Origin of the sequence: Clostridium sp. UBA4395 (genome assembly GCF_002390995.1) — a bacterium.
Lineage (GTDB): Bacteria > Bacillota > Clostridia > Clostridiales > Clostridiaceae > Clostridium_J > Clostridium_J sulfidigenes.
The window spans coordinates 1-49,943 of sequence record NZ_DGRF01000053.1; the positions used below are offsets into that span (position 1 = coordinate 1).

General features: G+C 29.0%; 49 protein-coding genes, 2 pseudogenes and 1 riboswitch. Of the genes and pseudogenes, 40 read left to right on the top strand and 11 right to left on the bottom strand.

Features of this window, described 5'->3' with window-relative positions; translation table 11 throughout:
- Positions 1–107 precede the first annotated feature (107 nt).
- The 4 genes and pseudogenes from B2694_RS09450 to B2694_RS17815 all read left to right on the top strand — a co-directional run bounded on the left by B2694_RS09450 (position 108) and on the right by B2694_RS17815 (position 3,460).
- A complete protein-coding gene (locus tag B2694_RS09450; protein WP_346885515.1) occupies positions 108–1,625 on the top strand; it encodes a carboxypeptidase M32 in 1,518 nt (505 codons plus the stop codon).
- Positions 1,626–1,736: 111 nt separating this feature from the next.
- Complete coding sequence (locus B2694_RS09455) at positions 1,737–2,300, top strand: GNAT family protein (RefSeq protein ID WP_346885516.1); 564 nt, start codon at positions 1,737–1,739, stop codon at positions 2,298–2,300.
- Between the two features lie 166 nt (positions 2,301–2,466).
- Positions 2,467–2,592, top strand: a pseudogene (locus tag B2694_RS09460) (rhodanese-like domain-containing protein); the annotation flags it as partial.
- Between the two features lie 110 nt (positions 2,593–2,702).
- Positions 2,703–3,460, top strand: a pseudogene (locus tag B2694_RS17815) (metalloregulator ArsR/SmtB family transcription factor).
- Between the two features lie 169 nt (positions 3,461–3,629).
- Here B2694_RS17815 and B2694_RS09475 read toward each other — a convergent pair.
- Positions 3,630–4,568, bottom strand: coding sequence for an AEC family transporter (locus tag B2694_RS09475; RefSeq protein ID WP_346885518.1), 939 nt, complete (start codon positions 4,566–4,568; stop codon positions 3,630–3,632).
- 311 nt (positions 4,569–4,879) lie between these two features.
- Between B2694_RS09475 and B2694_RS09480 the strand changes: the two genes are divergently transcribed.
- On the top strand, positions 4,880–5,125 hold the full coding sequence (locus B2694_RS09480; protein WP_150845249.1) for a TM1266 family iron-only hydrogenase system putative regulator: 246 nt from the start codon (positions 4,880–4,882) through the stop codon (positions 5,123–5,125).
- A gap of 82 nt (positions 5,126–5,207) precedes the next feature.
- Entirely contained in the window at positions 5,208–6,626 is a 1,419-nt protein-coding gene (hydG, locus tag B2694_RS09485) for a [FeFe] hydrogenase H-cluster radical SAM maturase HydG (protein WP_346885519.1), read from the top strand.
- 27 nt (positions 6,627–6,653) lie between these two features.
- Here hydG and B2694_RS09490 read toward each other — a convergent pair whose 3' ends face one another.
- Together B2694_RS09490 and B2694_RS09495 are read right to left on the bottom strand one after the other, a co-directional pair.
- Positions 6,654–7,235 (bottom strand): 4Fe-4S binding protein, encoded by a 582-nt coding sequence (locus B2694_RS09490; protein ID WP_346866997.1) that lies wholly within the window; start codon positions 7,233–7,235, stop codon positions 6,654–6,656.
- Entirely contained in the window at positions 7,235–7,447 is a 213-nt protein-coding gene (locus tag B2694_RS09495; RefSeq protein WP_150845245.1) for a 4Fe-4S binding protein, read from the bottom strand. Before B2694_RS09495 ends, B2694_RS09490 begins: the two co-directional genes overlap by 1 nt.
- Positions 7,448–7,556: 109 nt before the next feature.
- On the opposite strand from B2694_RS09495, the gene B2694_RS09500 reads away from it, so the two are divergent.
- On the top strand, positions 7,557–8,228 hold the full coding sequence (locus B2694_RS09500) for a Crp/Fnr family transcriptional regulator (RefSeq protein WP_346885520.1): 672 nt from the start codon (positions 7,557–7,559) through the stop codon (positions 8,226–8,228).
- Between the two features lie 59 nt (positions 8,229–8,287).
- Positions 8,288–11,656: an AAA family ATPase gene (locus B2694_RS09505; RefSeq protein ID WP_346885521.1), complete on the top strand. Its 3,369-nt coding sequence runs from the start codon at positions 8,288–8,290 to the stop codon at positions 11,654–11,656.
- A gap of 121 nt (positions 11,657–11,777) precedes the next feature.
- Here B2694_RS09505 and B2694_RS09510 read toward each other — a convergent pair whose 3' ends face one another.
- Entirely contained in the window at positions 11,778–12,290 is a 513-nt protein-coding gene (locus tag B2694_RS09510; RefSeq protein ID WP_346885522.1) for a superoxide dismutase family protein, read from the bottom strand.
- A gap of 188 nt (positions 12,291–12,478) precedes the next feature.
- On the opposite strand from B2694_RS09510, the gene B2694_RS09515 reads away from it, so the two are divergent.
- The 3 genes from B2694_RS09515 to B2694_RS09525 all read left to right on the top strand — a co-directional run bounded on the left by B2694_RS09515 (position 12,479) and on the right by B2694_RS09525 (position 15,385).
- On the top strand, positions 12,479–12,823 hold the full coding sequence (locus tag B2694_RS09515) for a hypothetical protein (RefSeq protein ID WP_346885523.1): 345 nt from the start codon (positions 12,479–12,481) through the stop codon (positions 12,821–12,823).
- A gap of 18 nt (positions 12,824–12,841) precedes the next feature.
- Entirely contained in the window at positions 12,842–14,014 is a 1,173-nt protein-coding gene (locus B2694_RS09520) for a cation:proton antiporter (protein ID WP_346885524.1), read from the top strand.
- A gap of 76 nt (positions 14,015–14,090) precedes the next feature.
- Positions 14,091–14,280: riboswitch (cobalamin riboswitch) on the top strand.
- 217 nt (positions 14,281–14,497) lie between these two features.
- Positions 14,498–15,385: a YitT family protein gene (locus tag B2694_RS09525; RefSeq protein ID WP_346885525.1), complete on the top strand. Its 888-nt coding sequence runs from the start codon at positions 14,498–14,500 to the stop codon at positions 15,383–15,385.
- 82 nt (positions 15,386–15,467) lie between these two features.
- On the opposite strand, the gene B2694_RS09530 is transcribed toward B2694_RS09525, so the two are convergent.
- Positions 15,468–16,007, bottom strand: a complete 540-nt coding sequence (locus tag B2694_RS09530) for a 50S ribosomal protein L25 (protein WP_035133935.1) — start codon at positions 16,005–16,007, stop codon at positions 15,468–15,470.
- A gap of 274 nt (positions 16,008–16,281) precedes the next feature.
- Here B2694_RS09530 and B2694_RS09535 point away from each other — a divergent pair, with 274 nt between their 5' ends.
- The 3 genes from B2694_RS09535 (at position 16,282) to B2694_RS09545 (ending at position 19,642) form a co-directional block, all read left to right on the top strand.
- Positions 16,282–16,626, top strand: coding sequence for a PadR family transcriptional regulator (locus tag B2694_RS09535; RefSeq protein WP_346885526.1), 345 nt, complete (start codon positions 16,282–16,284; stop codon positions 16,624–16,626).
- Complete coding sequence (locus tag B2694_RS09540; protein WP_346885527.1) at positions 16,614–17,927, top strand: FtsW/RodA/SpoVE family cell cycle protein; 1,314 nt, start codon at positions 16,614–16,616, stop codon at positions 17,925–17,927. The genes B2694_RS09535 and B2694_RS09540 overlap by 13 nt, the downstream gene beginning before the upstream one ends.
- A gap of 404 nt (positions 17,928–18,331) precedes the next feature.
- Entirely contained in the window at positions 18,332–19,642 is a 1,311-nt protein-coding gene (locus tag B2694_RS09545; RefSeq protein WP_346885528.1) for a sodium-dependent transporter, read from the top strand.
- A gap of 205 nt (positions 19,643–19,847) precedes the next feature.
- Here B2694_RS09545 and B2694_RS09550 read toward each other — a convergent pair whose 3' ends face one another.
- Positions 19,848–20,696, bottom strand: coding sequence for a patatin family protein (locus B2694_RS09550; protein WP_346885529.1), 849 nt, complete (start codon positions 20,694–20,696; stop codon positions 19,848–19,850).
- Positions 20,697–20,927: 231 nt separating this feature from the next.
- Between B2694_RS09550 and B2694_RS09555 the strand changes: the two genes are divergently transcribed.
- The 13 genes from B2694_RS09555 (at position 20,928) to B2694_RS09615 (ending at position 33,857) form a co-directional block, all read left to right on the top strand.
- Complete coding sequence (locus B2694_RS09555; RefSeq protein ID WP_346885530.1) at positions 20,928–21,377, top strand: DUF523 domain-containing protein; 450 nt, start codon at positions 20,928–20,930, stop codon at positions 21,375–21,377.
- A 22-nt stretch (positions 21,378–21,399) separates the two neighbouring features.
- Positions 21,400–22,293: an SPL family radical SAM protein gene (locus B2694_RS09560; protein ID WP_346885531.1), complete on the top strand. Its 894-nt coding sequence runs from the start codon at positions 21,400–21,402 to the stop codon at positions 22,291–22,293.
- A gap of 133 nt (positions 22,294–22,426) precedes the next feature.
- A complete protein-coding gene (locus tag B2694_RS09565) occupies positions 22,427–22,615 on the top strand; it encodes a hypothetical protein (protein WP_346885532.1) in 189 nt (62 codons plus the stop codon).
- Between the two features lie 36 nt (positions 22,616–22,651).
- Positions 22,652–23,263 (top strand): class I SAM-dependent methyltransferase, encoded by a 612-nt coding sequence (locus B2694_RS09570; RefSeq protein ID WP_346885533.1) that lies wholly within the window; start codon positions 22,652–22,654, stop codon positions 23,261–23,263.
- A 196-nt stretch (positions 23,264–23,459) separates the two neighbouring features.
- Positions 23,460–24,080: a TetR/AcrR family transcriptional regulator gene (locus B2694_RS09575; protein ID WP_035130118.1), complete on the top strand. Its 621-nt coding sequence runs from the start codon at positions 23,460–23,462 to the stop codon at positions 24,078–24,080.
- A gap of 5 nt (positions 24,081–24,085) precedes the next feature.
- A complete protein-coding gene (locus B2694_RS09580; RefSeq protein WP_346885534.1) occupies positions 24,086–25,324 on the top strand; it encodes a cation:proton antiporter in 1,239 nt (412 codons plus the stop codon).
- A 269-nt stretch (positions 25,325–25,593) separates the two neighbouring features.
- Complete coding sequence (locus B2694_RS09585) at positions 25,594–27,549, top strand: translation factor GTPase family protein (protein WP_346885535.1); 1,956 nt, start codon at positions 25,594–25,596, stop codon at positions 27,547–27,549.
- A 38-nt stretch (positions 27,550–27,587) separates the two neighbouring features.
- Positions 27,588–28,565, top strand: coding sequence for a D-2-hydroxyacid dehydrogenase (locus B2694_RS09590; RefSeq protein ID WP_346885536.1), 978 nt, complete (start codon positions 27,588–27,590; stop codon positions 28,563–28,565).
- Positions 28,566–28,626: 61 nt separating this feature from the next.
- The gene (locus B2694_RS09595; RefSeq protein WP_346885537.1) at positions 28,627–29,823 is read left to right on the top strand and encodes an alanyl-tRNA editing protein; all 1,197 of its coding nucleotides are present in this window, start codon (positions 28,627–28,629) and stop codon (positions 29,821–29,823) included.
- Between the two features lie 147 nt (positions 29,824–29,970).
- Positions 29,971–30,684 (top strand): ABC transporter ATP-binding protein, encoded by a 714-nt coding sequence (locus tag B2694_RS09600; protein ID WP_346885538.1) that lies wholly within the window; start codon positions 29,971–29,973, stop codon positions 30,682–30,684.
- Positions 30,677–32,323, top strand: coding sequence for an ABC transporter permease (locus B2694_RS09605; RefSeq protein WP_346885539.1), 1,647 nt, complete (start codon positions 30,677–30,679; stop codon positions 32,321–32,323). The genes B2694_RS09600 and B2694_RS09605 overlap by 8 nt, the downstream gene beginning before the upstream one ends.
- A 15-nt stretch (positions 32,324–32,338) precedes the next feature.
- Positions 32,339–32,725: a GntR family transcriptional regulator gene (locus B2694_RS09610; RefSeq protein ID WP_346885540.1), complete on the top strand. Its 387-nt coding sequence runs from the start codon at positions 32,339–32,341 to the stop codon at positions 32,723–32,725.
- A 1-nt stretch (position 32,726) separates the two neighbouring features.
- Complete coding sequence (locus B2694_RS09615) at positions 32,727–33,857, top strand: DUF1648 domain-containing protein (protein WP_346885541.1); 1,131 nt, start codon at positions 32,727–32,729, stop codon at positions 33,855–33,857.
- A gap of 124 nt (positions 33,858–33,981) precedes the next feature.
- Here the strand turns inward: B2694_RS09615 and B2694_RS09620 are convergent, their stop codons facing one another.
- Both B2694_RS09620 and B2694_RS09625 read right to left on the bottom strand, forming a co-directional pair.
- Positions 33,982–34,521 carry a permease gene (locus B2694_RS09620; protein WP_346885542.1) on the bottom strand — a complete coding sequence of 180 codons (540 nt, stop codon included), beginning with the start codon at positions 34,519–34,521 and terminating at the stop codon, positions 33,982–33,984.
- On the bottom strand, positions 34,518–35,003 hold the full coding sequence (locus B2694_RS09625; protein WP_346847348.1) for a permease: 486 nt from the start codon (positions 35,001–35,003) through the stop codon (positions 34,518–34,520). Before B2694_RS09625 ends, B2694_RS09620 begins: the two co-directional genes overlap by 4 nt.
- Before the next feature lie 147 nt (positions 35,004–35,150).
- Between B2694_RS09625 and B2694_RS09630 the strand changes: the two genes are divergently transcribed.
- Entirely contained in the window at positions 35,151–35,765 is a 615-nt protein-coding gene (locus tag B2694_RS09630; RefSeq protein WP_035130138.1) for a DUF488 family protein, read from the top strand.
- Between the two features lie 108 nt (positions 35,766–35,873).
- Here the strand turns inward: B2694_RS09630 and B2694_RS09635 are convergent, their stop codons facing one another.
- Positions 35,874–36,341, bottom strand: coding sequence for a DMT family transporter (locus tag B2694_RS09635; RefSeq protein ID WP_346885543.1), 468 nt, complete (start codon positions 36,339–36,341; stop codon positions 35,874–35,876).
- Positions 36,342–36,399: 58 nt separating this feature from the next.
- Positions 36,400–36,825, bottom strand: a complete 426-nt coding sequence (locus tag B2694_RS09640) for a DMT family transporter (RefSeq protein WP_346885544.1) — start codon at positions 36,823–36,825, stop codon at positions 36,400–36,402.
- A gap of 150 nt (positions 36,826–36,975) precedes the next feature.
- Between B2694_RS09640 and yeiL the strand changes: the two genes are divergently transcribed.
- The 4 genes from yeiL (at position 36,976) to B2694_RS09660 (ending at position 42,842) form a co-directional block, all read left to right on the top strand.
- On the top strand, positions 36,976–37,656 hold the full coding sequence (yeiL, locus tag B2694_RS09645; protein ID WP_346885545.1) for a transcriptional regulator YeiL: 681 nt from the start codon (positions 36,976–36,978) through the stop codon (positions 37,654–37,656).
- Positions 37,657–38,143: 487 nt separating this feature from the next.
- Complete coding sequence (gene rsgA, locus B2694_RS09650; protein WP_346885546.1) at positions 38,144–39,118, top strand: ribosome small subunit-dependent GTPase A; 975 nt, start codon at positions 38,144–38,146, stop codon at positions 39,116–39,118.
- 213 nt (positions 39,119–39,331) lie between these two features.
- Positions 39,332–40,705 carry an MATE family efflux transporter gene (locus B2694_RS09655; protein ID WP_346885547.1) on the top strand — a complete coding sequence of 458 codons (1,374 nt, stop codon included), beginning with the start codon at positions 39,332–39,334 and terminating at the stop codon, positions 40,703–40,705.
- A gap of 43 nt (positions 40,706–40,748) precedes the next feature.
- Positions 40,749–42,842 (top strand): GGDEF domain-containing protein, encoded by a 2,094-nt coding sequence (locus B2694_RS09660; RefSeq protein WP_346885548.1) that lies wholly within the window; start codon positions 40,749–40,751, stop codon positions 42,840–42,842.
- A 146-nt stretch (positions 42,843–42,988) separates the two neighbouring features.
- Here B2694_RS09660 and B2694_RS09665 read toward each other — a convergent pair whose 3' ends face one another.
- Positions 42,989–43,897 carry a patatin-like phospholipase family protein gene (locus B2694_RS09665; protein WP_346885549.1) on the bottom strand — a complete coding sequence of 303 codons (909 nt, stop codon included), beginning with the start codon at positions 43,895–43,897 and terminating at the stop codon, positions 42,989–42,991.
- A gap of 355 nt (positions 43,898–44,252) precedes the next feature.
- On the opposite strand from B2694_RS09665, the gene B2694_RS09670 reads away from it, so the two are divergent.
- The 8 genes from B2694_RS09670 (at position 44,253) to B2694_RS09705 (ending at position 49,903) form a co-directional block, all read left to right on the top strand.
- Positions 44,253–44,906 carry a pentapeptide repeat-containing protein gene (locus B2694_RS09670; protein ID WP_346885550.1) on the top strand — a complete coding sequence of 218 codons (654 nt, stop codon included), beginning with the start codon at positions 44,253–44,255 and terminating at the stop codon, positions 44,904–44,906.
- A gap of 65 nt (positions 44,907–44,971) precedes the next feature.
- Positions 44,972–45,745 carry a peroxide stress protein YaaA gene (gene yaaA / locus B2694_RS09675; RefSeq protein WP_346885551.1) on the top strand — a complete coding sequence of 258 codons (774 nt, stop codon included), beginning with the start codon at positions 44,972–44,974 and terminating at the stop codon, positions 45,743–45,745.
- A 164-nt stretch (positions 45,746–45,909) separates the two neighbouring features.
- Positions 45,910–46,815 (top strand): alpha/beta hydrolase, encoded by a 906-nt coding sequence (locus tag B2694_RS09680; RefSeq protein ID WP_346885552.1) that lies wholly within the window; start codon positions 45,910–45,912, stop codon positions 46,813–46,815.
- A 64-nt stretch (positions 46,816–46,879) separates the two neighbouring features.
- Positions 46,880–47,827, top strand: coding sequence for a patatin-like phospholipase family protein (locus tag B2694_RS09685; RefSeq protein ID WP_346885553.1), 948 nt, complete (start codon positions 46,880–46,882; stop codon positions 47,825–47,827).
- Positions 47,828–47,981: 154 nt separating this feature from the next.
- Positions 47,982–48,260, top strand: a complete 279-nt coding sequence (locus B2694_RS09690) for a chorismate mutase (protein WP_346847361.1) — start codon at positions 47,982–47,984, stop codon at positions 48,258–48,260.
- 37 nt (positions 48,261–48,297) lie between these two features.
- Positions 48,298–49,110: a shikimate dehydrogenase gene (gene aroE, locus B2694_RS09695; RefSeq protein WP_346885554.1), complete on the top strand. Its 813-nt coding sequence runs from the start codon at positions 48,298–48,300 to the stop codon at positions 49,108–49,110.
- 18 nt (positions 49,111–49,128) lie between these two features.
- Positions 49,129–49,572: a type II 3-dehydroquinate dehydratase gene (aroQ, locus tag B2694_RS09700; protein ID WP_346885555.1), complete on the top strand. Its 444-nt coding sequence runs from the start codon at positions 49,129–49,131 to the stop codon at positions 49,570–49,572.
- A 52-nt stretch (positions 49,573–49,624) separates the two neighbouring features.
- Positions 49,625–49,903: a hypothetical protein gene (locus B2694_RS09705; RefSeq protein WP_346885556.1), complete on the top strand. Its 279-nt coding sequence runs from the start codon at positions 49,625–49,627 to the stop codon at positions 49,901–49,903.
- Positions 49,904–49,943 lie beyond the last annotated feature (40 nt).

Consider the following 49,943-nt stretch of genomic DNA (forward strand, 5'->3'; position numbering starts at 1 on the left):
TTTTTGCACTATTATAGTTTAATAAATAACTATGGAATTATATTGAAAATAAAGATATAATTAGTACAACGAAAATTATGTAATACAAGTTATAAGGAGTGGGGAGAATGGAGAACATTAATGAAAAATTAAATGAAGTAAAGGAGCATATTAAAAACGTAACTTATTTAATTCATGCAGAAAGCTTAATACATTGGGATATGCAAACAGGAATACCATCTAAAGCTATAGATGGAAGAATTGAAGTAGTGGGATATCTATATTCAGAGTGTATAAAACTTATGACTTCTTCAAAAATAGGGGAATGGATAGAGTACTTCTCAGATAAAATGGACAAATTATCTTTCAAGGATAAAAAGATTATAGAAAATTTAAAAAGAAACTATGATGAACTTATAAAGATACCACCTGAAAGAAATAAAGAGTATCAAATGTTATGCTCAACATCAGAAGCATTTTGGAAACAAGCTAAGGCAAACAATGATTATGAAGGCTTTAAGCCATATTTAGCAAAGATAATAGAGTTTAATAAGGAATTTGCTGAATATATAGGATATGAAGGAAACATATATAATAAATGCTTAGATGATTATGAAAGAGGATTGACTGTAGATAGGGTAGATAAAGTATTTAAAGAGCTTAGGGATGGTATAGTAGAGCTTTTAGAGAAGATTAAAGCCTCTAAGGTAAGTATAGACGAGTCCTTCTTTAAAAAGCAATTTCCTACTAAAGATCAAGATGAATTTGGTAAATTTGTTTTAGAAAAATTAGGATATGATTTTGAGGCAGGAAGACTAGATACTACTGTTCACCCATTTACAACTAACTTCGGAAATAAAGATGTTAGAATAACAACTAATTATGATGAACATGATTTTAGAAGTGCGTTCTTTAGCAATATTCATGAAGGTGGACATGGTATTTATGAGCAAAACTCAGCAGATGATTTAGAATATACAGGTGTTTCAGGTGGAACTTCTATGGGTGTACATGAATCACAATCTAGATACTATGAAAATATTCTAGGAAGAAGTAAGGAATTTTGGGCTTATTTTTATCCAGAGGCTCAAAAGAGGTTCCCTCAATTTGAAGGAGTTAATTTAGAAGATTTCTATAAAGCTATAAATAAGGTAGAACCTTCTTTAATTAGAACAGAAGCAGATGAATTAACTTACAGTATTCATATTATAATTAGATATGAATTGGAAAGAGCTTTCATGAATAATGAAATCGCAGTAGAAGAGTTGCCAGCTGCTTGGAATAAAAAGTACAAGGAATATTTAGGTGTAGAGCCTAAAAATGATTCAGAAGGAATTCTTCAAGATACTCATTGGGGTGCAGGTTTAATTGGATATTTCCCAAGCTATGCTCTTGGTAATGTATATGGAGCTCAATTCTTAAATAAAATGAGACAAGATATACCTACCTATGACGAAGAAGTTAAAAATGGTAATTTTGCAGTGATAAAAGATTGGTTAAGAGAAAACATACATCAGTTTGGATCTCTTTATACTCCATCAGAGCTTATTGTAAAAGTAACAGGAGAAGAGTTAAATCCTAAATATTTCTTAGAGTACCTAAATAAAAAATACGGAGAAATCTACGATTTGGTCAGTGGAACTTAAGTGAGACTCTAAATCTATGATTTAGTTAGTCGAACTTACTCATTCGAATATGTATGAGAAGGAGTTTCCGTAAAATACAATAGATTTAGCATGCATAAAAGAAAGTGAGATATGATGAAATTTTTAAAGAAATTAGTTGGAGATAAATGTTATCTTTCTCCAGTGGATGATATACTAGCAGATAAGGTAGCTCAATGGAGTAATGACTTGAGAGTTTCCATAAGAACTGGAGATATATCAGATATGATAACAATTGATGCTCAAAGAGAGTATTTAAATGGTATGAATGAGAGAGGATATGCATTTTATATAGTTGACTCTGAAAACGACGAGGCTATAGGAATCATAAGGCTTATGAGGATAAGCCACATACACAGAAATGCTGTTCTTGGAATGTTTATTGGGGATTCGAATCATAGAAATAAAGGTATAGGAACAGAAGCAACAAAGCTAATATTGGATTTTTCTTTTAATGTGATAAACCTTAGAAACATAATGATAGAGACTTTTTCTTTTAATGAAAGGGCTATTAACTTATGCAAGAAGATTGGCTTTAAAGAGATAGGAAGAAGAAGAAACTCTATTATATATGGAAATAATGAGTTTGATGAAGTCTTCATGGATATATTGAATATTGATTTTCATGAATCAATTATATGTGAAGCGCTAAAATAGAAAGAGGACATTATATAACATTAGGCTGTCAAAAAATAAGGGCTATAAACTTTCAGTTTATAGTTCTTATTTTTTTATTGCATTTTATATGAAAATTAATTAAATCTAAAATTAGTTACTGTGAAATCCATCTAACCATTAATAATAAACTAAAAAAGAAAATGAATATTACCTTATGTGTCAAACAGGTTCGAGAAGCTCACTTGCTTGTAGGAGATTGACTAAAGAAGGGTTTAATGTGATTAATGTTAGAGGTGGTATTGGAGCATATAAAGGGGCTAAAAGAAAATAACTTTAATTATTGTATAGAATATTTTAATTTGTAGTTGATATAATCACTTAAGAGTAATATAATTTAATTAAGTTAATACTTAATTAAATTATATTATAAAAGGAGTATATATGATAGAAAGTGTAAAAGTTTTTAAAGCTATTGGTGATGAGACAAGGATAAAAATACTAATATTATTATCTAAGAAGAATATTTGTGCAAAGGCAATAGCTAAGCATTTACAAATTTCTGAAGCTGCAGTATCACAACACATTAAAATTCTTAAAGAAGTAGATTTAATTGTAGGTTACAAAAGAGGATATCATGTAATCTATGACTTAAATAAGAACGTTTTAGAAAAAGCTATAGAATTTATTAATGTATTAATTACTGATGACATATGCTCAATAGATGGTAAGTTTAATGTAAGTTTAGAGAGCTTTCATGCTTTACAATGTGAAAAAAATTGTAAGTTGGTAAAGAAATGCTGTAAAGAGAGATTAAAGGAGGAAGAGTAATGAAGGTTTGTTTTCCAGTTAAATCTAATGAAGGTATGGAGAGTGTACCATATGGACATTTTGGAACAGCTCCAATGTTTGTAGTATGTAATTTAGAAACTAATGAGGTTAAGACTATAGGAAATGGTGATTTAGGTCATCAGCATGGTATGTGTCAACCAATGAAAGCATTATCAGGAGAAGTAGTAGATGCTGTGGTTGTAGGCGGTATTGGTCAAGGGGCTATAGTTAAGTTAAATTCCCAAGGAATAAAGGTATATAGAGCAGCAGAAGGAACTATAAATACAAACTTAGAGAAGCTTAAAAATGGTGAGTTGTCAGAATTCGCTATGAATCATACTTGTAATCATGATGGATGTGACCATCATTAAAATATAATTAAGAATTGAAAGAACTGTATGAAAATAGAAATAAGTGATTCTATTTTCATACAGTTCTTTTAATAATGGCTCTGTTGAAAACTATAGTGATAGAATATACAATCTATAACATGTTGACGGATTATTTTTACACAATCCAACTATATATTTAATCTATTCCCTAAATTAAACTAAACTGTTTTAATGTGAATATCCACAGGAATACTGTAAGTATACAAAAGGCTGAAGTAAATACTACTATTTGGGCAGCTAATTCACTATCACCATCCATTTTTTGAGCCATAGTGAAGGAAGAAATAGCAGTAGGGGATGCAAAGATAAGCATTAACGCTATAAGTTCTATATCTCTAAAACCTAACCATATACTTATAGGCATAAGAATACTAGGAACTACAATAAGTCTACCAGTTACACCTATAATAGTTTGTTTCAAGTGAGCTTTTACATCGGTGAAAGAAAAGGAACCACCAAGTAAAATAAGGGAAAGAGGTGTAGCAATTCGTGATATATCACTTATGGATTTTTCAATAGCTGTTGGAAGTTTTATTCCAAAGATAAGAAAGAATAGTCCAATTGCTGATGTTATAATTAAAGGGTTAGTAATAATTCCTTTTAGAGTATTTTTAATATCTAGCTTTCCGCATCTAAAAATTTCTAAGGATATCACTGCTAACATATTAAAAAAAGGAACAACAGTGGCTATTAGTATAGCTACAACACCAACTTTGTCCTCACTAAATAGGGAACATGCTACAGGTAGACCAAATATTATAAAGTTGCTACGAAATATACCTTGTATCAAAACACCACGTTTTTTATTATCTTTTTCAATAAGGGGAATGAGAATGCATAGTACTATAAAGGTAAGGGTAACACTTATAAGTGCAAAGCAAATAAGTTTGGGATTTATAGCTCCTTTTAAATCTGTTTTATATATATTATAAAATAACAATAGAGGCAAAAAAGCCTTAAAGGTGATACTATTCGTAACCTTTAGAGTATTGTCATCAAACATTTTCAATCGCTTTAATACATATCCTAAAGCCATGGTAAGAAACAGTGGTAAAACTACATTAATTGATAAAATCAAATTTTCCATAATTAATAGCCTTTCTAGTCTTTTGTTAATCTATTTCTCATATTTTATATGGTTGTCCCAATTAATTGTATACAAAGTTAAAGTGTTTTTCAATGTATAAGTAATAATTGATAATATTTGTAATAGGTGTTAAAATAAAAATGTGGTCTTACTCTAAGGAAGTATCCAAGGAGGAAGAGTAATAGATTTAAATCGTTCTGAAGTACAGGAGGGTTAGCCCAAATGATAAGGCGGTGTCATAGGATAGCGATATACTATCTCTGCTCTCTATTGGGATGCAGAGAGTATTTTTTTTGAGAGGAGCTTAAGCTTTGGAAACAAGAATCGCATTGATTGGAATTATAGTAGAGGATACTACAGCTACAGAAAAATTAAATAATATTTTACATGACTATGGACAATATATTGTTGGGAGAATGGGGGTACCATATCGCGACAAGGAGGTGTGTGTTATCAGCGTAATTATAGATGCAACTAATGATATTATTAGTTCATTATCTGGTAAGTTGGGTATGCTTGATGGTATTACTGTAAAAACGATCTATTCAAAGAAGTAGAATAAATATATAAAATCAGAACGAATTAGGTATATATTAGAATAAAGCACTTAAAATCTTATTAAGAAAGAAGAGTAGATGTATGTATAATGTAAAATCTAAGGTAGCAACTGAGTTTATTGAAGATGGAGAAATATTATCAACCATTGAATATGCAAAGAAAAATAAAAATAATAAAGAGTTAATAAATAGTATTATAGAGAAGGCTAGAGAATGTAAAGGTTTAAACCACCAAGAAGCAGCAGTACTATTAGAATGTGATTTGGAAGAAGAAAATAAAAAAATAGAAGAGCTAGCTATGGAGATAAAGAATAAATTTTACGGTAATCGTATAGTTATGTTTGCTCCATTATACCTTTCTAATTATTGTGTTAATGGATGTATATACTGTCCGTATCACCATGGAAACAAACATATAGCTAGAAAGAAACTTACTCAAGAAGAGATTAAAAAGGAAGTAATTGCATTACAGGACCTTGGACATAAAAGACTTGCACTAGAAACAGGTGAAGATCCTATAAATTCTCCTATAGAATATGTATTAGAAAGTATAAAGACTATATATAGCATAAAACATAAAAATGGTGCTATAAGAAGAGTGAATGTAAATATTGCTGCTACTACTGTTGAGAATTATAGAAAATTAAAAGAGGCTGGAATAGGAACATATATATTATTCCAAGAAACTTATAATAAAAAATTATATGAAGAATTACATCCAACAGGACCAAAGCATGATTATAATTATCACACTGAAGCTATGGATAGAGCTATGGAGGGTGGTATAGATGACGTTGGTATAGGAGTTTTATTTGGATTAAACATGTATAAGTATGATTTTGTTGGATTACTTATGCATGCAGAGCATTTAGAAGCAGCCAGGGGAGTAGGACCACATACTATCAGTGTACCTAGAATTTGCCCTGCTGATGAAGTAAATCCAGAAGATTTTACTAATGGAATTTCTGATGATATATTTGCAAAGATTGTTGCAATCTTACGTATTTCAGTACCTTATACAGGAATTATTGTATCTACAAGGGAATCTCAAAAATCTAGAGAAAGAGTGCTTCATCTTGGAGTTTCTCAAATTAGTGGAGCTTCATGTACAAGTGTTGGAGGATATGCTCAGAAGGAAAAAGAAGAAGAAAATTCAGCACAATTTGATATCAGTGATACAAGAACTCTAGATGAAATTGTAAATTGGTTACTTGGTATGGGATATATCCCTAGTTTCTGTACTGCGTGTTATCGTGAAGGTAGAACTGGAGACAGATTTATGCAGTTAGTAAAATCAGGCCAAATTTCTAACTGTTGTTTACCTAACGCCCTAATGACTTTAAAAGAGTATCTAGAGGATTATGCATCTGAAGATACAAAAGCTAAAGGCGAAGAAGTCATAAAAAATGAAGCTATGAAAATTCCTAATCCTAAAGTTAAGGGTATTGTAGAGGAACACCTAAAAGAACTTAATGAAGGAAAACGTGATTTTAGATTCTAGATATAATAGAAATAGAGGGCTAGCCCTCTATTTTTTCATATCTTTAATTATACAAATTCCTTGAGTCATGGTACCCATTGGACAATAAACACACCAAGAACGCGGTTTATAAAGGGCCATGGTAATTATACCTAGGAGAGTTGAAGTTAACATTAAGCTGTAGAAGCCAAAACTAAATTGAGCTATCCAAGGAGAAACATAGGATAAATCTGTGAAATTCCAAGGTAATTTAAAGGTCCAAAGTATAGTAAGAACTTCTTTTAAAGTATTTGTCCCTTGGAAAACTAAATATGTGTTAAATACCATATTAATGAACATAGTTAAAAAGAAAATTAAAAATCCGTATCTAAAATATTTAGATTTTAAAAATTTAGGCATAGGCTTATTTCTTGATAATTTTAATTTATTACCTAATAAATCTAATAGTTGTCCTCTACCACAGTATTTATTGCAATAGCCTTTATTTCCTTTAACTATTGAAATTAATAAAGGTACGATGAAACAAATTAATCCTAGCCAAGCAAAGAGTATATTAAATAACCCTAAAATTAAATATAGGGAAGATAGTATCCAAAGGTATTCATAAAGATGCTTTTTCTTCTTTTTCATTAGTTACCTCCTAGTTGCTTAATTTCTATAGTAGATGCAGGGCAAGCTTTAACACATTTTCCACATCCAACGCACTTATCATAATCAACCTTTGAAAAAATACCCTTGTTAATAGCAATGGCTCCAAGGGGACAGACTTTTTCACAAGCACCACAGGCTACACAGTAGCTAGTATCCACATAAGCCTTTCTTTTAACAATTTTCTTTTCCATAAATTTATATCCTCCTGTTTTATAAATGTTGTAGTAAGCATATTATAACTGTATAATTAAAAGAAAATATGTGATATAGTCACACAAGCAATTTTTTTAGGAGGGGAATATGTTAAATAGTTTAGATGTATTTAATAAAAGACTTGAAGCTTTGTATGATGCTTATCCTGTATTAAAAGAAATAGATGATAGCCATGAAATTATAAGAAAAAATGTAATTTTTAAAAGTTTATTAAGTGAGGAGTATTTAAAAACAGATAGTGGAAACTGCATAGGTATGTTATTTGTTATAAGTGGAATTATAAAGGTTCAAAAAGTAACAGAAGAGGGAAATGAAACTAATTTATACAATGTAGAGCGTGGTGAGCTATGTCATGAAGCATTAAGCTGTTTTGTAAATTGTCAATCACTAAATATTGAAGGCATAGCCATGCAAGATTCTTTAATTGCTATTTTACCATCAGATATAGTGAAAGCCTATTTATTAAGTGATTTTAGATTTATGCAAGTTATATATAAAGATCTATATGCAAAATTTAGAGGGGTTATAGAAAACAAAGAAGCTAGAATTCATGAATCTTTAGAAAGTAGATTGGTTAAATTATTACTTAGTAAGAATACTAAAATAATTTATACAACCCATGGGGAACTTGCTTTTGAATTAGATTCTTCAAGAGAAGTAATAAGCAGAAAGCTTAAGGAACTAGAGAAAAAAGGGTATTTATTAATATCAAGAGGTAAAATTCAATTACTAAAAGGTTTAGAAGAACTATATAATTAGTAAGGAAATTATAATACAAAGATAACTACATAAACAAAAGAAAGGGTGAAATTTTTAATATGAAAGACAAAAGTTTAAGTAATGGTTTTTTAAATATAGTAAAAAAAATGAATAATGAAATAATAGGGCAAGGAGAATTCATTCATAAATTGTGCAATTATTTTAAAGAAAAGTTTGAAGAAGATAAGAAGGGCATATTACTTTTAGCCGGTAAACGAGGAACTTTTAAAAAGGCTAGCGTAAGGCTATTATTTGAAAAACTTAATGAGGAAGGAATAGCTGAAGATTATCATATAGATGAAATAGATTTAGCTTCTTACAATTTTAATTTAGGATATAATGCTTTTTTAAGTGACTTATATGAAAAACTAAATAGTAGTTCACAGGTAATAATGTTTAAAAATACTGAAAAAGCTTCAGAAAATATTTTAAATGTGTTATCAGAAATATATCCTAACACTTGTTTAAAGTTAAAAGATAACTACATTATGAAAAATAAGTTTCTTATTGAAGCAAAGATTAAGGATATAGACAATATAGGAGAATTTATCTGTCATAATAAGTTTTTCATATTTATTTATAATAGTGATGATAATGTAATAGGAGATGGAATTTTAGATAATAGGGAAGAGGTATTATATACTGAAAGCCTTACAGAAGAGGAACAAAATAAAGTAATTAGAAGAGAAGTGTTAAGGTCAATAGATGGTATACAAAAGCATATGCAAGGAAATATAGTTCTTGGAATAGAGAATAAAGATGAAGAGGAAGATAACTTTGGAATTTGTAGTTTCTTACAAGAAAACTTCATAGAAGATAGCAATTTTGGAATCAGTGAATATATATCCTATAAAATTTACAAACCAATTATGAACCTAATACAAAAGGAAGGACTTTATAATGAAAGTCAGATTTTAATATATGTAGATAAGAATGAGATATATTGCAAATCAGATGATGAAATATACAAGTTAGAAAACTATCTAGTACCTACCCTTGAAGAAGTAAAATATAAATTGGATTCTATAATAGGTATAGAGGAACTTAAGAATTTTATAATAAATGTTGAAAATAATTGGAAGGTACAAAAAATAAGAAAAAGACTTGGACTAAAAACTTCAAAGATATCTATGAATATGATATTTACGGGAAATGCAGGCACAGGAAAGACTAATGCAGCTAGGGTTACCTTTGAATATTTAAACGCCTTAGGTATATTATCTAAAGGTGTATTTGTAGAGGTGAGTAAAGCAGATTTCGTTACAGAGAACATTAATGATACAGCTAAGAGAACAAATGATATAATTAGTTCCGCCTTAGGAGGAGTACTATTTATAGATGAAGCATATTCTTTATGTGAAAGTGAAGAAGATAAGGTAGGTAAGGAAATAGTAGATGCATTACTTAAGGGCATTGAGGACAATAGAGATAATTTAATAGTCATATTAGCTGGTTATGAAAAGGATATGGAAAGATTTCTAACTATAAATCAAGGTCTAAAATCTAGATTTTCAAATACTATACACTTTAAAGATTACAACCCAGTAGAAATGTATGAAATAGCAGTTAACATAGCTAAATCTAAGGGGTATAGAATAACCAAAAATGTAAAAGCAGGGTTAATAGATTTATTTACAAGAAACCAAATTACAGGAAAAAATGATTTAGGTAATGCTAGGTTTGTAAGAAATATAGTGGAAAATGCAATAATTGACGCTTCTAAAAAGTATCTAACTAATAGTGATAAGGAAATTGATTTATTAGATAGAGATAACTTTAACTTTAGAGCAAATGCAAAGTTTGATTTAGAAGAAAAATTAAATGAAATAATAGGTCTTGATGACGTTAAAAAACTATTAAGAAGTCAATATAAGCTTATAGTTGCTCAGGAAAAAAGGAAATCTGTTGGAGTAAATACTAAGATAGAGCAAAATTTAAATATGGTATTTACAGGTAATCCAGGTACAGGTAAAACAAGCATAGCAAGATTAGTAGCTGAAATGCTAAATAGTATGGGATTATTAAAGGTAGGTCAACTAGTAGAAACTGATAGATCAAGTTTTGTATCAGAAATTCCAGGGGAAACACCAAAGAAAACAGAAGAGAAGTTTAAAGAAGCTTTAGGTGGAGTATTATTTATTGATGAAGCATATACCCTTGCCAATGATTCATTAGGAATTGAAGCCATAGAAACTCTGTTAAAGTTAATTGAAGATTATTCTAAAGAAGTAATAGTTATATTAGCTGGATATGAAGAAGAAATGGAAGAATTCTTTGATGTAAACATAGGTTTAAGGTCAAGATTTCCATTATGGACTAATTTTGCAGACTATAATCCCAATGAACTTTTTGAGATGGCTGTAAAGCTTGTTGAAGCAAAGGGGTTTAAGTTATCTAAGAATGGATACATAGCTTTAAAGAAAAGCTTTGTTGAAATCTACAATAACTCAGATGCACAATCAGGAAATGGTAGGATGGTTAGAAATTATGTGGAAAAACTAATCAGAAATCAAAGCATAAGAATTGTAGAAGAGGATATCAGTGTCTATGAGATGAACCTTATAACTGCTAAGGATGTAGAAAATATAAATGTTATTGAAGATGATAACATCTTTAATCTAGATAGTAGATTAGAGCTATTAGTTGGTAATGAAGATGCAAAGGAATTTTTGAAAAATCAATATAAGCTTTTAAAAGTTAGAGAAAGAAGAAAGAAATTAGGATTAGGCTCAGATATCAATAGATATATGAACATAATATTTACAGGGGAAAATGGAACAGGTAAGAAAACTGTAGCTAATATTCTCTCAGAAATGTATTATAGTATGGGAATAGTTAAAGCCAAAAACATTGTAGAAATGGATAAATATGAATTCATGGCAATGATTAATAAGGGAATAAAAATTGAAGATATATTTAGTAAATTTTCAGGGAAAATGCTATTTCTAAATAGGGTAGACCTTCTCCTAGAGGAACAGCAATATAATAAAATAGTATCAGATATAATTAAATTCTTAGATAAAAATAATAAGGTTATATTAATCCTTTCAGGAGAAAAAGAAGGAATGAAAAAACTAGTATTATCTAATCCAGCCTTTAACTATAGATTTCCAACTTGGTTTGATTTTGAAGATTATGACTATATAGGACTATGTAATATAGCATTAAGTATATTAAGTAAAAAGGGATATTCTTTATCGAAGGATGCAGAAGAGGAAATTAATAAAACTATAATAGATATATATGGTAATCCAAATTTAGTAATAAAAAATGGATTAATGATAAAACAGTATTTAGATAATCTTATAAGAACTCAGAGTATTAGAATATGTGATGAAGAATTTAGTAGAGATAGTATAAATTTTATAACCTTAGATGATATTATAAACAGTAAAAAAGAATTTTTAAAAAGAAATATTGTAAAGTAGTAAAATAAAGTAGTAAAGAACTATATCAAGATATGTTTTGATATAGTTCTTTACTTTAGTATAAAATTTATAAGCTTGATATATAGAATTTGTATTAACAATTAATAAGTATTAACAGTATCTAAGTAGGCATTATTATTCCACAAGCTAATCGTTTCCCAGAATTACCAGCAGGTTGACTAGTAAAGTCATCAGCATTTTCATGGATTATGATAGCTTTTCTAATAATATCTTTTATAGAAAATCTGCTTAAATAAACATCCATTGCAGCAATACCATTTGATGACATTAGTGGTGGAAGATCTCCATAATGATAAGGGTGAGGTTCATTTGTTGGATTCCAATGTCCACCAGTAGTTTTAAAAGGATCACCTGGATCACCTATATTACAACTTTCAAACTCATGAATATGAAATCCGTGGAAAAGTGAAGGTTTTCCTTCAGAGTTGTATCTTGGAATACCAGTAACATATACTCTAAGAATAATACCATCATCTAAAGTGCAAAATAATGCTCTGCCACGTAGTTCAGGAGCTAAAGGTCCACCTTGGATTACTGCATAGGCTGTTGGTTCAGGCATACCGTGATTCATAATTATATCGTTAATACTAAATTTATCATTAGCCATTCTCATATTAATACACTCCATTTTATTGATACAATATAATTTATAATATGTTGTAGTAAGTTGGTGTGTGTACAGGAAATATAAATATTTCATGCATTTTATTAAATTTAGTTTAATTAAATAAAATTTATGTAAATTTGATTTTAATCAACTGAAAATATATAATAGATATATAAGGAATAGGAGGGGTATATGTGGAAGTTCTTATATTTGTATTAAATGATCCGAGAGATTTAGAGGAAATAATGATTGAATTTACTAACATAGGGATAAGTGGCTCTACAATTATTGATACTGTAGGAATGGCTAACATTTTGTCTAGCTGTGAAGATGCAAGTATGTTTTCTTCACTTCAATTGTTATTAAACAAAGGAAGATCATCTAATAAAACAGTATTTACTGTTTTAAAGGAAGAAAGAATAGAACAGGCACTAGAAATTATCAACAAGGTAACTGGAGGATTAAATGGTCCAGGTAATGGAATAGCATTTACAATTCCAGTTAATAGAGTAATTGGAGGTAGCTTTCAACAAAAATAGGAGGGACTGAAGTTAAAGATGAATTGGTTATATGTACTAGGGATAGTAATACTTGCAGGTATATTTTTAGGATTACTAGTAAGTTATATTAAACTACCAAAGGTAACAGGATACTTAGTAGCAGGGATAATAATAGGACCTTTTGTTTTAAAGATTGTACCTACTGAAGCTATCCATGGATTAACAGTTATTTCAGAGGCAGCCTTAGGGTTTATTGCTTATAGTATAGGTAGTTCTCTTAATTTTAAGGATTTAAAGAAAATTGGTTCTGGAATTATAATTATAGCTTTATTTGAAGCACTTATGGCGGTAATAGTTGTAACTTTAGTTATGATAACAGTGTTTAAGCAACCATTAGCTTTTAGTTTATCTCTAGGCGCAATAGCTTCAGCAACAGCACCTGCAGCTACAATTATGGTTCTAAAGCAATATAGAGCTAAGGGACCCTTAGTAAATACTCTTATACCAGTAGTTGCTATAGATGATGCCATTGCTGTTATAGCTTTTGGAATAGCTTTATCTATTGCAAAAGCTTTAACAAATGGTACAGGAGCTTTGACAGTGATGTCAATAATGAATCCTTTTATAGAGATTATAGGATCTGCTATTTTAGGAATAATACTAGGATTTGTGTTAGCATTTATTAATAGGTTATCTAACAGTAGAGAGCAAACTATGAGCATGGCTATAGGTGTAATTTTATTAGCTATTGGCGTAGCCAACAAATTACATTTATCTGGATTATTAACTTGTATGGTTATGGGTGGAACCATCAGTAACATTACCGATGGTAAAACTAAATTACTTACTGTATTAGATGAGTTTACTAATCCAATATTTATAGCGTTTTTTACCATATCAGGATTAGAACTAGATATGTCAGTTTTGAAGACTGTGGGTATAATTGGAGCAGGATATGTAATAGCTAGAGTTATTGGTAAAGTTTTAGGAGCTTATTTAGGAGCTAAGATAGCTAAATCAGAACCTATAGTTCAAAAATATTTAGGATTAACTTTAGTACCACAGGCAGGAGTAGCTATTGGACTAGCACTTATAGTTCAAAATGAATTACCAGCTTATGGTACGCAGATTAGAACTATAATATTAGCAGGAACTGTTATATATGAGTTAATAGGCCCACTATGTACTAAAATAGCTATATTTAAAGCAGGTGAAGCAAATAAAGCTTAATAATAAATATGGTTCATGTATAACATCGTTGATTTGGCTTTAAATTTACTATAAACAATGATATAATGAGTCTATAAAATTAAATATATTTTATGGTTTTAAAGTTTATTCTTTAAATTAAAAGGGAAGTTGGTGAAAATCCAACACGAACCCGTCACTGTAACAAGGAGTGTATTCTAGATAAGCCACTGTTAACTTAGTTAATGGGAAGGTTAGAATATATGTTGATATGAAGTCAGGAGACCTGCCATAGGATATAGACCAAAAAACCCACGGGGAAACTGGGAGGTGTCTAACATGAAAGATGTATTTAGTGCTTTTCATAAGAGAAACTACTTTTGTAAATCTTTTAATTGTTATACTAGACATCCCGTATAGGATGTCTTTTTTCATGTATAAAAACATAAGTTTATATACATGAAATGCAGGGGAGTGATTAATCTTAAGGTCATTAATAATATTAGCTAAAACAAGGAGATTACAATGAGTAGTATATATGTAACTAAACAATTTATCTCTGATAGTAATATCAAAGAAAAACTAGGTCAAGTATCATTAATTCTTTTAGGAAGTTTAATTTATTCTTTAAGTGTAAATATGTTTATAGTTCCACATAAGTTTTTAAGTGGGGGAGTAGCTGGGATAGCATTACTTTTACAATATGTAACAGATATTCCTTCAGGGTATTTTACATTGTTTATCAATATACCTATATTTTGTTTTGGAATTAAGGTAATTAATAAGGAATTTGGGTTTTTAAGTTTTATTGGTATGATATCAATGTCCATATTTTTAATATTAACTGAAGATATAACTAGATTTATTAAAGTAGATGATTTATTAATATCATGCATAAGTGGAGGAGTTTTATGTGGTTTTGGTATGGCCATAATATTTTTAAATAAGGCTTCAGAAGGTGGAACGGATATAATAGCTATTGCTTTAAAGAAAAAGTATGGTGTTAATTTAGCGTCTATGACATTTATATTAAATGGGGTCATTGTTTTTACAGGGTTAATTTTAAATGATCTAACTATAACTATCTATACGTTAATATCTCTATTTGTAAGAGCATATATTCTAGATAAAGCTATTACTATGACTAATGAGAGAAAATTAATTATAGTGATAAGTAATAATCCAGAGGAAATAAAAAATTCTATCTTGGAACTTTTGGGAAGAGGTGTTACCTTTCTTCATGGAGAAGGTGCTTTTACAGGAGAGAAAAAGAAGGTTATATACTCTATAATGAGTTCTAAACAAGTTGAAAAGGCCAAGAAAGCTATACTAGATATTGATGCTAATGCAGTTATATCCATAATGAATGTGAATGAAGCTCATGGAAATGGATTTAAACAGTTATCTTTTTAATACGTAATTTAAATAAATATAAGAAAAAAGTGCTAGTCTTTTATAAGATCAGCACTTTTTTAAATTTAAATTTCATTTTACATTAGCCATTTACTACAGCTAAGATAGTGTCCTCAGGAGTAAGAAGGGTTACTTCACTTGGAATATTAATATCTTTAGCTAGTAGTTTATCATTAAATTGCATATTAGCTACATTAACTTCAATATATTCTGGAATCTTTTCTACATTTCCTTGAAAATCAAGATATGGTCTAAAGGTTTCTAAAACTAGTCTTTTAGATTCCAAATTTTCTTGACCTATATAATTTATAGGAATAGTTAGTTTAATTACTTCATTTGGTTTAACATATTGTAAATCAAAATGTATAATTTCGTGTAGGTTGTTTTTTTGAATATCTTTAACTACACAGTTTAGAGTTTTTCCCTCTAAATCAATTGGTATGATAGAACCACTAAAACTGCCTTTTAACATTTTTAACAGTTCAGTTTTATTCATCTTAGCAGAGATGGGTTCTTCTAAAAATTCACCATAGATTACGCAAGGTACTTCTCCCAAATTTCTAAGCTTCTTTAAATTCTCCTTTGAGCTTCTTTCATATACTTTAAATGTTGTACTTTTCATAATAAATCCCTCACTTATTTTTAATAATTTTTTGTTGATTTATTAAGCTCAGTATATAAATGAATCTAAGCACTATTAATTACACACTGAGCTTATACAAAGCCCACATATGCATCAACCTCCTTAAATATACTTATACCATGATAACATATATTAAGGAAAAAGCAAAATTCATAAAATATTAGGAGGAAAAACACTTTACAATATAAATATATACATATATAATTATACCTAGATATACGATGTATAGCAAACCGAGGTAAGGGGTGGAATTATGAAAATAAATAAAGAACTTTTGAAAGGAAGCACCACAATACTTATATTAAGTCTGCTTAATCGAAAAAGTATGTACGGGTATGAAATGATTAAGGAGATAGAAGAAAGGTCTAAGGGTATTTTCTCTTTTAAAGAGGGAACTCTATATCCTATTCTTCATAGTTTAGAAAATGAAAATTTTATAGAAGCTTACTGGGATGAAGGCGAAGGAAAGCGTAAGAGAAAATATTACAAGATAACTGAAAATGGTAACAAAATTCTCAAAGAAAAAGAAGCAGAGTGGAAATTGTTTAGTTCTACAGTTAATGAAGTATTAGGGGAGGGAGATTTATGTCTACAGTAAACCATCCGAAGGTAGAAAGGTATATAGAAGAAGTATGTGGATTAATTAAAAATAAAAGAGTTCATAAAAATATAAAAGATGAACTTATAGATCACATAGAAGAGATTATACAAGACTACAGAGATGTTGGAATAACGGAGGAGGAAGCTATAGATAAAGCTATTATGCAAATGGGTTCATACGAAGTTATAGGAAGGGATTTGAATACGGTTCATAAAGCATCTCCTGATTGGATGCTTTTAGGTATAACCGCTCTGTTTATATTAGTTGGCATATTTACTTTAGGCTTCATTCAGAAGAATAATGCATTGTCACACAGTTCATATGCTAATTTTTTAGGTAAAACTATAGTTTATGCATCAGGAGGAATCATATTAGCAGCAGTTTTACTGAAAATTGATTATAGAAGATTAAAAAAGTACTCTAAATATGTTTATAGTGGAGTAATAATTCTGTTGATATCCCAAATCTTTATAAACACAGGCTATATAAATGGAGCAATGGGATGGATAGTTATTGGGCCAATTAGTTTTAATGCTTTTAATATAGCACCTTTTTTTCTAATCATTGCTTTAGCTGGAATGTTTGATAATTGGAATTGGAATGAGACTAAAAGTATATTTAAAGGGATTTTTATTGCTTTTGTACCAATAATATTTTTTATTATTGGAAATGCTTCAGTTAGCATTATTATCTATGCCATATCAGCTATTACTTTGATGATTATATCAGGTGTGAAATTAAAGCATATTATAACTTCCTTTGGAGCTATAGGGGTTATCTTTTTATCTTGTATGTTTAGTGAACCTTACAGAATAAAAAGATTTCGTGTGCTTTTTAATCCTTCATTAGATGTAGATGGAATGGGATGGATTTATAATCAACTAGTTAACTTAAGGGAATCGGCGGGATTATTTGGACAGGGATCAAATTTTATACCAAATATGTTGCCAGAAATTCATACAGACTTTATATTTACCTATATAGTTTATTCCTTTGGATGTATTGCTGGAATAATACTAATTTCTTTAATTTTAGCATTCATAATAAGAATAGGTTTAATAGGAAAAAGTACTAAAGAAACCTATGGTAAATTACTAGTAAGTGGATTTTGTGCATTATTTGTAGTGCAGTTTTTATTAAGTATTTCTGTTAGCTTGACATTAGCACCTACAGTTTCAATAAGCATGCCATTTATTAGTTATGGTGGAAGCCAACTTTTAATTAATATTTTAGCTATAGGTTTAGTATCTAATGTATGCAAGTGGAGAAATACGCCATATAATATAGAAATTCAATAGTTTTTAATAATATAAAGATTATAGTTTAATATTATTATATAATAAAAATATTAGCATGAAAAATATTTGACAAGCTTAAATATCCGTGATACTATTTATTAAAATATAACACTTAGGAGAATTAAAATGAGTAGAGAAATTAACTTTAAATCAACAAAAGTTAATATGGCATATTATCTTAGCTATTATAGATAGGGTTTGTATTTATAAACAATTATAGATGCAAGCCAGTTTAACAAATTTGGTTTGTGTCTATGATGGTTGGGAAGTTTTGCTACACTCAAATGTTTAGTGATTAGACCACATAGATATATCTATGTGGTTTTTATATTTGATGCCTTCTTATTTAAACCACATGGAATCAATCTATGTGGTTTTATTTATTTTAGGAAGGAGCTTAGAACATGAAAAACAGAGAAAACTTTACAAGTAGAGCAGGATTTGTGATATCTTGTATTGGAGCAGCAGTAGGACTGGGGAATATATGGATGTTTCCTTACAGGTTAGGTCAAAATGGGGGAGCTGTATTTTTAATTCCATACTTTATTTTTGTACTTATACTAGGATCCACAGGGCTAATTACAGAATTCGCATTTGGAAGAGGTGCTGAGGGAGGAGCTTTAACAGGAATTAAAAAAGGGTTTAAGAATAAAGGTTTAAAGGGAGGCACTCTCTTTGGATTTATACCAGCCATAGGACTTGCAGGAGTGTTTATGTTTTATAATGTGGTAGTAGGTTGGATAATTAAGTATTTAGGACTTAGCCTTAGTGGAAATATAAAAAATATTGATATATCTAAGTACTTTGATAGTTTTGCAGGAAGCACTGAAACTATACCATGGAATTTATTAGCCATAGTACTGGCTCTAGTAATTGTATGTATGGGTATATCTAAAGGAATTGAAAAAATTAATAAAATTATAATGCCTATGCTCTTTGGAATTTTTATATTGTTAGCCATCAGATCATTAACTTTACCTGGGGCGATAGATGGGGTGAAGTATCTATTAACACCACAATGGTCATACCTATTTAAGATAAATACATGGGTAATGGCACTTGGTCAAGCTTTCTTTACAGTATCCTTAAATGGATGCGGAATGGTGGTATATGGTAGTTACGTAGAGAAGGATTTAGATATTCCAAGGTCTGCAGTAAGTACCGCGGTACTTGATACTATTGCGGCATTATTAGCATCCTTTGTTATTATGCCAGCAGTATTTGCCTTTGGCTTAGATCCAGCAGCAGGTCCACCTCTATTATTTATAACAATACCAACTATATTTAAGGCTATACCTGGTGGACAAATACTTATGATATTATTCTTTTTAAGCATACTATTTGCAGCAATAAGCTCTTCAATAAATATGCTAGAAGGGCCAGTAGAATCTTTTATAGCACAAACAAAATTAAGTAGAAAAACCTCTACTATTTTAATAGCTGTAGTAGCCTTTATATTATCAATACCTTTAAATTTAAATATGAATTTGTTTAGTAACTTTGCAGATGTAATTACTATAGTAATATCACCATTAGCAGCACTACTGGTATTTATTGTGTTTTACTTTATGTACAACAAAGAACAGGTGTTAGAAGAAATAAATAGAGGTGCTAAGAGAAAGTTAGGAAATAAATTTTTTATGTTTTCAAAATATGGTTTTACCCTTATAACAGTATTGGTGATAATACTAGGAATAATTTATGGTGGGATATAAGTCTGTTTATACTAATTTTAGATGTAGATATTCCTATTTTAAAGAGGGCAATAACTATATATTCTAAATAGTAAATTCTCTGAAACCCGCATGAACAGAAGAACTAGTTAACTATTTTCATAGTTAACTAGTTTTATATATTAATATTTATATAGTTTCATAGGTTTATAGGTAAATATTTAAATAGTTTTATTCATAAATATTTTTATGAAATGCTAAAGAATTTTTTTATTTCATCAATTCTTTCTAAAGCTATATTATATCCGTGGTTATAGGCGTGTTTAATTTTATTAAGATCTTTTTCAAAGCTATCAATACCATCTTCTGCAGTAGGTCTTAAAATTATAGCTTTGCCATCTCTTTCAAGTTGTTCACAATACTTAACTCTATCATTGTAAAGCTCATGACGTGTAAGAAGAGGCTTTACTAAATTAGGATATTTCTTTTTTAAAACTTTAGCAGCAAAAATATTGCCTTTACCTAAATCTTTTACATATCCCTTAGGTCTAGTTAAAATAATTAGATGTTTTTCATTTCCATCTTCCATGGCTTTTAATACAGGAATAGGATCACAGATGCCTCCATCAAAATATTCATTATCATTAATTATAGCTGGAGGAAAGAAAAGAGGTATAGCACAACTAGCTCTTAACATATTGCATTTTTCATCTAAATCTTTACCATTTAAATATTCGGTAAATCCAGTTTTAGCATTAGTCACACCAACTAAAATTTTACCTTCATAGCTTTTAAAGGTATCCATATCAAAGGGATAAATCTTATTAGGTAACTCATCAAAAGCAAAATCTAAACCAAATAAGCTTTTACATTTAAAAAAGTTTCTAAAGCCTATATATCTTTTATCATGTCTATGGTTAATTAGAATGTCATAATTTCTTTTCTTTTGTTTTGATATATATGAAAAGCCATTGGTAATACCTGCTGAAACACCAATGCAATAAGGAAACATAATATCATTATCTAAAAGGGCATCCATTATACCAGCGCTAAAAATAGGTCTAAAGGTTCCACCTTCAAGAATTAAACTACTCATGATGTCAACTCCTTAAAATTAAATTTGTTAGATTGTTATCTTACATAATTAAATTTAGATATTATTCTAATTATGATTATTTAGAATAAACTTCATATTTTATTATACCTATATCTCCATAGAAAGTTAAGATATATTAATTTGAAAATAAGCTATGATATAATTATATATATAAATTACTATTAGGCATTGTAGTATAAGTTATAGATAAAAAACAAAGGAGGACTATATATGTATTTAGTAAGTTCATGCTTAGCAGGAGTTAATTGTAGATATAATGGAAGTAATAGTGAGAATAAATATGTAGCCGAATTAGTAAAAGCAGGGAAGGGCATAGCTATATGTCCAGAACAATTAGCTGGTTTGCCTACTCCAAGGGCTTGTTGTGAGATTTTTATAGATGAAAATTCTAATAAAAGAGTAATTAGTAAGGACGGTAATGATTTAACCGAAAGTTTTTTAAAGGGAGCAGAGAAAACTTTAGGAATTATTAAAGTTGCTGGTATAAAGAAGGCAATACTACAGTCTAGAAGTCCTTCATGTGGGTACGGTATGGTATATGATGGGAAATTTTCTGGAAAATTAATAGAAGGTAATGGATTGGTAGCAGAATTATTAATGAAAAATGGAGTTGAAGTCTATACAGAGAATGACCTAGATAAATTGAATTTAAATAACTAATATTTAGGCTGGGGTGATTAGCATGGAATATATATCTGCAAAAAAATTAATATCTCAATATATACCTAATAATTCATGGTTTGATATAAATTACAATATGAATATCTATAAAGGTTGTTGTCATGGATGTATTTATTGTGATTCCAGAAGTGAATGTTATCAAATAGAAGATTTTGATAGAGTTAGAGCAAAGGAAAAAGCTGTAGAAGCTATAGGAAAAGAACTTAAAGGAAAAAGGAGAAAGGGTGTAATAGGAACAGGCGCTATGAGTGATCCTTACAATCCATTTGAAAAACAATATGAGCTAACAAGAGAAGCTTTGAAGGAGATTAATAGGTATAATTTTGGAGTTTCCATTGCCACCAAGAGCCCTTTAATTACTAGAGATATTGATATATTAAAGGAGATTTCAAGGCACTCTCCTGTGTTAATAAAAATAACTGTAACTACCTTTGATGATGAGCTATGTAAAAGGGTAGAACCTAATGTGGCATCTAGTAGCGAAAGATTTAAGGCTATAAAACAGTTTAGTGATAGTGGGATATATACAGGAATATTGCTTATGCCAATTCTTCCTTTTATAAATGATTCAGAAGAAAATATAAGAAATATAATTAGAGAAGCGCATAATTCAGGAGCAAAGTTCATATTTGCCTATGGAATGGGACTTACCCTTAGAGGGAATCAAAGGGTCTATTACTATGAACAATTAAATAGACTATTTCAAAGGGAGAACTTAGTTAGTAAATATATTAATACCTATGGTGATAGATATGAATGTGAATCTCCTAATGCAAAGAAGCTTTGGAAGACTTTCACTGAGGAATGTGATAAATATGGAATTATATACAAAATGAAAGATATAATTAAAGGTTATAGAAAGAATTATGAAGAGGAACAGCTGAGTTTATTTTAAGACTATTAAGATAAAATATTAACTTTACCTTACTTAACCTATATTTCAATATATGATAAAATGTATATAGTATTTAATTTAAAGGGGGAAAGGTTTGCCTTATATATGTTAAGACAAAATCTATATAATTAAAATGAAGGATATTAAATCAATAGTCTATTGGATAATAGGATTTTTACTTGCGGATGGCTTTAGGTATCTACTTAGGGCTGTAGATATTCCAGAGATTTTTAAATGGGCATTAGGAATAGTTATAATTCTTGGAGGCTATATTCTTATAAATAAATTATTTAAAAAAGATATAGGCAAAGAAGAAGTATAAGCTAAAGGGATAAATTTATTTTAAGGGGATGAAGATATGCATTTTGATGAGGAGTCCCAAAAATGGGATACAAGATATAGGGTTCAAAGAGCAAAGAAAATTAGTACTGAAATAGAAAACTATTTGGATAAAGATAACAATTTAAGAGCCTTAGAATTTGGATGTGGTACAGGGCTTATATCAGAAAATTTAACTCATAGATTTTCTGATATATTGATGATGGATTTATCTGAAGGAATGATAGAACAGTTAAAATTAAAAATAGAAAAAAACAAAATAAAAAATATGAAAACTTGGTGTGGGGATTTATTTCAATTTAACGATGATGAGAAATTTGATGTGATTTATACATCCATGGTTTTTCACCATATAGAAGATTTACCAAAGGTAACAAAGAAATTACATGAGCTACTTAATAAGGATGGAAAGTTAGTAGTTGTAGATTTGTGTCCTGATGATGGTGGATTCCATGATGAATTACATGGATTTAATGGACATAACGGGTTTGAAATTGGAGAGATGGAAACATTGCTAAAGAAAGCAGGATTCCAAGTTGCAAGTTCAAGGGTATTTTATTCAGGCATAAAAGAGAATGAAAGTAAAGGTCAGCCATATCAACTGTTTAGTATGTGTGGTATAAAAAAATAAAATATATAATTATGAGAGCATTCTTAAGAAAGGATGCTCTTTTTATATTTATAAACAAAAATTAAGTAAATTTATATTTAAGATTTAACTTGTTATAAAAAATTATTAGTAAAATTATTTATATTATTGACCATGTGGTTTGTTTTTGATAATATATAATAGACCATATGGTCAATATTTATATTTGGAGGGTATTATGAATCAAAAAGAGAAAAGTCAGATAAGTAAAGATAAAATATTAAATGCTGCCATAGCGGAGTTTGGAACAAAGACATATGAAAATGCTTCGCTGAATAATATATGCAACGATAACAAAATTTCAAAGGGACTTATCTATCACTATTTTAAAAATAAAGATGAGTTATTTTTAAAATGTGTTAAGGTTTGCTTTGATGAGCTTGTAGATTATCTTAGCAAAGAAGAATTTGACCAATTGGATTTTCAGAAGTACATGCAAAATTATTTTGATTTAAGGTATCGTTTTTTTAAAGAGAATAATTATTATAGTCATATATTCTTTCATGCAATTTTACAACCACCTGTACATTTGAAAGAACAAATCAAAGACTTAAGAGCTGATTTTGACACACTTAATATAAGTCACTATCGTATGGCATTAAGTAATGTAACACTACGAGATAATATTACAGAAGAAGAAGCAATGGAATACTTCTTTGTTTTTCAAGAAATGTTCAATGGTTATTTTCAAAGTAAAGCTTATGAAAATCTGGATTTTAATTCACTAATAGAAATGCACGAACTGAAACTGTCAAAAATACTGAATATTATGCTTTATGGTATTTCAAAGGAGGAGTAGAAACAATGATATTATTAATTTTAAGGCTTTTAGTGGCAATTGCAATTGCTTTTATTGTAGGTAAGCTTGTTTCAAAGATAAAGTTGCCTGCTATTCTAGGATGGTTACTTACAGGTATGATACTTGGACCACATGCATTTGGAGTTGTAAATGATGCAGTTTTAAATGCTCATTGGTATGAACCAATTATGCATATTTTAGAATGTGTAGTGGGACTTTTAATAGGCACGGAGCTTGTTTGGAAGAAAATTAAAAAATCGGGCAAGCAAATTATCATAACAACATTAACCCAATCATTAGGAACATTTTTTATTGTGAGCTTGGTATTTGGGGTTGTATTTTATTTTGTAGGATTTCCTATTTATCTTGCATTTATATTTGGAGGTATTGCTCTTGCAACTGCACCAGCACCAGCACTTTCTATTGTACGTGAGTTTAAAACAGACGGACCTGTAACTAAAACATTAATTCCTATGGCAGCCCTTGATGATATGGTAGGAGTAATTGTATTTTTTTCAACTATTTCTATTATATCTGCCAATCTATCTGAGCAAAAACTACCGGCTTATATGATATTACTTGTAATTTTATTACCAATTATTATTGGGATTGTTGTAGGATTGCTTGCAGGATTTGTACTGAAAAGAGAATGTTCACCAAAAGTAACTGTATTGCTACTGAGTGCAACCATACTAATATCAGCAGGTGTTGGTTTCATATTTAACGATTTAGTTTTACTAAAGCCTGTACTTAACTTTATGCTTATTGGTATGGCTTTCTCAGCAACGTTTTCTAATATGATTTCAGAAGAACGTCTAGAGCAAATTATGAACTCATTTAATCCTATTCTTGGTATTTCTATGATTGTAGTTATCTTAAATCTTGGAACACCACTTGACTATCATCTGATTTTAGGTGCCGGAGTATTTACTGCTATTTATATCATCTCAAGAGCTGTAGGTAAATATGGTGGAGCATTATTCGGAGCTGTTATAACAGATTCACCAGAAACCGTAAAAAAATATTTAGGACTCACATTGCTTCCTCATTCAGGTGTATCTCTCGTATTTACAGGTATAACTGTTTCTGTTCTATCAGGACCAGCACCAGAATACGCTAAGGTCATCCAAGGAACAATTGCGGCGGCAGCGGTTATTAACGAGGTTATCGCAGTTATAGCATCTAAAAAGGCTTTTGAGTGGGCAGGAGAATTTAATAAAAAAGAGGAAATTAGCAATGAATGAGATAATATATAGAGAAATCAAAAAAAGATGATTATGAAATCATTAAATAAATCAAGCCACTTAATATGAAGAAATTCAAATTGAGTGGTTTTTTGTAATAGAGATTTTAATTATTATAACAATATTAAATTGTTATAATATATCTACCAGTAATAAAAGTTATTTATATAAATAAAGTTTTAGGGGAAGTTGCATTTATAACTGAAACATAAAAGAATATTGTGGTAAAATAAATCTAATGATATTGTACAATAAAGGGGAAGTTTATAGTGAAAAAAACCATAGGAATTTTTGCTCATGTTGATGCAGGTAAAACTACATTTTCTGAGCAATTACTTTATCATACAAAGAGTATAAAAACTAGAGGAAGAGTTGATCACAAAGAAGCTTTTCTAGATAGTCATAATATAGAAAGAGAAAGGGGTATTACAGTTTTTTCTGATATTGGAATTTTTAATTATGAAGATTCAGAATATTATTTAATAGATACTCCAGGACATATAGATTTTTCGCCAGAGATGGAGAGAGCTATGGGGGTTCTAGATTATGCTATCCTTTTAATAAGTGCAGTAGAGGGAGTGCAAGGTCACACAGAGACAGTATGGCAGCTACTAAGAAATAATAATATACCTACTTTTATATTTATAAATAAAACAGATAGAGAAGGTGCTGACTTACAAAAGGTTATCCATGAGATAAGAAATAACTTAAGTAGTGAAGTTTGTTTAGTTGAAGAAGATTTATATAATTTAAGTAAAGAAAATATAGAATTTATAGCTGAAAGAAATGAGGAATTACTGGAAACCTATCTAGATAAAGGCTATGACAACTACTTATGGGTAGATAAATTAAAGGAGCTTATAAAGTCAGAGAAAATATTTATAGCTTTAAAAGGGTCAGCTTTATTAGATGAAGGTGTAAAAGAGTTTTTAGAGAACTTTAATAGTCTTAGTTATACTAACTATGAAGAGATAAAAGATAATAAATGCTTCAAAGGTAGAGTATTCAAGATTAAATATGATGAAAAAGGTAATAGAGTTACATTTATAAAAGCATTACAGGGTGAGTTAAAGGTAAAGGATGAAATTATATATAGTACGAATGGAGAAGAAATAAGAGAAAAAATAAATGAAATTAGAAGTTATAATGGAAATAAATATGAGAGTAAGGATAAAATTATTTCAGGTGAAATTTTTGGAATTATAGGCATAAGCTCTTTAAAAACTGGTATGGGCATAGGAGTTTTAGATTTAAATGAGTTTTTTATGATTCCAACCTTAAGAGCAAAGGTAGAGTTTGATAAAAGTATAAACCCTAGAGAAGTGTTAGGATGCTTTAGAATTTTAGAAAGTGAAGAAAATAGTCTGAATGTAGTGTGGAGCGAGGAGTTACAAGAGCTTCATATTAGTATAATGGGAAAAATACAACTAGAAGTCTTAAAGGAAATATTAAAAGATAGATTTAACTTATCAGTGGATTTTGGAACCCCAGAAATATTATATAAGGAAACCATGGAAGGAGAAGTGGACGGCTTTGGACATTTTGAGCCTCTTCGCCACTATGCAGAGGTTTATTTTAAGTTAAAAGAAGGGCATAGAGGATCTGGGATTACTTTTAAAAATAAATGCCACAGTGATTTTTTAACTACAGGAAATCAAAATCTTATAAGAACTCACATATTTGAAAGAGATCACAAGGGAATACTTACAGGAAGTACAATTACAGATATAGAAATAACCCTTATGAATGGAAGAGCACATTTAAAGCATACTGAAGGTGGAGATTTTAGAGAAGCAACTAAAAGAGCCCTTAGACAAGGATTAGAAAGTGCTAAAAATCTATTACTAGAACCCTATTACAAATTTAAAATAGATGTAGAGATAAACTTAATTGGTAGAGTTATCAGTGATATTCAAAAAATGAGTGGTAGCTTTAATGAGCCTAAAAGTTATGGAGAAAGAGTTATAATTGAAGGAAGAGGTCCTGTAGCTACCTTTATGAATTATGCTTTGGACTTTCAAGCATTCACAAAGGGAAAGGGCAGCTTAAGTCTGGTATTTCATGGGTATGATATATGTCATAATCCAGAAGAGGTTATAGAAGCTAAAAGCTATAACAAGGATATAGATCCTGAATACACATCATCTTCAATTTTTTGTGCGAAGGGTGTAGGGTATGCAGTACCTTGGTATGAAGTTAAGGAACATATTCATTGTCTTAAATAAATATTTTTAGAAATTTAATATATTAGGAGTGATTAATTATGGAAAAAGAAATTAATGTAGTTGTATTAATGCCTATGGACGATAGACATAAAATTGATTTAATGTCAGTGGCACCTGGATCTAATTTTATATTTACTTCAGCTAAAGAGATAAATAGGGAGACTCTTGAAGATGCTCACATAATTATAGGTAATCCTCCATTAGATATGGTTAAAGGATGTAAAAACTTAAAGTGGTTACAACTTGATAGTGCAGGAGCTGATTTATTTGTAAAAGAAGGGGTGCTTCCAAGGGGAGTAAAACTAACTAATTCAAGTGGAGCCTATGGACTCGCTATATCAGAACATATGATAGGTGTACTACTTTCTATATATAAAAAGTTATACCTTTATAGGGATAATCAAAATAATAGTCTTTGGAAGAATGAGGGTGAAGTTAAATCTATTTGTGGATGTACTGCTTTAGTTATTGGACTTGGTGATATTGGAGGAGACTTTGCCAAGAGAATAAAAGCTCTAGGTGGATATACTATAGGAGTAAGAAGAAGTGATACTAATAAACCTGAATATTTAGATGAATTATATCTTATGGATAAGGTTGATGAGTTATTGCCTAAAGCAGATGTGGTAGCATTAAGTTTACCAGAAACTAAGGAAACCTATAAATTATTCTCTAAAGAGAAAATTTCTAAAATGAAAAAGGATTCTGTACTTATAAATGTAGGTAGAGGTACAGCTATAGATACTGAAGCACTTTGTGATGCTTTAGAAAGTGGGAAACTTTTAGGAGCAGCTTTAGATGTGACAGACCCTGAGCCATTGCCAAAGGATCATAGGATTTGGGGAATAAAAAATGCAATAATTACACCTCATGTTTCTGGAAATTATAATCTAAAGGAAACCCACCATCGTATAGTTAAAATTGCTGTTAATAATTTAGAACGCTTTATAAAGGGAAAGGAACTCAGGAATGTAGTTAACTTATCTACAGGATATAGAGATTTAAAGACAAAGTAATATTTAAATTAAGGCTAAAGTTAGAACTTTAGTTATACATTGGTTAAAGGAGAGAGAGACAATGGAGAAGCTTTATTATAAAGATCAATATATTAAAGAATTTGTAGCTGAATTAGAGAAGGTAGAAGAGAAAGATGGGAAGTTTCATGTGGTTTTAGATAAAACAGCTTTTTTCCCAGGAGGTGGAGGTCAATTTTGTGATCTAGGATTTATAGAAAATGAACCAGTAATAGATGTTTACGAAGAAGAGGGTATTATATATCATGTTCTTAATAAAAAGCCTATAAAGCTTCATAAATTAAAGTGCTCTATAGATTGGGAAAGAAGAAGGGATTGCATGGATCAACACCTTGGACAGCACGTTTTATCAGGGTGTTTTTATAAAATATTTAATGCAAATACAGTGGGTTTTCATATGGGAAGAGAAATATGTACTGTAGATATAGAGGGAATATTAGAAGAAGAAAAGATAAGAGAAGCTGAAAAGGCTGCAAATCTAATTATAGGAGATGATCTTCAAGTAGAATTTTTAGTTCCAGATAAAAAAGAGTTAAAGAAGATGGGATTAAGAAGAGCATTACCTAATACTAATGAAGAAATAAGAGTTGTTAAGATTTCAGATTTAGATATTAATGCATGTTGTGGAGTACATCCAAAGTCAACCTTAGAACTAAGAATGATTAAGGTAAGAAGATGGGAAAAACATAAAGGAGCAACAAGAATAGAATATGTATCAGGGAAAAGAGCAATAGAAGATTCCTTTAGAAAAGATAAATTTACTACAAGAGTATGTAGATATTTAAATGCCAGTGAAGATGAGGCTATAAATGGCATAAAAAATATGAACGAAAATCTTAAAGCTGCTCTAGAAAAAAATAAAAAGCTAAGTGAAGAAGTAGCTGCTTATGAAGTAAAAGATATGGTTGAAAAAGGGGAGAAAGTAGAAAATATAACTATAGTTAAAAAAGTTTATGATAATGAAGATACTAAGTATGTAAATAAGGTAACTTCAAAGATTATTGAAAATAACAATACTATAGCATTAATGGCAATTAAAAATGGAGAAAGAGCAAACCTTATCTTTGCAGCATCAAAGGATTTTAAAGGAATATCTATGAATGAACTATTAAAAGATGCAATAACTTTAATTGATGGTAAAGGTGGAGGAAGTAGTCATCAAGCTCAAGGTGGTGGAAAGAATAATAATAATTTAGATGGAACTCTAGATTATGCTATAAATAAAATAAAAGGTAAATAATGAAAAATTATTAAGTTAAAAGTTAGGTTATTAAATTTAAATAAAACCTAACTTTTTATTTATTTTAAAATTTAATAATGCTTGAACATTTGTTATATCTGTTATATATTATATATAACAGATATAACAAATAAGGTGGTATGTAAAATGTTAAAGATAAATAATTTTTCAAAGTCTTATAGTGGTGGTAAAAAGGCTGTAGATAGTATATCTCTTGAAGTGAAACCAGGAGAAATCTTTGGATTTATTGGTCATAATGGTGCAGGAAAAACTACTACTATCAAAGCAGTAGTAGGAATTTTAGATTTTGAAGAAGGAGAGATTTTAATAAATGGTAATTCCATAAAGCCAAGTCCTATAGAATGTAAGAAGGATATAGCATATATTCCTGATAATCCAGATTTATATGATTCCTTAACAGGCATTCAATATTTAAACTTTATAGGAGATATTTTTAAGGTATCAAAGGAAGAAAGAGAGGCCTTTATAAAAAAGTATAGTGAAGCCTTTGAACTTACAAAATCTCTAGGAGATTTAATTTCATCCTACTCTCATGGTATGAAGCAAAAGTTAGCCCTTATATCAGCACTTATTCATAAGCCTAAATTACTAATTCTAGATGAACCCTTTGTTGGACTTGATCCTAAAGCAGCACATATTTTAAAAGGATTTATGAGAGAATTATGTAATGAAGGAGGAGCTATATTTTTCTCTACTCACGTGCTAGAAGTTGCTGAAAAATTATGCGATAAGATAGCTATTATTAAAGGTGGAAAGATAGTAGCTTCAGGAGACACCAATAAAGTTAAAGGTGATGGTAGTCTAGAAGAAATATTTATGGAGTTGATTGACAATGAGTAATTTAAAAGTTCTATTAAAAAATAGCATTATGAATACTTGGGGAATAAATAAATTCCTAAAGGAAGAATCAAAGAGTGAAAAAATAAAAAACGTATCCATATTTTTAGCAATACTACTAGGCATATTTTCTATAGGTATGTTAATTGTAATGTATTCCTTGGCTATAGTAGAGCAATTAGGTCAGTATGGATATTTAAGCCTTATTTTGATGAGTGCAATGATTCTTAGTACTGTGTTTTCATTTTTTACATCTGTATACAAGGCTCAGGGTGTTCTTTTTTCTTCGAGGGATTTTGAAACCTTAATGAGTTTACCAATAAAACCAGGTATAATCTTAGCTAGTAAGATGATTGAATTATTATTATTAAATTATTTATTTGTAGCATTAGTAACAATTCCACCAGCTATAGTTTATTTTATGAAATCTGGTACAAGTAGTATATTTTTTATTTATTTATTCATAGGAATAGTTTTTATTCCGCTTATACCTATAGTTATGGCAGCTATTATAGCCTTTGCTCTTAGCTATGTATCTTCAAGAATGAAACGTAAAACTTTAATTTTAAATATAGGAACCTTGATAGTTGTAGTTGTAGTAATGATAGGTTCATTTAAAATGGATAAGATTATAAATATAGTTATAGAGAACAGTACATCTATAATCCAAGGGATAAAAACTATTTATCCACCTTCTTATTACTTTACGGATGCTTTAGCTAATTTAAGCTTATTATCTATGACTAAATTTATTTTATGGTCTATAATTCCTTTTATAATATTTTTAACAATCTTTGCTAGAAGCTTTAAGTCAATAAATTTAAGACTCGGAGAAACTTTTAAAAGATCTAATTATAAATTAAGGTCCTTAAAAACAAGTACTTTAAGAGGAGCCTTAATAAAGAAAGAATTAAAAAGATATTTTTCATCTTCTGTATATGTTACAAATACAATAATAGGTATAGTTTTAGTAACGGTAGCTGCTGTATCATCTCTAGTTATGGGAGGAGATTTTCTCATAGATCAGATGGCACAATCTAGTGATTCAGACCTTCAGGTACTAGCACCACTATTAAAACAGGTAATGCAATTTGCACCACTTATAATATTATCCTTTGGTATAGGATTAACTTGCACTACAGGTTCATCTATATCAATTGAAGGAAGAAATTTGTGGATTTTAAAATCATCTCCACTAGAAGTTAAAGATATATTCATTGGTAAGATAGGAGTTAATATTCTTTTACTAATACCAACTATAGTAGTGGATTCAATTATGTTTGCCATAGCCTTTAAATTAACCCTAATAAATTTTATGTGGACTATATTAATTCCTACACTATTAGCTATTTTAGTATCAGTTGGGGGCCTTTTGATTAACTTATTTTTCCCTAAGTTAGACTGGACTTCAGAAGTACAGGTTGTAAAGCAAAGTTTAAGTTCTATGATAAGTATTCTTATGGGAGCAGTGCTTGTAGTTGTAATGATTTTTATAACTATTGGAATTAACAAGGTATTTGCGATTACAAATATAAATTTATATCTAGGGGTTATAGCATTATTACTATTACTTTTGATATTATTAGTATGTACAATATTGAAAACTAAGGGAGAAAAGTTGTTTAATAAACTAAGGAGTTAAATAGGAGATGAGATTTTGATTTTAAAAATAGACTTTGACTCAGATATACCTATATATGTACAGATAAAGAATCAGGTAGTTGAAGGTATAGCAAGAGGAGAACTAGAAGAAGGAGAAGAACTTCCATCCGTTAGAGGGTTAGCTGATGATATTGGAGTGAATATGCATACAGTTAATAAAGCATATTCACTTTTAAAGGATGATGGATATATTAAAATAGATAGAAGAAAAGGAGCTTTTGTATCTCTTAGCTTAAAGAGCTCTAACGAGGAGTTTAATGAAAACTTAAATTACCAGTTAGAGTATTATATGGCTGAGTGCTTTAATAGAGGTATAAGTAAAGAAGATATAAAGAGCTATATTGACGCTATTTTTAGTGGATTTAAGAAGGAGGATAGCTAATATGGATAAGTGGTTATTCTTAGCATTTATGAATTTCATGTTATTATTTATATTTTTAACTAGTTTTTTTGTGAACAAAACATCTAATAGTGGCATTTTCTTTGGAGTGAGATTTCCTAAGGAATATCAAGAAGAAAAGGAGCTAAAAGATATAGAAAAATCTTATAGAATAGTTATTTCAATCATATTTTTTATTATGCTCTTAGGAGTAAATATTTTATTCTTTAATCTTGATAACTATAGTGAAAATACTTTAGGATTTATAATGGCAATACTTATTATAGGTAGTTTAATAATAAGCTTTATAGTATATATTCCATATTATAAAAAGGTTAAAACCTTAAAAAAGCATAGAGACTGGACTTATACTAAAAGAAATGTAGTAGTGGTAGAGACTACTCTAAGAAAGCCTAAAAAGGATGAAAAGATAAAACCTATAGATTCAAAATGGTTTTTATTATTATTTATCTTTCCTTTAGTAAGTATTTTAGTAACTATGTATAGATATGATGCATTACCTAAGGTGATGGATATTCCTTATACTAGCTTTGGGGTGTTTAAAAAGGAGACTTTAAGAGGTTTCTTTATAATATACCAATTTCCAATTGTTCAAATTTTTTTAACAGCATTATTATATGGAATAAATAAAGTGATTATTAATTCTAAGGTAGATTTAAATAGTGGAAGTATTGAGAAGGCTATTATTCGAAAGAGGAAGTTTAAAAAAATAGGGTCAATATTAATGATGGTAATGATACTACAAATGCTTATTATGTTTTCCTTAATTCAAGCATCTATATTATTTAACTTTGATCCGATGATAATTAACTATGTATTTATGGTAATTTTCATGATAACTATGATTATATTTATCATTGTTTTTATCAAAGTTGGTCAAGGTGGAAGAAATATTGAAACAAAAGGTGAAAAAGACGAGTTATATAAAGATGATGATGATAAATGGATACTAGGAAGTATTTATTATAATAAAAATGATCCAGCTTGGATGGTAGAGAAAAGGTTGGGTGTAGGTTGGACAGTAAACTTTGCTCATCCAAAGTCTTGGATAGCTGTGGGAGGACTTATAGTATTTATAATAAGTAATATAATTATGTCTATATTGCTTACTTGATTGTATTGTGTATAAAAATTAAATCAGAATTAAAGGAGTTACTAAAATCTTAGAATAAAGTTTAATTTCAGTATAATGAAATTAAAACCTTAGTTGATTTAGTAACTCCTTAATTCTATACTTCTTAAGTATCATAACGTAAATATAGATTATCTATATCTTCTTTTTTCATAAGCCATTCCACTAAATAACCCATTATGATGACTCCAGGTACATCAATTACTAATCTAGATAGGGTAAAGGCATAACCTATAGCGGAAACTTCGAAGAGTAATGTAGAAATTTTAGTAACACACCAGGCATTCATAAAAATAATAATATTACTAAATTTAACTCCTTTTTTTAAAAGCACTGCAGTAAAAGGGAATGCAGCATACATGGGCCCAGCAGCTATAGAGCCAATAAGAATAGCAAATAAAACACCAGTAAATCCGGAGTTCTTCCCCATATATTTCATTAATGCCTCTTTTGGAACCCACACATCAATAAGGCCAAGAAGAATCATAATAGGTGGAAGTACAGATAACATCTGAATAAAGCTAGATTGAGCATTAATAAAGCTTTTAGCTCCTAAGTCCCAATTAAAGACGAATACTAAGATAAGTATTAATAAACTTAAAAGGAAAAAGGAATACCTTTTTAGAAAGTTAAGTAGTTTAATCAAAATAAAGTCACCACCTTTCCAATAAAGAAAGCTACTACAAAGGAAAAGACAAAGGCTATAAAATTTCTAAGAAAGGCAGCTTTTTTACCTATATATTTTGACTCTAAGCTATATGTCATGATACCAACCATGGTTAGAGTAGAAATTAAAGCTCCCACTTGTGGATAACCCGCTCCACTTTCAAGTAGTGTATTACCTAATGAAAAGGCTACAAAAGTTGGCATCATAGTTATGGAACCAGTAATAGAAGAAATAATAACTCCTAAAAACCCAGAATTAGAACCCATTAATTTTGATATGGTAGCTGCATCTACTATAGCAAGGAGAATTCCTACAGTGATAATGATACCTAAAAATTGAGGCATTATGTTTTCAAAGGATTTAAGGGAAATTTTTAGAGCCTTAATAGTTTTCTTCTTATCTTTAATTAAAGAAATAAGAAGTAGCACTAAAGCTAAAGTGTATAGAATAACACCTGTCATAACATCACTTCCAATAACTCTATAAAATCATATTATGCTCATAAATTTGTGAGGTTACATAATTATAGTATAATAAGTATTATCAAGGGTATGAAAAGAGAAGAGTGATGAATAATATAGATTATACTAATGAAGGAAGAAGAGATTATGCAAATATTTACAATAGGACATTCTAATTATACTGTAGAGAAGTTAATTCAAATGCTAAGACATTATAACATTGACTGTGTAGTAGATATTAGAGGAACTCCTTATTCAAAGTATAATATTCAATTTGACAAGGAAACAATAAGGGAAACTTTAAAAAAGGAAGGCTTTATTTATATCTATATGGCTAAAGAGTTAGCTGCTAAGAGAGAAAATAAGATATCATATTATGATGAAGGGTATTCAGATTTCGAGAAGGTAGTATATGAAGAAGATTTTATAAAAGGTATTCAAAGGCTAAAGAATGGCTGTGAAAAAGGATATAGAATAGCATTATTAGGTGCGATGCAAGATCCTATAAGATGTCATAGAAGCATCTTAGTGGGGAGGGCTTTAAAAGATCATGGATTCACTGTAGGACATATATTAGACGATTATTCTCTAGCTTCTCAGGAAGATATGGAAAGAAATCTATTAGATAAATATTTTAGTGATAGAGATCAAATTACTATAGATAATATCCTTGGAACTGCACCTACAGAGAAAGAATTAATAGAAGAAGGATATCGATTAGCCAATAAAGAAATCGGATATCGGATTGAGCATTTAAAATAAAAGGATATCTATAAAATAATTCAAGTCCAAGCGTAAGTAATTTTTATTACTAATTACTTATACTTGGACTTATTATTATTGATGAATAATTTGGATGTATTCATTTGCTTATGCTTTGAGAATTTCACTTTCATCACAAGGAGTGTCATTTTTATCTACTATAAGATTATAGGCCAATCCTATAAGAACTAAAATACCTCCAATAACTTTTCCTGTAGATGCTTTACCTAAGGTGATATAGTCAATTACTATACCCATAAATAATTGCCCAATAAATATAAAGAGAGTTAGATAAAAAGAAGATATTCTCGGAGTCATGTAATTTGAAATAACTATGGTTATAACTCCTAGGAGTCCTCCTAAATATGCTAAGAAGGGTATTGTGCTAAAGCTACTAAAGGTTGAAGGAAAGGTTTCTTTGCTGAATAAAAGAAATACTACTGAGAAAAACAGTCCAACTACATAGTTAAAAAAGGTTCCTTGAAATATACCGATTTTCTCTGCTAATTTAGAATTTATAGTTCTACCTATAACAATAGTTACACCAGCTAAAATAGAAATTATAATATATATCATTATTTATCCTTAATAAGGTTATAGATTAAATAGCCTTATTAAAGTTCACCTCCTATCATTATTTAAAAATAGTCATAATTATGATACCTATAATCATAATTGATAAACCTATGAACTTCTTACCGTTAAATTTAATCTTTTTCATTCCAAATAATCCATAGTTATCTATGATAATAGAAGAAATTGCTTGACCAAGTAATCCTAGAGAAATGCTTAAAGAAGCGCCAAGAGCCACAAAACTTATATTACTAAAAAGCACTGTAAATACTCCAACGGCTCCAGCACTGTACCATAAAATAGGAATACCTTTTTGAATTTTCAATTTTGATTTAGTAGCAAATAATACAGTAATAATAGTAATTAATCCTATTATGTGAATGAGTACACTGGAAGAATAATTACCAATAGTCCTTGATAAGGTTCCATTAAACACAAGCATTACTGAAATTAATGAACCTATAAATATAGAAATAAAAATATTCATGACAATCCCCCTTTTAGTTACATATTGAATTTATCATAAAGTAGTTGAGAAGTATTATGACATATGTCATAGTTGTATTAAGAAAGTATTTAAGGTGAAAAATGATTTTAATAAATAATTTATATGATTTATATGATTTAGGAGAAAAATATGAAGAAAATAAATAACTCAGAACTTATGAACACATATATAAATAAATACAATATTAATGATATCTTTACCAGTGATATGAGAGAATATATGGAATTATTTCACTTTAAGAGAAATGAATTTTTATGTAAGGAAGATGAGCCTATAGATTATTTATTCTTTTTTGTAGAAGGGAAGGCTAAAGTATATATTAGTTTAAAAAATGGTAAATCCCTTTTAATATGTTTTTACTATCCACTTATGGTACTAGGAGATTTAGAATTAATCAATTTTACAAAGGCAACTACAAATATGGAAGTTATAGAGGATGCTTATTGTATTGGCTTATCTTTTAAAAAGGTAAGAGAAAAATTATTAAATGATGCTAAGTTTCTAAGATTTATATGCAGTTCCTTGGGAAATAAAATGGATACTTCATCTAGAAATGGATCAATCAATTTACTATATCCACTGGAAAACAGATTAGCAAGCTATATAATGGCAACAAGGGAAGAAGGAAATAGAGTTGTTTTTAATGAAACATTAACAGAAATTGCTGAGTTGCTAGGAACTAGCTATAGACATCTATTAAGGACTATAAATAATTTAATAAATAGGGAAGTATTAAAAAAAGACAGTTACGGATATGAAATTATTAATGAAGAAATACTTAGAAGTTTAGCCGTGGATTTATATAAATAGGTAATAAAGGTGAGTATATAAATATTTTTAATTTTATAAAATTTAAAATATTTATAGAAATTTGTTATTTAATTATTTACAAATATGTATATTTGATGTATGCTTAATATATGTATTGATATTATAAATATATAAATCGAATTTGAGAGGAGTTGTTGTATTATGATGAACAGAGAAAGATTAATATTAGATGAAGTATATACAGCCGCTCCAAATTTAAGATTTAAATGTTAGTTTCAGTGGATTAATATAATAATTATATTCAGTTTAAAACCTTAGAAATATAATAAGATTATAATCCTAATTTTATAACTATATTTAATTTGAACTTATGCCTTGGAGTAGCTTAATCCAAGGTTTTTTTGTATGCAAAAATAAAGTTTTTTAACCAGTAAGGTTATTATAAAAAAAGCTAAAGGGCATAAGTTCAACGTCTTATTAAATGAAAATAAATTAAAGTATAAAGTTAGAAAGAGGGATTATATAGGTGAGAGAAAATAATATAAATGAATATTCAATAGGAAGAGTGTATGCTCAGCATAGAAATTTATACAAGATAATAACTGAAAAAGGAGAAATATCAGCTACCCTATCAGGTAAGTTACAATATGAATTGATTAATAAAAAGGATTATCCAGTTGTAGGGGATTGGGTTAATTATGAAGAGCTTGGTTATGGAGAAGGAATAATACATCAGATTCAAGAAAGAAAAACACTTATTTGTAGAAAGGTAGCAGGAGTAAAAAGTGAAGAACAGGCATTAGCTGCAAATATAGATAAGATTTTTATAACAATGTCTTTAAATAATAATTTTAACCTAAGAAGGTTAGAAAGATATATTAATATAGCGTGGGATAGTGGTGCTACACCTGTTATCTTATTAACTAAATTAGATTTATGTGAGGATTTAGAAGATAAATTATTATCCTTAGACCAGGTGGCATTAGGTATAGATAAGATAAGTGTAAGTTCTTTAACTGGTGAAGGTGTAGAGGTAGTAAGAAATATTATAAAAAGCGATGATACTGTAGTTTTTATTGGGTCTTCAGGGGTTGGAAAATCTACTATAATAAATAAATTATTAGAAAAAGAAGTGCAAATTACTAAGGAAGTTGATGAATATGACAAGGGAAGGCATACTACAACCCATAGAGAGTTGTTTGTGTTGCCAACAGGGGGAGCTATAATAGACACTCCAGGAATGAGAGAACTTCAGCTAAGTCAGGGAGACGTAGAAGCCACCTTTAAGGATATAGAAGATCTTGCATTAAAGTGTCACTTTTCAGATTGTAAGCATAAAAGTGAACCTAAATGTGCTGTTCAACAAGCCATTGAAAGAGGAGAATTATCTAAGGAGAGATTTATAAGTTATGAAAAAATAAAAAAAGAAATAGCTAATGAAGAAAAACGCAGAAGGGCTAAAGAGAGAATAAATGAAAGAAAAGCTAGAATAAGAAGATAGGTGAAAATATGTATTTTGGAAGTTGATGAAATTTTCTAAGAGCATAAATAATTTTATTAATATATTCATAATAAAGAAATTAGCATTAATATATTTATTATTCTAAAATAACCATACATACCATGCACATTTGTAGAAATATGTATGGTTATTTTACATGTGAAATATGGTATAATTATTTTATTAAATTGGATTAATACGGAGAATATTTATATGAAAATAACTACAGATAAGAAATTTTACAGATTACTTTTTAGTATATCAGTACCCATAGCTATACAGAACTTAATTACTTTTGCAGTAAGTATGATAGATACCTTAATGGTAGGATCTTTAGGGGAAGTCCAATTATCATCAGTAGCTTTAGCAAATAATTTATTTTTTATTTTGATGATTCTACTTTTTGGACTAGCTAGTGGATCAAATATTATGATATCTCAATATTGGGGGAAGAAAGATGTAAATTCTATTCATAAGATACTTGCAATTATGTATAGAGTTTGTACTGTTATAATAATTATATTTATAGCCATAGCAGCACTATTACCAACACAGTTCATGAGTATATTTTCTAATGATATGGCTGTTATACAAGGTGGGGCTAGCTATCTTAGAATAGTTTGCATAGGATACATATTCTATGGTTTAACAAACTGTACAATAATGATGCTTCGTTCTGTAAAAACAGTAAAAATTTCAATGTTAGTATATAGTGTGTCATTGTTGGTAAATGCTTTTTTTAACTGGGTATTTATTTTTGGAAAATTTGGATTCCCAGCCTTGGGCATAAGAGGTGCAGCTATTGCTACCGTTATGGCAAGAATCGCAGAGTTTATAATAGTTATAATATTTATGATTTATTTTGAGAAGAAGATAAAATTACGACCTAAGCATCTATTAAAGGTGGATAAGGTTATATTAAAGGACTATGTATCCACATGTACACCAGTACTATTTAATGAGTTGCTTTGGTCTACAGGCTCCTCTATGATTTCAGTTATTGTAGCAAAAATGGGAACAAGTACAGTAGCGGCAAATAGTATAAATGGAGTTGCACAACAATTTGTAACAGTGTTTATATTTGGATTATCTAATGCTGCAGCTGTTATTATTGGTAATACCATAGGTGAAGGTAAAAAGAATAAAGCCATGGAATATGCCTTTACAATAGGTGTATTTAGTGTAATTACAGGGCTTATTGCTAGCGGAATAATATATGTTATTAAGCCCGTAATAGTAAACTTCTACAATGTTCCACAAAGTACAAAATTAATTGCTATGGAAATTATGAGTGTAACCTCTATTATTGTTATATTCCAAGCTTTAGGAAGTAATATGATGATGGGAGTTCTAAGAGGTGGAGGAGACGCAAGATTTGTATTATTAAATGATATTATATTTATGTGGTGTGTAGCTATTCCAGGAGGATTCATAGCAGTAGATATATTAGGGTTACCAATAGTAGCTGTATTTTTTATAATTAGGTGTGATGAGATAATAAAATCTTTGGTTAGTATAGTAAGAGTAAGTAGTGGGAAATGGGTAAGAGATGTTACTAGAGATTTTGCCATAGAAGAAGAGGAATAATTAATACCTTATAACATAATAAAAATAGGGGGTTATGAAATCTATGTACAAAGATTCAAAAGAAGATGTACTAAATAGACTTAGGGAAGATTCAGATTACATAGACCAATTTATAGAGTATGTTAACGAACAGCTAGTAAGTAACCTAGACAATGCTAAAAGTATATTAGATGAAGGTTTAAAAATATGTACTGAAAATGAAAATATCAAAGGAGTAGCTTGGTGTAGTGGAACTATAGGGTGGTATTTTAATTATTCAGGTACATATGAAAAGGGAGTACAGTGGTTATTAAAAGCTAATACATTATTTCAAAGCATAAGTGATGAAAAAGGGAAATTATATGTATCAAATGGTCTTATGAGTGCCTACTTTCAATTAGGATTATGTGAATTGAGTACAAAATGGGGAAAGATTGCTTTGAAAATAGCAAAAGAAATAAAAAATGATAAGTTTTTTTTAATAATATTAAATAATATTTGTGTTAATTATATAAATTTAGAAAAATATAATGAAGCTAAAAAAATTATAGATTCATTGCAAGACATACCTTATGGTTATAATGATAATATGAAATCAAATATGTATCAAGTTATTGCTGAAATTGAATGTGAACTTGGCAATTTAGAGAAGGCCATGAATTTCATTAATGAATCAATTGAAATTGGAGAAAAGCTAAATTATGAAATTATTAGAAGTGAAGCTTTAAGGATAAGGGGAAAAATTAATTTTAAGGCTGGTAATCATAAGGAAGTAGAAGAAGATTATTCAGCTGCATTAGAGCATGCCACAAAGAGGGATTATTATGAAGTTCAAGCTAGCATATTAGAGTCTTGGGCTCAGAGTGATTTAATTAATAATAAATATGATGAAGCTATTAATAAGCTAGTAAAGGCATTAGAAATATCTGAAAAAAATAAATGCGTACTAATTAGTAGAAATATATATAAACAACTGTATTTATCTAACAAGGAGATTAATAAATATAAGGAAGCATTAGTGTATTATGAGAAGTATGTTGAAATAAATAATGAATTGAACTGTATAACTAGTGAATTAAGTCTTGCTGATTTAGAAAATGAAAAGAATAAGCAAGAAGCAGCTATATTTAAGTCATTATATGATGACATTAAAGTAATATCAACTATAGGGCAAAAAATAACTTCAGATCTTAATTTTGAGAATATATTAGAAAATATACATAAAGAAATATCAATGATTATGGATGCAGAAGTGGTTGGTGTTTCTACCCTTAAGGAATCAGAAGGAATTTTAGATTATGCACTATTTATAGATAGAGGAAATAAGCTGAATTTAAAGAATGTTCATATAGAAGATGAAACTAGCATAGGAGCTTATTGTGTTAGAAATAGAAGCACTATTTTAATTAATGATCTGTATAAAGAATATAAAAAGTATGTACCAACCCTTAAGGTAAAAGTAAGTGATAATAATACTCAATCAGCAATGTATTGTCCTTTAATTCTAGAGGATAAGGTTAGAGGATTTTTAAATGTACAAAGCTATAAGAAAAATACATATACAGAAAATGATTTAAACAAATTAAAGATATTAGCATCCTATGTTGCTATAGCTTTAGAGAATTCTTGTCTTTATAATAGAACTAAATATTTTTCTTCTCATGATTTTTTAACGGGATTACTGTCTAGGATGGAAATATTTGAAAAGGGAGAGAAAATATTTAAGGATTGTCAAAGAGAACGAAAGAAATTAGCTGTCATAATGATAGATATTGATGATTTTAAATTAATCAATGATAAGTATGGACATAGTTATGGAGACGGTGTATTAAAAATGGTTGGAGGCATAATTAAAAATAATGTTAAAAATCATGGAGTTGCAGGGAGATATGGTGGGGAAGAATTTTTAGTGATTTTACAAGGTATAAGTGAAAGAAAGATTTATTCAATCTGTGACAATATAAGAACATCAATTGAAAGAGCTAATACATATTATAGAGAAAAATCTAAATTAAAAGTAACCTCTAGCCTAGGTGTATTTATGTATTCAGGTAAAGAGAAGAGCATTGATCAATGTATTAATTTCGCAGATGAAGCATTATATATAGCTAAAGCTGAAGGGAAAAATAAACTTGTAAAATATGAAAATTATTCTTAGTTATATAAATTTATATAAATTTATATAAATTTATTTAATTTATTTAATTTATTTAATTAGAAAATGTACATAAAAATAAAAAAGTTATTCTATAATGATAAAAGGAATTACTATAGAATAACTTTTTATATTAAATTAATTTTGTACTAATGTAAGAAATGATTTTCTATAAATTTAAAGGTATCGGAAAGATCTAGATTGTCCACAGCATCTTTAAGTAATGGAACTTTTGAATAGTCATCAAGAGGAATTTTATATTTCAGTATAGGATTTATTCTAAAGTAGTTTGGACCGATAAGCTCTTTACAATATAAGTCTTCTAGAGGTGTATCATTTAGTAGAATTGAAACCAAAGGTGTTTTAACATTACATTTCGGTCTGAGCATCCACTGAAGAGCACCCCAAGAAGATGTATCTGATTTTATTTGGTTAAGTGTTGAGCCAGTACCAATAGATAATATACGAAAATCGGATAGTGAATGTTTAGGTTTAAGGAGTTTCATTACAGAAATCATAGATGCGGCTGTAGGATTATTTACAATTACACCTCCATCTATAAAGTTCTTGTATGAAGGGAAATAAGTAGGAGCGGCAGAGCTAGCTAAAGCCACATCTACAACCTTAGATGTGTATGTTGAACCACGAGAAAGGTTATTAAAAAATACAGATTGCCAGTTATCGGATGAAAAACCTTTCACATTAAAGGATGGGATGAATACATACTTTTCAAGATCCCCAAGGGTAAGGTCTTCTGTAAATACAGATAATATGACTTCTCTTAAGTTTTTATTATTAAATTTAGGTCTGAAAAGGTTAAGATGAGAAGGATAAAATATACTTTTTACAGTCTCATAGTTGTACAAGTTATCAACATAATTTCCATCCTTTCCAGAAGCTAGAGCTAAGGCTATTAAAGCACCTGTAGAAGTACCAGCAAATAAGTTTGTATACTTTAAGATATCAGGATATTTATTATAAATGCGTTTTAATATACGTGTGGATAGGGCACCACGAATTCCTCCACCATCAAATACAATAATTCTGAATGTAGACATTACATACCTCCGTTGTAGCTTATATGATTATTGTATTAATGATTATGTAGGTATGTGAATATGTTATTATTTGTTTTAAAATATCTTTGACTTATGAAGAAGCTAAGAACGCTGTTTATCCGATGACTACCAGCTCTAATACTCCCACCTTTTTCAAAGTGGGAGTAAAAGACCTTCTATGTCCCTGGATAACGATTTCTAGGCATCAAGAAGCTAAGAACTCTGTTTATGAAGGTTTTTGAGATTACCTGGGGAATATTTAAATATGATAGATAATAATTAGATTAAATGAAAACAGTGAAGGAGGGTGAAGATTAGCTATGTTAAGTATATATAGTACATAGCTAGAAGGAATATGGAAGAAAGAAAAGTAAAAAATGTATTATTACCTAAAATTACAGCAATAAATGAAGAGATATATTTTTTAGAGAAGAATATAGATGATGAAGATTATTTTAATAATGTAATGATGCTTAATTGTGACATAAGTAATGAGTGTGCATCACATGTTGAATTTTCGGAAGTTATATTTAAAAATGTAAATTTTAGAAATGTAAAATTTCCTCATATTGAATTTATAGATGTAAAGTTTGAAAACTGTGATTTATCAAATTCTAATTTAAATAATGGAATTCTGCATAGGGTAGAAATGAAAAACTGTAAGCTTATAGGTATAGATTTGACAGATACAAATATTCAAAATGTCACATTAAATCAGTGTAACGGTGACTATAGTAACATATCTTTCTCTACTCTTAAAAATGTAAATTTTATAGATTCATCATTTAATAATGTAATATTTGAAAATAGTAAATTTAACAAAGTAAACTTTGAAGATGTAAGTATGAGGCAAATTGATATATCTAAGGCTATGGTGAAAGGAATTGATTTTAGAAATAGTGATATAGAAGGACTTATTGGAGATGTAAGAGATTTATATGGAATAGTAGTTACTCCAATGCAAGCACTATCGCTTTCGAGAATTTTAGGGATTGTAATTAAGGAATAGGTATATTAAAGAGACTGCCAGAGTAATGAATTTTAATTAGGATATTTAAAGTTAGGAGAAAACATATGATAACAATAATATCATCAGCTAAATCTTTAGATTTTGAAAAAGAAATATTTATAGATGAAAGTACTAAACCTGTATTTATGAGTGAAGTAAGAGAATTAGTAGATATAATTAAAAATTACAATTTACAAGAAATAGCTAAGATAATGAAAATTAGTAATAAGTTATCAAAGGTAAATTATAATAGATTTCAATGCTTTTATGACCAACAAGTAAATACTAGACAGGCTATTTTTGGATTTAGTGGGGAAGTATATAGAGCTATAAATCCTTTTGAATATGACAGATCAAACATAGAGTTTGCACAAAAACATATTAGGATTTTATCAGGTTTATTTGGGGTTTTAAGACCTTTAGATAATATAAAAGAATATCGGCTAGAGATGGCTACAAAGTTAAGAGGTATACCTGAAGAGGATTTATATAAATTTTGGACAAAAAAGATTACTCAAAATATAGTTCATGATTTAAATCTTAAAGAAGATAAGACAATTTTGAATTTGGCCTCTCTAGAGTACTCTAAATCCATAGATAAAAGTAAGCTAGATACTATTAATGTCTATGATGTTGAATTTAAAGAAAATATAGAGGGAAAATATAAGATTATAGGAACATATACTAAGAGGGCTAGGGGGCTTATGGTAACTTATATTGTTAAAAATAATATAGATAATATAGAAGAGTTAAAGAATTTTAAAGAAGAAGGTTATTGTTATAATAAAGAAATAAGTAGCAATACTAAATTAGTTTTTACTAGAGAAAAAATGCCATAGGTCTATGATTTTAGTATTAAATAATGTGACATTATAAAAGAAATTAAAGGTGCATTAATTATAAAAAGTAGGGGATTACTAAAATATATAAAATAAAAAAACTTGTATTTTGAATACAAGTTTTTTTATTCAAAAATATTATAAGATGATAATAGGAGCAAATTATGATAATAGTTAATATATTAATTGTAATGACAGTACTTTTTATAATATTTATCAAAACTATAAATTGTTTATTTTATTATGCTACTCTTGGTAAAAAGCGTGATAAGATAGAAACCTTTAATAGTCTTTACACTATGGGATTATATTCTCTTGATGAGTATGAAACGTTAAAATTGGAAGAGCTAATTGTACAAAGTAAAGATGGATATAAGTTAAAAGGATATTATCTAAACTGTAATTTACCTTCAAAAAAAATAATAATATTATTGCATGGATACTTGGTTGGCCACTACAGGTCTTGCCAATATATAAAGTTTTTTATAAAAGAAGGATTTAATATTCTTTTAGTAGATCAAAGAGGTCATGGTAATAGTGAAGGAACTTATGCTACCTATGGAAGATATGAGTGTGAAGATTTAGATTTATGGGTAGGCTGTATAAGACAAAAAGTTGGGGAGAAATGCTTTATAGGTGTACATGGTCATTCTATGGGAGCTGCTACTGGTCTTATGTATTCAGTTTTAGGAAAGAATAAAATAGATTTTATAATATCGGAATCAGCTTATACAAATGCAATAGAGGTTATAAAAAGAAAGTTAAATAAATACAAGATTCCTTTTTTCCCTTTCTATAATCTCACTAATCATAAAATAAAAAAAGTATGTGGCTTTTCTTTAGGAGAAATAAGTCCAATGGATATGGTAAAGGAAAGCAAAGTACCAATTATGTTCATTCATGGAGATGAAGATGAATTAATACCATGTTATATGTCCATGGAAATGTATGAAATTAAAAAGGGAATAAAAAGCTTATGTATAATTCCAAGAGCTAAGCATAATACTTGTTATGCCACTAACCAAGAGAAATATGAAAATGAAGTAAAAAACTTTCTTAAAATGATATAATAATAAAAAGTCGCTAATAAATATTTTAAAATCAAGATAATATTTTAATGGGGGATGAAGGGGAATGAGAGTAGGATTAGTATTATCTGGTGGGGGCGGAAAAGGAGCTTATGAGATAGGAGTATGGAAAGCTATAAAAGAGTTAAATATAGATAAATACATAAAAGTAGTTTCAGGTACTTCTATAGGTGCTATAAATGCAGCTTTATTTGCTCAAGATGATTTTGAAGAAGCTAAGAAAATGTGGAAAGAGGTTACTATAGAGAAGCTGTTACCAGTAAATAGTAAAGTCTTAATAAGGAAAGGCGTAACCCTCGCTATTGGTAGTAGAAATATGAATTTAGTAAAAAAATATATGACAAAGAAATTAGAGCAGGGTGATATTCCTAGGGATGGAGCTAAGGATATTATAGAGAAATATATAAATATTGATAAATTAAAAAAGTCAAATAAAATATGTTATGTATCATGTACTGAAATGCCGGAGTTCTCTGCTAAATATTTTAAAATAAATGACTATGAAGAAGAAAAGGCTAGAAGTATATTATTAGCAACGGCTTGTCTTCCTATGATATATGAAAGTGAAGAAATTGGTGGAAAGACATATTTAGATGGGGGACTAGTAGATAATACTCCTATAAAACCAGTATATGAAGAAGGGTGTGATATAATAATAGCTGTACTATTATCTAAAGAAGCTAAAATAAAAAGAGAAGATTTTCCAGATGCAAAAATCATAGAACTAATTCCTTCAGATATAGAAACAAAAATATTAGATGGATTATTAAATCTAGATGAAGAGTCTAAAAACAAGAGAATTCAAAGAGGTTACTATGATACAAAAAATCTTTTAGAACCTATTTTTGAAATGGCAAGATATCAATTAATCGAAGAATTAGAAAGACAGGCTATGGACAGTGAATTACAAGAATTTGAAGAAAAAAATAAGGAAAGTTGGATAGCTAGAAATACAAGAAGAATAAAGAGAAAACTTGGAATAAAAAAACTTTAATAAATATTATGTAAAGTAAAAATATATAGATAAAAAGATAGATTCCTATAGGAGTCTATTTATTTTTAGTGGAAATAATATATAAATAAGTGTTATTATATATTAGTAAAATTTAATTAATGTATATAGATAATTTAGAAAAGGGTGAATTGCAGTGAATGAATTAGAGCAATGTAGAAAAGAAATCGATGAGATTGATAAAGAACTTATAAATCTATTTGAGAGAAGAATGGATGTTGCTATAAGAGTAGCTAATTGTAAAAAAGAAAATGATTTACCGATATATGATGAGGAGAGAGAATCAAAGGTTATTAAAAAAAATGTAGACAATTTAAAAAATAAGAACTATGATTTATTAGCAAGAAGATTTTTCTTAAGCATAATGGAGTTAAGTAGAAGTTTGCAAGAGAGCATTATAAAAAAGCATAAGTAAAGTTATTTAAATTAATCATATATAAAGGAGTAATGTTATGGAGTTTTACGGCATACTAGGTGAGAAATTAGGACATAGCTTATCACCAAGAATACATAAGATAATATTTCAGGCTATGGAAGTAGAAGGTGCATATAAACTATTTGAAATACCTAAAGGAAATTTAGAAAAATTCATAGATGCACTTAAACTTTTAAAAATTAAAGGAGCCAGTGTAACTATTCCTTACAAGGAAGAAATTATTAAGTATTTAGATGAGATATCACCAGAAGCACAAAGGATAGGTGCTGTTAATACAATATCACTAGAGGATAATAAACTATATGGTTATAACACAGATTACTATGGCTTTGGATATATGTTAAAGGTATATAATGTTAAGATACAAGACTCAATAGCTGTAATTTTGGGAAATGGTGGAGCTACAAAGGCTGCTGTGTGTTATTTATTAGACAATGGAGTTAAAAATGTTTATATAGTAAGTAGGACACCAGAAAAAAATAAGGGAATAAATCATGAAAAAGTTCAACTAATAAGTTATGAGCAGTTAAAAGAAATTCAAGGAGATATGATAATTAATACAACTCCAGTAGGTATGTTTCCTAATGAAGATGCCACTCCTGTTAATGATACTATCATAAATAATTTTCAAACAGTTGTAGATATAGTATATAATCCATCAGAAACAAAATTTTTATTAAAGGGAAAAGAGTTAGGAAAAAAAGTTGTAGGGGGATTATCTATGCTCATAGGACAAGGCGTAAAAGCACAGGAAATATGGCAAAAGAATTCTATTGATGACCAAGTAATTAAAGATATATATGAAATTTTAAATAGAGAGTTTAGTTAATTATAAGAGGTGATTGCTATGAAAATTATGGTTATAAATGGACCTAACCTGAATTTTTTGGGCATAAGGGAAAAAAATATATATGGCTCAAAAAGCTTTGAAAAGATTGAAAATTACATAAAGGAATGTTCTAAATCCTTAGGACATGATATAGAGATGTTACAAAGCAATATAGAGGGGGAAATTATTAACTTCATCCAAAGGGCATACTATGAAAAATATGATGGAATAATAATTAATCCAGGTGCCTTTACCCATTATAGCTATGCAATCTATGATGCTATAAAAAGTGTAAACATAGATACTGTGGAAGTTCATTTATCACAGATTTATGATAGAGAAGATTTTAGACAAAAATCGGTTACAGCTCCAGCATGTATAGGTCAGATATGTGGCTTTGGAGAATATGGATATATAATGGCTATGAATGCTCTAGAAAACAAAATAAAGATTTCTAGCTAAAGTAGGTTATAATACTAATTAAATATTTGTAACCTAGGAGGAAGGGAAACTTATGGATGAGCTTAATAATAGGATAATAGACATATATACAAGTCTTGCTGAAAGTGGAGTTAGATTTTATTATGAGGATGATGTTAACCCTTTTAGCGAAATAAAAGAATTGATTTCTTGTAATGAAAAATACCTATGGTTCACAACCGAGGGAGAAAATGAAGTTAAAGTATCCATAGAAGATTTCAGGGTATATCATTCAAAGGAAAACATTAATCTTTATGATTGGGTTGAAATAAGAGAATTTGATAGGCTTTTAGAAGAATTAAATGAGAATTAGTAGAATCAAATTAAAAATGGGGCTGTCGCACTAAGAAATA

What these genes read in the sequence shown, in the direction of transcription:
- B2694_RS09625 (WP_346847348.1), bottom strand. Translation starts at nt 35,003, where the DNA reads ATGACAGGTGTTATTCTATACACTTTAGCTTTAGTGCTACTTCTTATT.
- B2694_RS09680 (WP_346885552.1), top strand. Translation starts at nt 45,910, where the DNA reads ATGATAATAGTTAATATATTAATTGTAATGACAGTACTTTTTATAATA.
- B2694_RS09635 (WP_346885543.1), bottom strand. Translation starts at nt 36,341, where the DNA reads ATGATATATATTATAATTTCTATTTTAGCTGGTGTAACTATTGTTATA.
- B2694_RS09550 (WP_346885529.1), bottom strand. Translation starts at nt 20,696, where the DNA reads ATGAGTAGTTTAATTCTTGAAGGTGGAACCTTTAGACCTATTTTTAGC.
- aroQ (WP_346885555.1), top strand. Translation starts at nt 49,129, where the DNA reads ATGAAAATTATGGTTATAAATGGACCTAACCTGAATTTTTTGGGCATA.
- B2694_RS09455 (WP_346885516.1), top strand. Translation starts at nt 1,737, where the DNA reads ATGATGAAATTTTTAAAGAAATTAGTTGGAGATAAATGTTATCTTTCT.
- B2694_RS09525 (WP_346885525.1), top strand. Translation starts at nt 14,498, where the DNA reads ATGAGTAGTATATATGTAACTAAACAATTTATCTCTGATAGTAATATC.
- B2694_RS09475 (WP_346885518.1), bottom strand. Translation starts at nt 4,568, where the DNA reads ATGGAAAATTTGATTTTATCAATTAATGTAGTTTTACCACTGTTTCTT.
- B2694_RS09495 (WP_150845245.1), bottom strand. Translation starts at nt 7,447, where the DNA reads ATGGAAAAGAAAATTGTTAAAAGAAAGGCTTATGTGGATACTAGCTAC.
- B2694_RS09545 (WP_346885528.1), top strand. Translation starts at nt 18,332, where the DNA reads ATGAAAAACAGAGAAAACTTTACAAGTAGAGCAGGATTTGTGATATCT.
- yeiL (WP_346885545.1), top strand. Translation starts at nt 36,976, where the DNA reads ATGAAGAAAATAAATAACTCAGAACTTATGAACACATATATAAATAAA.
- aroE (WP_346885554.1), top strand. Translation starts at nt 48,298, where the DNA reads ATGGAGTTTTACGGCATACTAGGTGAGAAATTAGGACATAGCTTATCA.
- B2694_RS09665 (WP_346885549.1), bottom strand. Translation starts at nt 43,897, where the DNA reads ATGTCTACATTCAGAATTATTGTATTTGATGGTGGAGGAATTCGTGGT.
- B2694_RS09685 (WP_346885553.1), top strand. Translation starts at nt 46,880, where the DNA reads ATGAGAGTAGGATTAGTATTATCTGGTGGGGGCGGAAAAGGAGCTTAT.
- B2694_RS09500 (WP_346885520.1), top strand. Translation starts at nt 7,557, where the DNA reads ATGTTAAATAGTTTAGATGTATTTAATAAAAGACTTGAAGCTTTGTAT.
- B2694_RS09655 (WP_346885547.1), top strand. Translation starts at nt 39,332, where the DNA reads ATGAAAATAACTACAGATAAGAAATTTTACAGATTACTTTTTAGTATA.
- B2694_RS09450 (WP_346885515.1), top strand. Translation starts at nt 108, where the DNA reads ATGGAGAACATTAATGAAAAATTAAATGAAGTAAAGGAGCATATTAAA.
- B2694_RS09520 (WP_346885524.1), top strand. Translation starts at nt 12,842, where the DNA reads ATGAATTGGTTATATGTACTAGGGATAGTAATACTTGCAGGTATATTT.
- B2694_RS09565 (WP_346885532.1), top strand. Translation starts at nt 22,427, where the DNA reads ATGAAGGATATTAAATCAATAGTCTATTGGATAATAGGATTTTTACTT.
- B2694_RS09670 (WP_346885550.1), top strand. Translation starts at nt 44,253, where the DNA reads ATGGAAGAAAGAAAAGTAAAAAATGTATTATTACCTAAAATTACAGCA.
- B2694_RS09595 (WP_346885537.1), top strand. Translation starts at nt 28,627, where the DNA reads ATGGAGAAGCTTTATTATAAAGATCAATATATTAAAGAATTTGTAGCT.
- B2694_RS09660 (WP_346885548.1), top strand. Translation starts at nt 40,749, where the DNA reads ATGTACAAAGATTCAAAAGAAGATGTACTAAATAGACTTAGGGAAGAT.
- B2694_RS09600 (WP_346885538.1), top strand. Translation starts at nt 29,971, where the DNA reads ATGTTAAAGATAAATAATTTTTCAAAGTCTTATAGTGGTGGTAAAAAG.
- B2694_RS09555 (WP_346885530.1), top strand. Translation starts at nt 20,928, where the DNA reads ATGTATTTAGTAAGTTCATGCTTAGCAGGAGTTAATTGTAGATATAAT.
- B2694_RS09630 (WP_035130138.1), top strand. Translation starts at nt 35,151, where the DNA reads ATGCAAATATTTACAATAGGACATTCTAATTATACTGTAGAGAAGTTA.
- B2694_RS09590 (WP_346885536.1), top strand. Translation starts at nt 27,588, where the DNA reads ATGGAAAAAGAAATTAATGTAGTTGTATTAATGCCTATGGACGATAGA.
- B2694_RS09705 (WP_346885556.1), top strand. Translation starts at nt 49,625, where the DNA reads ATGGATGAGCTTAATAATAGGATAATAGACATATATACAAGTCTTGCT.
- B2694_RS09615 (WP_346885541.1), top strand. Translation starts at nt 32,727, where the DNA reads ATGGATAAGTGGTTATTCTTAGCATTTATGAATTTCATGTTATTATTT.
- B2694_RS09505 (WP_346885521.1), top strand. Translation starts at nt 8,288, where the DNA reads ATGAAAGACAAAAGTTTAAGTAATGGTTTTTTAAATATAGTAAAAAAA.
- hydG (WP_346885519.1), top strand. Translation starts at nt 5,208, where the DNA reads ATGTATAATGTAAAATCTAAGGTAGCAACTGAGTTTATTGAAGATGGA.
- B2694_RS09580 (WP_346885534.1), top strand. Translation starts at nt 24,086, where the DNA reads ATGATATTATTAATTTTAAGGCTTTTAGTGGCAATTGCAATTGCTTTT.
- B2694_RS09540 (WP_346885527.1), top strand. Translation starts at nt 16,614, where the DNA reads ATGTCTACAGTAAACCATCCGAAGGTAGAAAGGTATATAGAAGAAGTA.
- B2694_RS09640 (WP_346885544.1), bottom strand. Translation starts at nt 36,825, where the DNA reads ATGAATATTTTTATTTCTATATTTATAGGTTCATTAATTTCAGTAATG.
- B2694_RS09570 (WP_346885533.1), top strand. Translation starts at nt 22,652, where the DNA reads ATGCATTTTGATGAGGAGTCCCAAAAATGGGATACAAGATATAGGGTT.
- B2694_RS09535 (WP_346885526.1), top strand. Translation starts at nt 16,282, where the DNA reads ATGAAAATAAATAAAGAACTTTTGAAAGGAAGCACCACAATACTTATA.
- B2694_RS09510 (WP_346885522.1), bottom strand. Translation starts at nt 12,290, where the DNA reads ATGAGAATGGCTAATGATAAATTTAGTATTAACGATATAATTATGAAT.
- B2694_RS09605 (WP_346885539.1), top strand. Translation starts at nt 30,677, where the DNA reads ATGAGTAATTTAAAAGTTCTATTAAAAAATAGCATTATGAATACTTGG.
- B2694_RS09530 (WP_035133935.1), bottom strand. Translation starts at nt 16,007, where the DNA reads ATGAAAAGTACAACATTTAAAGTATATGAAAGAAGCTCAAAGGAGAAT.
- yaaA (WP_346885551.1), top strand. Translation starts at nt 44,972, where the DNA reads ATGATAACAATAATATCATCAGCTAAATCTTTAGATTTTGAAAAAGAA.
- B2694_RS09575 (WP_035130118.1), top strand. Translation starts at nt 23,460, where the DNA reads ATGAATCAAAAAGAGAAAAGTCAGATAAGTAAAGATAAAATATTAAAT.
- B2694_RS09560 (WP_346885531.1), top strand. Translation starts at nt 21,400, where the DNA reads ATGGAATATATATCTGCAAAAAAATTAATATCTCAATATATACCTAAT.
- B2694_RS09490 (WP_346866997.1), bottom strand. Translation starts at nt 7,235, where the DNA reads ATGAAAAAGAAGAAAAAGCATCTTTATGAATACCTTTGGATACTATCT.